The following is a 57,671-nucleotide window of genomic DNA, read 5'->3' on the forward strand; positions in this document are numbered from 1 at the left end:
TCATACCAAACCGTGTAGTCGTCTTCCAGCAGCCCCTTCAGCCGCTGCGCCACACGCCGCTCACCCGAGATCATCCTGCTCAGTACCCGCCCCGCCAGCGGTGGGATTATTTCCGCCATATCCGTTCCATGATTGCGATCGTATTTGCGAAGTATCCGCCAAAAGTTATCCATTCCGTTGCGGTGTATGCCCTCGACATCCGCTCATCTTTGGAGAAGAGGCCATACACGCCGGACTCGGGCAATAGAGTCTCTCTTAATTGAGGAAATTTGATTTAGTCATCAAACCGCTCACGACCTCGAAATCGGCTTTCGCTTATGGTGAAAACAGGAGATCACCACGATTTCCGACTCGCAGGGAAGATAAATGACGGAATACGGGAAGCGCCGCAGAATGACGTGGCGATATTCCCCTTCTAGTCGCGGATGGGCCAACGGCATTTCGGCGGCAGAACTAACCGCGTCATCGGCAGACCGGGCAAATTCGCCGCCCAATCCCGGAGAACGGGCGTCGTACCACCCCCGAGCCTCAAGGATCTCTTCCTCCGCCTCCGGGCGGAAGACGATGCGGATCATGCCTTTTCCTTGAAAAGTTTCTTTCTTACCTCTTCCCACGGTATCGCGGTCTCCGGGTCTGCGCGATGATCGGCGCTACGGCGATTCAGCTCCATAAGCTCTGCTTTGGACAAGCTCAACGCCCCCTCTTCGGGCGATTCGTCCGCTATGCTGTCCCAAATCGCCTCTACCAGCTCTATGCGCTGGGAAACCGGCAACCTCTTGGCCTCTTCGAAGAGCGTGCTCATTTTCAATGACCTCGTAGTACCCGTAAATTCATCCCCGATCTCATTGCAAAAGGCGAACGTCTTCTCCAGGATCGTTGTCCGTCATGCGACGCGCCCCCGGCGATACTCCCGCAGATAGGGGAGAAGGTCGAAATAGGCGTTGCGGGAATCCACCTCGAAGCGGATTCGATGGCTCCGGTCGTTCTCCACCAGGAGTTCACCATCGCGCAGCACGCGGTGGGTCAGGTCGGGACCGGAGCGGTTGAGGACCACCAGGTCCACCTCGCGGCGGAGCGCCTCCTCCAGCTCGCCCTGAAGGGTCGCGACCGGGCCGAGGAGGGTAGGGGGTGGGGTCTCGGAGAAAAGAACGGCGACATCGACGTCACTTGCGGTGGTTGCCTCACCGCGGGCGACGCTGCCGAAGAGATAGGAACAACTTACCGCTACGTCGGTGTGCTCGAAGGCCGTGCGGACGGTTTGAATGGTGGTGTCGCGATCCATTGGCAGCTTCTTTTTCATCATTCGTAAGGGGAATTCCGCTCCGCTATCGGCGTTTTCTCAATGCCGCGTTTCGCGAACCCCCAACCCCTCGGCCAGAATGGTTGCCACCAGGGTATTCATGCTCACGCCTTCGCTCTTCGCCCGAGCCGCCAACCTTGCGTGAAGGCTCCGCGGTACCCTCTGCACAAACTTCCCGCTGGCACCGCCGGAACCGGGCTCCGGAACCGGGCGCCCCAGCTCCTTCAACGTGGCGATAACGGCCGCGAGCGCATCCCGGCCATTGGCGATCGCCTCATCGACGCTTTCACCATCGGAAATACAATCGCTGAAATCGGGGTATGAGATCAGATATCCGCCGCCCTCGTCCTTGGTGAGAAGGCGAACTTCGAATGGGTAGTCAGTTACGGTTACCATGGGCAATGCGGATTTCTTCACTGTCTCGGAGTCATAAGCCCCTGTTTCAACGCAATTCGCACCGATGATCGGGACTCTCTTTGATCTTTCGGTACATCGTATCCGGCGCCAAATCCAGACCATCGGGCCAGACGACGACACCGTGCTCGACTTTCGCGTCGGCGATCCGCTCATCGTTCCGCAGGGATTCAAACACCCCCGTGCAAAACGATTCATCGATACGCACGGCTCCGCTCAATCCGTCGGCAAAACGGACGGAAAGCTCGCGGGATCCACTGTAGTTCACCTCGATCACGTCCCAATACATCCTGAAGACCCGCCCCTGCCGAATCGCGTCATGCCATATGATGTTCGACCGCGTATTCCCGCAATGCCCGATTGACCGCCTCCGAATCGGGAAACAAGCGGTGTAGATCGGGGTCGATCAGCGCGATGTTGGTGCCTTCCCGGTATTGCTTTGCGTACTTTCCGCGTTCACCAGACTGGATCAGTTCCGCGGGGTACTCGTCTCTCAGGGTATCGTCTTCACTGTTCATAGGCTTTTCGCTCCTGGCGGGTCATCCGCCTTGCGGAGATGATTCGGATTGCGTCCACTCGCTCGGTAAACGAGACCACAAGGTATCCACCGTTCGAGGACAATCCGAACAAGAGATAGCGGGATTCCCCGTGGGAGTGGTCGGGATCGGGAACACAAATCGAGTGCTCGTCGCCGAATACCTCCACAGCCTCGACGAATGCTATGCCGTGTTTTCGGCGGTTTCCCTGCTCCTTCTGCGGATCCCATTGAAACTCCAATCTTGGTTACCTGCCGGGGCCGTTTTGTTCCTTGCGGTAAAAAGGGTAGTGAACACGTAGGGCAGCGTGACGCGAAGTACACTGCCACTCGAAACCGGTGCGCCTCCTGTCGTCGGCACACTCTACCCAGCTTTCGTTTCCCGACGGTCACCCACGACGGAAACCGTGTGGTCGTAGCACGGGGCGTCACTTCGCCGGAAAGGGCGTCATCGCGGCCTAAGGGCCGCTCCTACAGTCAATGTTATACGCTCGGGAAAAACAATAAAAAAGCCCTCCGAAGAGGGCTCTTTCATGTCCGACCCTGACACGGGCCGGGACGGCACCCATCCTTGGGCACCACCCAATAGAGGGCTTTTTTATCCGGCCTTGTCTTCCAGCTTCTTGGCCCGGATCACCTGGCCGTCGAGGGCCGCATCCTTGCCGTTGCGGCCGTAGGCCACCGAGATCAGCTGGCTGTAGTAGACCACCGGCATCTCGAACTTGGTGCCGTAGGTCTTGTTGATGTCGGGCTGGTAGACCTCGACGTTCATCTGGCACACCGGGCAGGGGGTGACGATCATGTCGGCGCCGTGGTCGTAGGCGGACTCGATGATGTCCTTGATCAGCGCCTGGGACTTCTGCGGCTCGGAGAAGATCAGCGCGCCGCCGCAGCAGCTGGCCTTCTTCTCGTAGCCGCTCAGCGCCTCGCCGCCCATCGCCTCGACCATCTTGTCGAGGTACATCGGGTTCTCGTGGCTCTCGCCGTCGATGCCGAAGGGGCGGTTGGTCTGGCAGCCGACGTAGCCGGCGATCTTGATGCCGTCGAGGGGCTTCTTGACGCCGGACTTCAGGGTCTCGTAGCCGATGTCCTCGATCAGCACCTCGACCATGTGGCGGACCTTGGGCATCTCGCCCTCGACCTTGACGCCGATCTCGCCGAGGGCGGCATCGATGCCGCTGCGCACCTTGCTGCTCTCCTCGATACGCTCCTTGGTCTCGCGGGTGGCGAGCCAGCAGGCGGCGCAGGTGGCGACGATGTCCTGCTGGCCGTTGGCCTGCTGGGACAGCGCGATGTTGCGCGCGCTCAGGGAGAGACGCGGCAGCTCGCCGCCGCCGGCGTAGCCGATGGAGGCCGCGCAGCAGTTCCAGTCGGGGATCTCGTTGAGCTGGATGTCCAGCTCCTCACACATGCTGTCGACCGACTTCTGGTAGTTCGCACCAGAGGCCTTGGACTGGGAGGAGCAGCCGGGGTAGAAGGAATATTCTCGCTTCGCCATGGGTTCGATCTCCTCTTAGCTGCCAAACTTGGCCGCTTCGGCCTCTTCGATCTCTTTCGCCTTGGCGAGCATCTTCTTGATGTCGCCGGCGCCCTTGCAGCTGTGGCCGCCCAGGATCTCCATCGGATTCATGCGCCCGGCCTTGACCATGCTGAGGCCGAGGTCCTTGGCCGCCAGGGCGTTCTGCACGCCCTGGCCGAAGCCGTCGATGAAGTAGAGGGCGAGACCCAGCTTCAGTTCGTTGACCCGGCCCTTGGCGGTCAGGTTGTCCCAGAACTTCTGGGCGAACTTGGCGGTGGGCTGCTCCTTCGGGGCGAGGCCGATGCGCTTACCGTAGTGGGCCAACCCATGCATGATGTGCGTGATCGGCAGGCCACGGGGGCAGCGCGCGATGCAGTTGTAGCAGGAGGTACACATCCACATGGAGGTGGAGGAGAGCACTTCCTCGCGCTTGCCCGCGCGGATCATCATGAAGATCTCCTGCGGCGGGTGCTCCCAGTAGGGGCCCATGGGGCAGCTGCCGGCGCAGACGCCGCACTGCATGCACATCTTGACCCAGTGCCCCTCCTCGACGTTGGCTTCCACCTCTTTGAGGAAGCTCGTGCGGTACTTTTCGATCTGGCTCATGTCCACATCTCCTTAGAACTTGAAGGGGCTCATGCCGATTTCGAAGATCTTCTCGACGTAGTCGTTGATCAGCTTCGGCACGCGCTCGACATCGGTGATGGCCACCTCGTAGACCTGTACGCGCTCCTCTTCGAGCGACAGGCTCTGCAGGGTGTCGGCCACCTTGGAGAGGCGGATGTGCGCCTGGGTGGAGCCGCGGACGAAGTGGCACTGGTAGTCCACGCCCTTCTTGCAGCCCATCAGCATGACGCCGTCATAGCCGCTGTTCAGCGCGTCGGTGACCCAGATCAGGTTGACCGAGCCGAGGCAGCGGACCGGGATGACGCGCACGAACTGGTTGTAGTGGATGCCGTTCTGCGCCGCCTGGTCCATCGCCGGGTAGGCGTCGTTCTCGCAGGCGAGCACCAGCACGCGCGGCTTCTCCTCGAACTCGTCGGGCACCTCGACCGCCTTCAGCTGCTGGCCGACGGTGTCGATGGAGTAGTTCTCGAAGGAGATGACGCGCACCGGGCAGGCGCCCATGCAGGTGCCGCAGCGGCGGCAGCGGGCCTGGTTGTACTGCGGGTAGCCCTTGGCGTCCTCGTCGATGGCGCCAAAGGGGCACTCCACGGTGCAGCGCTTGCACTGGGTGCAGCCGCCCTGGTTGAAGGTGGGGAAGGAGAGGTCGCCGGAGCGGGGGTGCGCGGCACGGCCCAGCTCGGCATTCTCGATCGCCTGGATCGCCTTCATCGCGGCGCCGGTGGCATCCTCCTGGGCCTGGTAGCCGTCCATCGGGCGGCGTACGGGGCCGGCGGCGTAGATGCCGGTGCGGCGGGTCTCGTAGGGGAAGCAGATGAAGTGCGAGTCGTTGAAGCCGTTGGAGAGGATCGGCATGTCCGGCCCCTGACGGTAGGTCAGGTTGAGGATCTCCTTGCCCTTGGTCTGCTCCAGGAACTCAGCGCGGGCGGCGGCGATGGCGGTGTCGTCGGTGGACTCGGCGCCCAGCTTCTCGGTGATCATCCGCTCGATGTCGACACCGGAGTTGGGGATCATGCCGGTGGCCAGCACCACCATGTCGGCGTCGTCGATGGAGGTCTCTTCCGAGAGGATCATGTCGCGGAACTTGACCGAGAGATTGCCGCCGCTGGCGGTGACCTCGGAGGCGACGCCCTTGGTGAAGGTGACACCCTTCTCCTGGCCGGAGCGGTAGAAGTCCTCGCCGCCGGCACCGGGCATGCGCAGGTCGGTGAACATCACGGTGGCGTCGCCGCCGTTCTGCTCACGCACGTACATCGCCTGCTTGACCGAAGTCATGCAGCAGTGGCCGGAGCAGTAGGGGAGGCAGCCCTCCTCCTCGGAGCGCTGGCCGGCGCACTGCAGGAAGACCACGTTCTGCACCTCCTTGCCGTCGGAGGGGCGCTTGATCGGGCCGCCGTCAGCGGCCTTGGCCAGCGCCTCGAAGCCGGCCTGATCGACCACGTCGGGGCTCTTGCCGCCACCGAGCTGGGGCAGCTTGGTGATGTCGTAGGGCTTGAAGCCGGTGGCCTGGACGATGGCGCCGAAGTTCTCGGTGACGGTGGAGCCGCTCTCGGTGGTGATGTCCACGGAAAAGCGTCCCGGCGCACCGGAGGTCTTGGTGGTGGTGGCATTCAGATGGACGGTGATCTTGGCGCTGCCTTCGATCTCCGCGATCATCTCCGCCACACCGGTGTCGGCGGGCTCCTTGTAGGGGGCCTTGAAGGCGACGCGCCTGTAGAGCTTGCCCATCTGGCCGCCCAGCTCGCCGGACTTCTCGACGATGTGCACCTCGTAACCGGCGCGGGCCGCCTCGATGGCGGAGGTCATGCCGGAGACGCCACCGCCGACCACCAGCAGGCGGCGCACGGTCTGGCGCGCCTCGTCGGGCTTCGCCTCCTTCATGTACTTGGCCTCGGCGCAGGACATGCGGATGTAGTCCTGGGCCATCTCGTCGGTGGTCTCCTGGGCGTCGTCGTCGGCGGGACGGATCCAGATGACGCCCTCGCGCAGGTTGGCGCGGGAGACCGGCAGGGTGCCGAAGTCGAACGCCTCGGTCTTGGCGCGACGGGAGCAGGCACCGATGACGATGCGGTTGACGCCCTCGTTCTCGATGTCGGCCTTGATCATGGCCACGCCTTCCTCGGAGCAGAGGTAGTCGTGATCCTTGCACACGGCCGCCTTGCCCTCACGGGTGGCGACGCTCATCAGGGTGGCGGTGTCCAGGCGTTCGCCCAGCTCGCAGCCCTTGCAGATATAGGCTCCAATCTTCATGTCAGCCACGGTTTAACCCTCCGCTCCGGCAACTCGGTTTACTACCTGGACGGCGCGCAGGGCGGCGGCGGTCGCACTCTGCACCGCGCGGTTGACGTCCAGGGCGTCGGCGGAAACACCACATCCGAAGATGCCGCCGTTGGCCTCGTCCTGCTGGATGAAGCCGTGGTTGTCGGTGACCACCTCGACCGGGAAGTCGCCGATGCTCGGCTCCATGCCGGTGGCGAGGACGACCAGGTCGTGCTCGTTGGCGTAGCGCATGTCGCTGCCGAAGCCCGGCACTTCCAGGTTGTTGCCGTTGAGGATCACGTTGCCGTCCTTGCCGGCGGTGATGTTGGCCACCTTGGACTTGATGAAGGAGACGTTCTCGTTCTTCTGCACCTTGGCGTAGAAGTCCTCGAAGCGGTCGATGGCGCGGATGTCGATGTAGTAGACGGTCGACTTCGCCTCGTCACCGAGCTGGTCCTGCACGTAGGTGGTCTGCTTCAGCGAGGCCATGCAGCAGATGCGCGAGCAGTGCTCCAGGTGGTTGACGTCGCGCGAGCCGGCGCACTGGATGAAGGCGATGTTCTTCGGCGTGGAGCCGTCGGCACGCTGGATCTTGCCGCCGGTGGGACCGAACGGGTCGAGCATGCGCTCGAACTCGACGTTGGTGATCACGTTGTCGAAGCGGTCGTAGCCGTAGGGCTGGATCTTGTTGGCGTCGTAGGGCTTCCAGCCGGTGGCATAGACCACCGCGCCGGCCTTCAGCTCGACGGTCTCTTCCTGCATCTCCAGGTCGATCGCGCCGTACTTGCAGGCCGCCTTCGCCTTGGCGCCCTCGTCGGTGCCGACGATCGCCGGGTCGAGGACGTACTGGTAGGGGTAGGCGAGGTTGTAGGGGAGGTAGGCGCCCTTGCGGCTCTTCATCCCGTAGTTGTACTCGTCGGGGAACTCGCTCTCGACCACCTTGGCGCACTCGCCGCAGCCGGTGCAGTTGGCGTTGACGAAGCGCGGGCTGAGCTTGACGGAGACGGTGTAGTCACCGGAGGCCCCGTCGATCCCGGTCACCTCGGCCTGGGTGAGAACGCGCAGGTTCTTGTTGGCCTTGATGCGGCGGAGGTTGATCTCCAGGCCGCAGGTGGGGAAGCAGAGCTTCGGGAAGTACTTGTACAGCTGGCTGACACGGCCACCGAGAGAAGGGTTCTTCTCCAGCAGGATCACCTGCTTGCCGGCCTCGGCGGCCTCGAGGGCCGCGGTCATGCCGCTGATACCGCCACCGACCACGATAATGGTCTGGTTGGTTGCGACTACATCCGTCATAGATGTTCCTCCGGTACGGATTTTCGGCGTCGAGGAGACGCTGGGTGCGCACCTCCCCATTGTAGGAAGCGCTGATTGGAAAATTCGCCGTCGCGCCGCGCCCCTTTCGCTCCTGGACGACGCGCGCGCTGGCGGCCCTACTCGCCGTAGGGCGTCCAGCGTGCAACGAAGGATAGGGGCGAAAGGGGCCCGGCCCTGCGGGCTGCGCCCAGAAGGCCCGGCCTCGGCGTTGCACCCCTTGCCAAGGGTCCTGCCATTGGCTGCGGGCTGCGCCTTGATGCCGGGCCTTCCGGGCACAACGCGACGGTGAATTTTCCAATCAGCGCTTCCTTCTGGACGGCATACGATAGCGCGGGACTTGCGCTTTCGCTACACCGGGGGGCGAAAACAGGTATCAAAATTAAGAATCGAAAGATAGAACCGGCCTATGTCTGCGGATTTCAATGAAAAAAAGGATGAATAGGGCGGTGCTCCTCCCGGCCTCGGAGAGGCCACGGGAGAACATCTTAATAAATTGATATTCAAGTGTTTTATCTTTCGATCAGGAAATCTCCGTCGCCCTCTGCGGGCGTTCACGGAGAATAAAACCGGAGTTTTCTCCCCAATTTCCATGGGGACGCCCAATATTCCCGACAAATTCACTCAATATTAAAAATATATAGGCAAATGAGAATCATTCTTGTGTAAAACGGGAACAGGGGCGGTGACTCCACCAATTACCCCCTCGCCGCGACGTGACGCTCGATCGCCTCCAGCAATACCCGCTTCTTGATCGGCTTGGTCAGGTGGTCGGTGCAGCCCGCTTCCCTGCTGCGCTGGTCGTCGCCGCTCAAGGCGTGGGCGGTGAGAGCCAGGATGGGGACCGGTGTCCGCCCCTCGGCGGCTTCCCATTGGCGAATCCGGCGGGTGGCGGTGTAGCCGTCCATCACCGGCATCTGCATGTCCATCAGCACCAGGTCGGCAGGATGGCGTTTGAAGCGTTCGACGGCCAGCGCGCCGTTCTCCGCCAGCTCCAGTTCAAAAGGGGTGTGGCGCAGGTAGGCGCGGATCAGTTCGGCGTTGTCCTCCGAATCCTCCACCAGCAGGATCCCCAGGGGCCGCGACCGTATCGCGGGCAACGATTCGGCAGTCGACGCATCCTCGCCGACCATCTGCCCGGAAACGGCGGCGATCAGCTCCCGTCGGCGCACCGGCTTCAGGTGGTAGTCGATCCCCCCGGCGCGCGCGCGTTCAATCGGTGCGGTCCGCTGATCGATCCCCAGCAACAACACCGGGCACTCCGCCAGGGCGGGGACCGCGCGCAGGCGGGCAACCCGCTCGATACCCTCATCGGCGGTCTGATGACAATCCAGCAGGATCACGTCGGGCGGCTCCGGCAGCGCCATCGCCTCCTCGATGCCCTCCGCCACCGTCACCCGCGCCCCGGACGCCGCCAATTGCGCGGCGAGGATGCCGCGGCCGGCGTCATCCGGTCCGACCAGCAGGACGGTGCGTCCGGACAGCGGCGCTCCTTCGACCTCCCCGAGTGTCGCCGGATCGACGTCGAAACGGGCGGTGAAGTGGAAGGTGCTGCCGCGCCCCGGCGCACTCTGCACCCACAGGGTGCCGCCCATCCTCTCCGCCAGATGGCGGGAGATGGTCAGCCCCAGGCCGGTGCCGCCGTAGCGGCGGGTCACCGAGGAGTCGGCCTGGGTGAAGGCGTTGAAGATCTCCTGCTGCTTCTCCACGGGGATGCCGATGCCGCTGTCGCTCACCGAGAAGTGGAGCGTGCCCGATCCCCCTTCCGCCGCCGGTTCCAGCCGCAGGGTGACCTCGCCATGTTCGGTGAACTTGACCGCGTTGCCGAGCAGGTTGAGCAGCACCTGACGCAGCCGCCGCGGGTCGCCGACCAGCCGGCGTGCCGCCGCGGGGTGGACCCAGGTGGAGAGGACCAGCCCCTTCTCCCGCGCCGCCGGGGCCATCACCAGGGCCATCGACTCCACCACTTCCTCCGGATCGAAGGGCTCGCGGTCGAGCTGGAGTTCTCCCGCCTCGATCTTCGACAGGTCGAGGATGTCGTTGATCAGGTCGAGCAGGGTGTTGCCGGCATGGCGGCTCACCTCGAGGAAGCGTGCCTGCTCTTTGCTCAGCGCCGTCTCGGCGAGCAGATCGCCCATGCCGATGATGGCGTTCATCGGCGTGCGGATCTCGTGGCTCATGGTGGCGAGGAATTCGCTCTTCGCCCGGCTGGCCGCCTCCGCCGCCTCCTTGGCGGCGAGCAGTTCCCGCTCGGCGCGGTTGCGCTCGGTGACGTCCACCCCGATGGTGCAAATGAGCAGCGCGCCGCCGTCGGCGCCGCGGGCGATCGGGAACTTGGTCAGCAGAAAATCGCGGGGTTCGCCACCGGGGCGCAGGGTGATTTCGCCACGCACCATCCGATTGGTCTCGAAGGCCTGGCGGTCCCATTGACGCAGCCGCTCGGCGGTGGGCTCCGGCAGGCGGTCGAGGAAGGCCGCCTTGGCGCCACTCTCGGCGGCGGCGGGAAAGGTCTCCCGATAGAGCCGACTGAGGCGCAACAGGGTCCCTTCCCGATCCTGGATGACGATCATCAGCGGCGCGTGTTCGAGAATCCCGGCCAGCTGGTCGGCGAGTTCCTGCACCGGTCGGCCGAAGTGGCGACCGAGTCGGCCCACCAACACCACGCCGACGAACAGCAGCACCAGCGTGAGCAGCGCGAGGTAGAGCAGGCCGCGAATCAGCGCCTCGCGGGTGGGGCCGGTGGAGACGCCGACGCGGATGGTGCCGATCACCTGGTCGCCGTAGCCGCCGCGGTAGGGCATCGCCACCTCGCGCACCGGCAGACCCCGCCACTGGGCGTTCTGAAAATAGAAGGAGGCGGCGGCGATGCCGGCGGCGGCGGCCCGCTGGGCGGGGTCGGTGAGGCGGGTGCCGTTGAGCTTCGGGTCGCTGTGGGCGATCACCCACCCCCCTTCGTCGACGATCAGCAGGTAGGCGATCTCCGGACTCTTACCCGCCAACTCCTCCACCAGCAGGCGCGCGTGGTATTTGCCGGAGAAGCTGACGCGGTTGATCGCGTCGGAGAGAGTCACGGCCAGTGCCGAGGCGAGCCGCTGCTCCTGGTCGGCCAGCACTTTCAGGTAAAAATAGGAGCCGGCAGCAAGCACCGCGGCGATCAGCAGGGCGAACACCGCACCGAAGGTGAATGCGAGTCGGCGGTCCATCCGCTCGACACCGACGCGAGGCCCCTGTGCGACGAAGGGCACGGGTTAGTCCATTGCCTTGATGACACCGCTCCAACGCGGCTGGTCGCTGGCCCACGGCTTGTCGAAGGGGGTGGGGATCGGCCCTTGCCAGCCGGGGTAGCGGTCGAGGGTCTCGCGGGTGATCGGGAAGACCGGCATCAGCGCCTGGCGGGGCACCGCCTCGCCGTTGAGCTGCCGGTAGCCGATGCGCAGCGCCTCGGCGCCCAGCGGACCGCAGAACTGCGCGGCGTCGAAGCGGGTCAGCCGTCCCTCGCGGATGTTGGCCACCGACTGGGGATCGCCGTCGATGGTGACCACGAAGAGTTCGTCGCGCCCTGCCGCCGCCAGTTCATCGACCACCGCCAGGCCACCCCCGTCGTTGACGGTGAAGAGCACGTCGACCGAACCGGCGGGAAACTCCTCGACGATGGCGCGGCCCGCCTCGCGACCCGCCACCGGTTCCACCGCCGCATAGGTGCCGACCACCCGGAAGGCGCGACCGGCGGCGGTGAGGGCGTCGAGGAAGCCATTGACCCGCTCGACGGTGGAGGAGACGTGGGGATACTCCACCAGCACCACCCGCAGCGGCTCACCGTCGTCGGGCAGGGTGGCGGCGGTGTACTCGCCGCCCAGCCGGCCCGCCTGCTCGTTGTCGGAGGTGACGTAGGAGACCAGTTCGCCACCGCTGATGTACTGATCGTAGGCGACCACCGGGATACCGGCGCGGTTGGCCGCCCGCAGGGGGTGGGCGAGGGCGGCGTTGTCGGCGGGCTGGACCACGATCAGGTCCACCCCGCGGGCCACCAGCTCCTCCATCTGCCGGACCTGACGCTCGATCCCCGCCTCGCCGTCACCGGCGACCCGCGGGATCAGCTCCACCGGCCGCCGGCCGCTCTCCCCGGCGTCGGCCCCGGCGTCGGCCCCGGCCGCGGCATTGATCCGCTCGGCCTCCGCCTCCAACCCCCGGCGCATCGCCACCTGGCCGGGGATATTCATCGACCAGTAGAGCACACCCACACGGTAGGGCTCGACCGCATCGGCGACGCAGGTGAACAACAAACCGACGAGGGCGGCGATCCAGGGGGTAATGTGAATCATTATGGGTGTAAGAATTTTCGTACTGGGCTTTGCATGCTACCGCCGACCCCTACGATGCGCCATCCCACAATGAACCGTAAAGAGGCGGGCGGTGACCGCTCGACGCCTCCCGACGCATCCCCGCTCACTCCATGCCCAGCTCCTTGATCTTGCGGGTCAGGGTGTTGCGGCCCCAGCCGAGCAGCTTGGCGGCATCCTGGCGGCGTCCGGCGGTGTGTTTCAGCGCGGTCTCGATCAACACCCGCTCGAAGCGCGGCACCGCCTGCTCGAGCAGGCCACTCTCGCCGCGGGCGAGGCCGCGATCGGCCCAGGCGCGCAGCGCCCCCTCCCAATCGTCGCCGGCACCGCCGTCGGCGCTCTCCGCCTGGAGTTCCGGCGGCAGGTCGCCGGGGAGGATCTCCTGGCCGGAGGCCATCACCGTCAGCCAGCGGCAGCTGTTCTCCAGCTGACGCACGTTGCCCGGCCAGTCGAAACGGCTGAGGTAGGCGTCGGTGTCGGAGTGGAGCCGCTTCGGCTCGACGTTGAGTTCGGCGGCGGCGGCGGCGAGAAAGTGGCGGGCGAGCCGCGGGATGTCCTCGCGCCGCTCGCGTAGCGAGGGGAGCTGAATGCGGATGACGTTGAGACGGTGAAACAGGTCCTCGCGGAAATTGCCGTCGCGCACTCGCTGCTCCAGGTCCTGGTGGGTGGCGGCGATGATCCGCACATCCACCTTCACCGCGCTGTGGCCGCCCACCCGGTAGAAGACCCCGTCGGCCAGCACCCGCAGCAGGCGGGTCTGCAGCTCGGCGGGCATGTCGCCGATCTCGTCGAGGAACAGGGTGCCCCCGTCCGCCTGCTCGAAGCGCCCCTGGCGGGCGGTCTGGGCGCCGGTGAAGGCGCCGCGCTCGTGGCCGAACAGCTCGGACTCCATCAGGTCACGGGGGATCGCCGCCATGTTCAGGGCGATGAACGGCTTGCTCGCCCGCGGGCTGTGGCGGTGCAGGGCGCGGGCCACCAGCTCCTTGCCGGTACCCGACTCGCCGTTGATCAGCACCGTGATGTTGGAACGCGACAGGCGGCCGATGGCGCGGAACACCTCCTGCATCGCCGGCGCCTCGCCGATGATCTCGGTGTCGTGCTCCAGCGACTCGCCTTCCAGGCCGCGCTCGCGGGACTGCTGCACGGCGCGCACGGTGAGCTCCACCGCCTCGTCGACGTCGAAGGGCTTGGGCAGGTACTCGAAGGCGCCCCCCTGATAGGCGGCCACCGCCGCATCCAGATCGGAGTGGGCGGTCATGATGATCACCGGCAACTCCGGCTCCCGCTCGCGCACCCGGCGCATCAGCTCCAGGCCATCCATGCCGGGCATGCGGATGTCGCTGATGATCGCATCGGGGGCGCCGCGCTCGAGGGCGCGCATCACCCCCTCGGCGCTGTCGAAGGTGGAGACCTCCATCTCGGCCTGTTTCAGGGCCTTCTCCAGGACCCAGCGGATGGAGCGGTCGTCATCGATAATCCAGATTTTAGCCATCGGTTCTCTCCGATTCCGGCTCGTCGAAGGGGAGCAGGAAGGTGAAACAGGTCCGTCCTGGACGGCTTTCGCATTCGATCAGCCCGTCGTGCTGGTTGACCAGCGACTGGGCGATGGTGAGCCCCAGGCCGGTACCGTCCGGACGGCCGGTGACCATGGGGTAAAAAAGGTTCTCCCGCAGCTCGGCGGGGACGCCGGGACCGTTGTCGATCACGTCCACCCGCGCCACCAGCCGGTAGAGGCGGTGGCCGATGGTGAAGCGGCGCTGGACCCGGGAGCGCAGTGTGATCTTGCCCTTTTCCCCCACCGCCTGGAGGGCGTTGCGCACGATGTTGAGCAGCGCCTGGATCAGTTGGTCCGGATCGGCGTTGAGGTCGGGAATCGAAGGGTCGTAGTCGCGAATCACCGTCACCCCGGTGGACTTCTCCGCCTCCACCACCTTGCGCACCCGCTCCATCAGGTGGTGGAGGTTGACCGGCTCGCGGCGCGGCAGGGTGTTGGGGCCGAGCATCCGGTTGAGCAGATTCCGCAGGCGGTCGGCCTCGGCGATGATCACCTCGGTGTATTCGCGCAGCGTCTCGTTGGGCAGCTCCCGCTCCAGCAACTGGGCGGCCCCGCGCAGACCTCCCAACGGGTTCTTGATCTCGTGGGCGAGGCCGCGGATCAGCGCGCGGGTCGCCTGGTGCTGGGCGATCAGCTGCTCCTCGCGGGCGATGCGCAGGTGGCGGTCGACGTGGATCATCTCCACCAGCAGCGCCGGTGGCAGCCCCGGCTCGATCACCGGGTTGACGGTGCAGTCGACGGTTACCTGACGCCCACCGGGCAGCTTCAGCGCGCGCTCGCGGACGGTGTGGGGGTGGCCGCTGTCGACCGCATCACGCAACCCCTGGACGAACTCCGCGTCCTTGGAGAGCAGCTCGGCGATACGCAGTCCGGTGGCCTGCCGGGCGCTCAGGGCGAACAGCATCTCCGCCGCCGGATTGACGTAGGTGAGGCGCAAATCCCGGTCCAGCAGCAGTACCGCGGAGGTCAGGTTGTCGAGAATTCGTTGGCTGAAGTTTTCCACGGCGCCACCGTATGCAATTTGTCTTCCAGAGCGGGGAAATCGCGCAAGGCCGCGATTTCCCCGTGTTTGATAGGGGCATGTGGGGGTGTTGGGTGACTGCTGCGCACTATTATAGGGCGGTGGCACTGGGAAGGGGCGTGGGGAGGGGTGCCAGACGTCAGGCGTCAGGCGTCAGGCGTCAGGCGTCAGGCGTCAGGCGTCAGGAGAGGCTATCCCCGTAAACGGGAATTCTCCAACCACCATGGCGCGCACGGCGCGCCCTATAGGGCGGGCTGCGCCCGCCGACGCCGGTGAGAGATTCTCCCGATTTGCGAGGCATGCCCAACGCACCACCCTACGAAGCGCAGCCCCGGTCTCCACCAGGGGGTATATCCTTCAACACACTTTTCCACAAAAAAAGGCCCCGCAATGCGGGGCCCTTTTTCACTCAGCGAATGCTGATTTTTTCGTTAGAAAAAATCAGAGGCTGTAGTACATGTCGTACTCCACCGGATGGGTGGTCATGCGCATGCGGGTGACCTCTTCCATCTTCAGGGCGATGTAGGCGTCGATCATGTCGTCGGTGAACACGCCACCCTTGGTCAGGAACTCGCGGTCGGCGTCCAGGGCGTCCAGGGCCATGTCCAGGCTGTGGCAGACGGTGGGGATCTGGGCGGCCTCCTCGGCGGGCAGGTCGTACAGGTCCTTGTCCATCGCGTCGCCGGGGTGGATCTTGTTCTGGATGCCGTCGATGCCGGCCATCAGGTAGGCGGCGAAGCAGAGGTAGGGGTTGGCGGTGGGATCACCGAAACGCACCTCGATACGACGCGCCTTGGGGGTCATCACGTAGGGGATACGGATGGAGGCGGAACGGTTGCGGGCGGAGTAGGCCAGCATCACCGGGGCCTCGAAGCCGGGCACCAGACGCTTGTAGGAGTTGGTGGAGGCGTTGGCGAAGGCGTTCAGCGCACGGGCGTGCTTGATGATGCCGCCGATGTAGTACAGCGCGGTCTCGGACAGGCCGCCGTAGAGGTCGCCGGCAAACAGGTTGGTGCCATCCTTCGACAGCGACATGTGGACGTGCATGCCGGAGCCGTTGTCGCCGACGATCGGCTTGGGCATGAAGGTGGCGGTCTTGCCATAGGCGTGGGCGACGTTCTGCACGCAGTACTTGAGGATCAGCACCTCATCGGCCTTCTTCACCAGGGGGTTGGCGCCGGTGCCGATCTCGCACTGGCCGGCGGTGGCCACCTCGTGGTGATGCACCTCGACGGTGAGGCCCATCTCGCTCATCGCGTCGCACATGGAGGCGCGGATGTCGTGCAGGGAGTCGACCGGGGGAACCGGGAAGTAGCCGCCCTTGACGCCGGGGCGGTGCCCCATGTTGCCACCCTCGTAGGTGCGCTCGGAGTTCCACTCGGCCTCTTCGGAATCGATCTTGACGAAGGAGCCGGAGAGATCAGCGCCCCAGCGGACGTCGTCGAGGATGAAGAACTCGGGCTCGGGACCGAACAGCGCGGTGTCGCCGATACCGGTGGACTTCAGGTAGGCCTCGGCGCGGTGGCCGACGGAGCGCGGGTCGCGCTCGTAGCCCTGCATGGTGGCGGGCTCGACGATGTCGCAACGGATGATGACGGTGGGATCCTCGAAGAAGGGATCGAGCACGGCGGTGTCGGCGTCGGGCATGAGGATCATGTCGGACTCGTTGATCCCCTTCCAGCCGGAGATGGAGGAGCCGTCGAACATCTTGCCGTCGGCGAAGAACCCGTCATCGACGTCGCTGGCGGGAATGGTGACGTGCTGCTCCTTGCCGCGGGTGTCGCAGAAGCGCAGGTCAACCCACTTCACGTCCTTCTCTTTGATCATGTTGATAACGTCGGTACCGGACATTGGTGCTCCTCCTGAAAGGGTGATGCAGTTTGTTTAAGGTTCCCGCGGCCGGCGGGAGGGGCAAAAAACGCCCCATGGGATAGCAGGTTCCATGCCACGAATCACACGCGGTAAGTACGCGTATTTACTCACGGATCACGGAGTTCGGCCCCGGCCGGCCGCACTATCTCGGCGCAACAACAGGCGCCAATGCACCTTTATTGTGCAGACTTCTTACGTTTCAGTGAAAACGGACCACCACCGGGCCCAGCTCCTTCACCGTAACGGCGAGGGCGTTGAACGCCGCGGCGATCTCCTCGGCCCGCGCCGGGTCGACGCCTTCGCCCATCGGGATCAGCAACTCCGGCTCGATCCGCCCGAACAGGTAGTGCAGCCGCACCGCCTCCACCCGGTGCTCCTCGCACAGGGCCCGCCACGGCTCCCCGAGGCGTTTCAGCAACGAGTCGCGTAGCGGCAGATGTTGGCACGAAGACCCCGCCTCGTCATCCTCCGGATCGATGTGGACGGTGACGTCACTCACCTCGTCGATCTTGCGAATCAGGGTAGCGCGCACCGTCTCACTGATCTGATGGCCTTCGGAGACGCTGATGCGGGGATCGGTGAGGATGATGTGGACGTCCACCAGGGCGTCGGCCCCCATCCGGCGGGTGCGCAGCAGATGGAGCTCCTCCACCCCCGGCACCGCCAGGATGGTGCGCTCGATCTCCACCACCTTCTCCCGCTCCAGGGCGGTATCGATCAACTCGTGGATGGCGGTCCAGCCGAGGTCGAAGCCGATCTTCGTCACCATCAGGGCGACGATCGCCGCGGCAATCGCATCCAGGTAGCCGAGACCGGCCATGGAGCCGGCGATGCCCACCACCACCACCACCGAGGAGACGGCATCCGAACGGTGATGCCAGGCGTTGGCCTTGAGCAGGTTGGAGCGCAACCGGCGCGCCACCACCATGGTGTAGTGGTAGAGCCCCTCCTTGGCGAAGATGGAGGCGGCGGCACCGGCCATGGCGAGCCAGCCCGGATGGAGCTGGAGATCGGTGTCGAACAGCCGCAACACCGCATCCCACAGGATGCCGAGACCCACCGCGATCAGGATCACTCCCAGGATCACCGTCGCCAGGGTCTCGATGCGGCCATGACCGTAGGGATGCTCCTCGTCGGCCTCCTTGGAGCCGTGCTTGGAGGCGATCAGCACCAACACGTCGGTGGCCAGGTCGGAGAGGGAGTGGACGCCGTCGGCCACCAGCGCCTGGGAGTTGCCGAGGATGCCGAGGGCCACCTTGACCGCCGACAGCACCAGATTGATCAGCGCGCCGACGATGGTGACCCGCCGAGCCGCGAGATAGCGCTGATCCTCCGGGGAGAATTCCGACTCCGGGGAGTGACCGTGGTCGTGTTGGTGGTGGTGGGCCATGGGACGGGGAGTGTACCCCCACCCCCAAAAACCCACCAGGGCCGCGAGGCGGAAGCGGGCGCTTCCGCCTCGCGGCCCTGGTGGGTTTTTGGGGGCATTATGAATCGAAGACGATAAAGAAAACTTCCTGTATTGGGGCGTCAAACCGCCCGCCGGGCAAGCACCACCAGGCAGCGCTCGGCATCGAGCCCGGGGACGGTGAGGGAGTGGATTCGCTCCACCCGCCAACCACGGGGCAGGGCGACCAGTTCGTCGTCGGGGGCCTGGCCCTTCATGGCGTAGAGCCGCCCCCCCGGGGCACAGAGGTGACCGGCGACGGTCACCATGTCGGCGAGGGAGGCGAAGGCGCGGGAGAGCACTCCGTCGAAGGGCGCCTCCACCCGCCACGCCTCCACCCGACTGTGGTGTACCTCGACATTGGTAAGCCCCAACTCACGCACCGCCTGGGCCATGAAACGGGTCTTCTTGCCGTTGGAGTCGATCTCGGTGAAGTGCATGGCGGGCTTCGCGATCGCCAAGGGAATCCCCGGCAGGCCCGCCCCGGCCCCCACGTCGACGAACCGCTCGCCCTCCAACCAAGGCGCCACCGCCAGCGAGTCGAGCAGATGCTTCACCACCATCTCGGCGGGATCGCGTACCGCGGTGAGATTGAACGCGCGGTTCCACTTCCCGAGCAGGGCCAGGTAATCGAGAAGCAGGCCGCGCGCCGCCTCATCGAGTTCCAGGCCGAGGCGCTCGATGCCGCGGGCGAGCAGGTCGTTCAGTGGATCGGTCACGGTCACTCGAATCCCCCACTCGAAGCGGGTCAAAGTTTAATCAAGCAGAGATCAAAAAGCTGAACTATAGTTAAGCTGCTGAACGCATTAGAAGATTCAATAATACCAATACTTCGGCCGTTCACGCGCCTCCCTCGCGGCAGGCCCGTCGGTACGGCCTCAACGCGAGAGGACACACCCATGATCAAGATAGCCGCAGGGTTCGTCGCCGCCCTCGTATTGATGGCGGTGGTCGCGCTCACCTCCGCCCAGAGCCTGATGTTCAACGAGTACGAGAGCCCCTTCGGCGTCGAGGAGACCGCCGCGCGGATCCAGGCCAACATCCAGGGCCTCTCCGGCAACGGCTGGTCCCTCTCCGGGTTGCGCAACCCGGCCGCCGCGGTGGCCGCCAGCGGCAGCAACGTGCTGCCGGTGCTGCTGGTGGAGGCCTGCTCCACCAAATACTCCGGTCCGCTGCTGAAGAACGACGCCTCGCGCATCTTCTCCATCCTGATGCCCTGCACCATCACCGTCTACAAGAAGGACGACGGCAAGACCTACGTCGGCACCATGAACGCCGGCCTGATGGGCAAGCTGTTCGGCATCGGCGAGATTATGGATCAGGTCGCCGCCGACCAGAAGAAGTTCCTCACCTTCGATCCCGACAAGCCCGCCCCGCCGCTGATTCGAATCCGCCCCGGCGGCGCGGGCGGCCCCGGCGGCGACGCCTCGGGCTGCTGATTCGCCGATCCCCGCAGGGGCGGCCGCCCGGCGGTCGCCCCCGTCAGCGAAATCGAACGGGAGAAGAACTCATGAACACCATCCGACTCACCGGGGGCTTCGCGCTGGCCTTGGTCGCCGCGGCCTTCTCGCCGTGCGCAGGCGCCAACACCGCGCCGGCCGTCACCGACGTCATGCCGGTGACCAGCAGCCAATCGGTACCGTTGGTCGATTACAGCGAACCCCGGCAATCCACCGCCGACCACTCCAAATTCGAGCAGTTGCAGGTGGAGTTCGCCAGCGGCCCGGAGGTAACCAAGGCGTGCCTGAGCTGCCACACCGAGGCGGCCAAGCAGGTCCAGCACACCAAGCACTGGACCTGGGAGTACCGCAACCCGGTGACCCGCCAGACCCTCGGCAAGAAGCACATCATCAACAACTTCTGCACCGCCACCTCCTCCAACGAGACCTTCTGCATGGCCTGCCACGTCGGCTACGGCTGGAAGGACGGCAACTTCGACTTCTCGGAGGCCAACCAGGAGGCGGTGGACTGTCTGGTCTGCCACGACACCACCGGCAAGTACAAAAAACTCCCCGGCCTCGCCGGCCACCCCAGCTACGAGAAGATCGAGTGGCCACCCCATTCGGGCAAGTTCCGCGAGGCCACCGACCTGCGCACGATCGCCCAGAGCGTCGGCAAGACCAGTCGCCGGAGCTGCGGCGCCTGCCACTTCTTCGGCGGCGGCGGCAACGCGGTCAAGCACGGCGACCTGGATAGTTCGCTGACCAATCCGAAGCACTACCTCGACGTCCACATGGAGGCCGACGGACTCGACTTCAGCTGCGGCAACTGCCACCTCACCGACTCCCACAAGGTGGCCGGCAGCCGCTACGCGCCCACCGCCTCCGACCAGCTCGGCATCCTCATCCGCGGCAAGAAAGACGGGCGCAACCCCACCACCTGCCAGGCCTGCCACGGCGACCACCCTCACCCGGTGAGCGCCTCGCCCAAGCTCAACCAGCACACCGACAAGGTGGCCTGCCAGACCTGCCACATCCCCGAGTACGCCCGCGGCCCGCTGGCCACCAAGATGACCTGGGACTGGTCCACCGCCGGCAGACTCGACGAGAACGGCCACCGCATCCAGACCAAGGGCTCCGACGGCCGGGTGATCTACGACAGCAAGAAAGGGGATTTCACCTACGAGCGCTACGTCATCCCCGAGTACGTCTGGTTCAACGGCGACATCAAGTACACCCTGTTCGGCGACCGCATCGACCCCACCAAGCCGGTGCAGATCAACCAGTTCCAGGGCAGCCCCGACGACGGCCAATCGCGCATCTGGCCGGTCAAGACCTTCCGCGGCAAACAGCCCTACGACGCCGGGCTGATGACGCTGGCGGTGTTCCACACCGCCGGCGACGACGACGCCGCCTACTGGGGCAACTACGACTGGGAGAAGGCGATGAAGGCCGGCATGGCCTCCCGCGGGGTCGAGTACAGCGGCAAGATGGGCTTCGTCGAGACCGAGATGCGCTGGCCGATCACCCATATGGTGGCGCCCAAGGAAGACGCCCTGCGCTGCGAACAGTGCCACAAGAAGAACGGACGCCTGGAGGGAGTCGAGGGGGTCTACCTCCCCGGCCGCGACAACGTCCCCTGGATCGACCTGCTGGCCTGGCTGGCCGCACTGGGCACCCTGATCGGCGTGCTGATCCACGGCGGGATCCGCATCCTCATGAGCAAGAGGGGATAAGGCAATGGCTGAGCGAATCTACATCTTCAAGCGCTTCGAGCGTTTCTGGCACTGGACCCAGGCCCTGCTCATCATGTTCATGATGCTCACCGGCTTCGAGATCCACGGCGCCTACAAGGTGTTCGGCTTCGAGCACGCGGTGGGCTACCACACCACCGCCGCCTGGGCGCTGATCACCCTATGGATCTTCGCCATCTTCTGGCACTTCACCACCGGCGAGTGGAAACAGTACATCCCAACGCTGGACAAGGCCGAGGCGATGATGCGCTACTACCTCACCGGCATCTTCACCAACGCCCCCCACCCGTTCCGGCAGACCACCCTGCGCAAGCACAACCCGCTGCAGCGGCTGGCCTACCTGTTCGTCAAGCTGATGATCAACCCGCTGATCTGGGTCACCGGCCTGCTCTACATGTTCTACAGCTCGTGGGGCGAGTGGGGGCTGGGCTGGCTGCCGCTCAGCTGGGTGGCGATCCTGCACACCATCGGCGCGTTCATGATGCTGATCTTCTTCATCGCCCACATCTACCTCGCCACCGCCGGCCACACGCCGACCTCGCACATCAAGGCGATGATCACCGGCTGGGAGGAGGTGGAGTGATCGGGATCGGCGAATGAGCGAAGACGACCAGCAAAGGAGCAACGAGCGGCCCGCCAACCCCGGGCCGCTAGCAATGATGGCACCGACGTTTCCCGTAGGAGCGGCCCCCAGGCCGCGATGGTTCGGAGTGAAGGGGTTCAATCCAACTCGCGGAGGTAAACGGAACCGGCGCCATCGCGGCCTAGGGGCCGCTCCTACATCGATCTTCACCGCGTTTCTCGCCCTCCTTCTGCTCCCGATCTTTTCGACACCCGCCGCCGAAATCCCCCACGTCACCACCACCGCCAAGACCAGCTACACCGACGAATACCGCTACGCCATCCCCCACAAGGCCTACGCCATCGCCCCCGGCGGCAGCTGGTCATGGCGCTCCGGTCGGGTCGACGCCGAGACCGCAAGCGGCGAGGCAATCAAGGCCTGCGAAGAACACACCGCCCAACCCTGCGTGGTCTACGACCTGGACGGCCAAGTGGTTTTCGACGAAAAGCGCTGGCCCACCCTCTGGCGCCCCTACCCCACCCGTGAAGAGGCCGCCGCCCGCCCAATCGGCACCGGTCACGGCAACCGCTTCCCCGACCTCGCCTTCCACGACCGCGAAGGCCACCCCAAGAGCCTCACCGACTTCCGCGGCAAGGTGGTGATCCTCCACTTCTGGGGCTCCTGGTGCCCGCCGTGCATGCGCGAGTTCCCCGAACTGCTTCAATTCCAAAGCGAATTGAGGCAGCAATTGGGAGAACAGGTGGTGTTGGTGCTGCTACAGGCCCGCGAGCCCTTTGCCGCGTCCCTACGCTGGGCCAAGCGCAACGAGTTCGGGCAACTGCCTCTTTACGACTCCGGCATCGGCGACGAGGAACACACCACCTTCACCACCACCGACGGGCAATCAATCACTGATCGCCAGCTCGCCCCGGTCTTTCCCACCAGCTACATCCTCGATCGCAACGGGATAACCCTTTTCCGCCACAAAGGCCCGATTGATCGCTGGAACGAATATCTCCCCTTTCTACGTGATGCGGTCAATCACGCCGCCCGTCGATAAGCCACGCTGCGGAAACAGAACCTGGAAGGTCGCCACCGGCATCGCCCCGCAGCGATTCACCGTGCGCTCCGCGCACCACTTGTTGGGCTACGGCTTCAGCGGCTTCACGAGAAGTGACGACGATGCGGGACAAAGTCCCGAAAACTGAGCGGTCGCCTTGATCGCTTCCGGCGCGCCATCCCGCGCGGCGCGAGCGTAGCCCCGCCGCAGGAAATAGCCCTCGGCGGTGGTCGTGAGCAGATACAACCGCTCGACGCCACACCCGCTTGCGAAGCCTTCCGCATGGTCCACCAACGCGCCACCGAGGCCGCCGCCGCGGTGCGCCGGCACGACCGCCAACGACCTCAGCAGACCGACCTCACCAAACAGCTCCGTCCCGATCACCGCGACGAGCGCCCCGTTTTCGAAGACGCCGAAGAACGCCCCATGAGGCATGTCGCCGAGATCGTCCACCGGAAGCCCGCACGCGCCGACGACGCCCGTCGCGAGTTCGATGGAGTCCAGCGGCTCGATCTTCATCACCGGCTCAGCCATCTCGCGACCGCGCCAACGAGATCGCCGCCTGAATGGCGGCGCGGGCCTGCGGGCTGTTCTTCCAACATGTGGAGCCGACGATGACGGAGGCTTGGGAAACGACATCCAGCGCGTCGGCCCGGCCCAGCTGAGCCAGCGACTCAAACCCCATCTGCTCAAGCCGCGCCACCACCGTGGGGCCGACCCCCTTCACCCCCAGCAGGGCCTTACGTTGTTCCGGTGGGAATGGCATGCAGCTCTCCACGTACAGATAAACCGGAGGTCGATTATAGGCTGGCTGCCGCTCAGGTGGGTGGCGAATAATCGGGACATCCATCGGAAGAATCGCGTCTAAACCTCCAGAGAATGTACTGGCACCACAAAACCACTACAGCGCCAGTCAAAAACTCCGTGAAACAGGTCTATCCGGCACTCATCTACGTGCTCCGACTCCGATGACGTGCGATGTACTCCCGCGCCGCGCTGGCGAGGTAACCGGAACGGCTGGTGCCCAGACGCTTGGCCTCCGCATCCACCTCACCCAGCAGTATCTCGGGAAGGCTGACATTGACACGAACGGCGCGGGAGCGTGGATCGGGTACGGTCACCAAGAAGGCCACCGCGTCGTGGTTGGCAGGGTCGGCCATCACCGCTTCCAGCTTGCTGGGCTCCGGCAGTGCCTCACCCTCCTCCTGCAATAGCAGCGCGTGGCCGAGCAGCGCCTGCTTCGCCATCACGCGCGCCTCCTCCATGTCCTCTCCGGCGGCGATGCAACCGGGGAAGTCGGGAAAATCGACACCGTAATCGGTACCGGATTCTTTACGTAGAAGGGCGATGTAGCTGGTCATGATGTGTATTGAGCACACACCACAAAGCCCGTCAATCGTCGATCTTTCCCGAACGAAAAAGCCGCCCAACCGGGCGGCCTTTTCACAGACACCATACTGAAATTCGCGCCAGCGAATTTCAGAGCTTGAGGGCGCTCTGCAGGTAGTCGCCGAGCGAGCAGTCGTTGCCGGCGCTGCGCGGTTGGCTGACGTCGCAGTGCTCGCCCTTCTTCTTGACGTTATCGACGATCACCGGGATCGCGGTCTGGTAGCAGGCGAACTGGTCGGCGTCGCCGGGCACCACCGCGGCATCGGCGCCGAGGAAGGCGAAGACGTGCAGGGTGCCGGCGACGCCGTCGCTCGACGAGCTGATCCCGTACATCTTGCTGCCGGGGGCGTTAGCGTCGACGGTCACCGCATAGCGGCTGTAGAGCAGCGGCTGTTCGACCGGCTGGCCCTTGACCTGGCAGACGATCTTCTCGTCGTCCGTGGGGCTCCAGAAGACCCGGTTCAGCGGGTCGCCACCGGCAGCGCTCGGGAAGTACTGGTCGGCGGGGAACACCCGGGCGGAGGGGCCCTGGTAGGTCAGGCCGAGCAGGCCCATGTTGTGCAGGCCGCCGCTCTGCATCGAGCAGCTCTTCTTGCTGCAGCCGTCGAAGCCGAACAGGGCGGCGATGTCGCCGCCGGTGGGAAAGGCGCCGGTATCGTTCTTCGGATCCCAGTAGGGGAGGGGTGCCGGCAGGTTGTCGAAGGCGACCATGTTGAAGCCGCTGGGGATGGTGCCACCGTTGCCGTTCTGCAGGTAACGCAGCAGTTGGGCCACGGCGGTGTTGTCGACGAAGCCGCCATCGGCGAAGCGCAGCACCTTGTTGGCGGCCAGGGCGTCGGTGGTCTTCGCGGTGTTCTTGGAGGTGGCGAACTGGTCGTGGACGTTGTTGCGGAAGGTCATCACGGGCTTCTGCGCGGCGCTGTCGTACATCTGGTAGGCGGGGGCGAAACCGTTCAGCGCGGTGGCGACGTCCTTGCCGTCCTTGAAGTCCGCCTTGGCCACCGGGATGTCGATGAAACCGCCGCCGGCGGCCGAGGAGATGGCCGCGGCGTTGATCACCGGCAGGGTGGCCGCCCCGACATTGGCCTCGGCGTTGGCCAGCGTGGTGCGGTTGCCCGCGTCCTCGCCGGGATGGAAGCCCCACTTGAGGCCGGAGAGGGACCAGGTGCCGTAGGTCAGGCCGACACTGCCGCCGGGGAGGAGATCGACGCCGGCCCCTTCGCTCCCCACCATCAGCGGGACGCCGCCGACGATCGGGTCGAGCGGGGAGAACGCCTGGGTGGCCTCCACCGTCTGGACCCCTTCGAACAGCAGGGCGAAGCGGGTGTAGGTGAGCGACGGTGCCTGGGTCAGCAGGGTGCTCGCGAGCACCAGGTCCTTGGAGGCCGCCCAGCCGTTGCGCTCGCTCGACAGCGTCAGGTTCTCGACCTCGCCGTAGTAGGGCCAGCCGGGCGCCTTGCCGAACACCGAGTTCTCCACCACCGTCTGCCACTGGCCGCCGCCGGAGATCAGGAAGTTGGCGAAACCCTTCTGCTTGCCGAAAGCGGTCGCCACGTAAAAGATGTTGCAGAGGCCCTGCTCGAAGGCGGTCGGCATCGACTTGCAACCGCCGGTGGCGTGGCTGATGTAGTCCCACGACCGACCCATGTAGCCATCGCTCCCGGTGAACTGCCGATAGGCGCCCGGCTGCTGGATCTCGTTGGCGAAGGAGGGGGAGTAGGCGCTCAGGGTGGTGAACCAACTGCCGCCGGAGTTGGCACCGATCACCTGCGCGTTGGCGGTAACCTTGCCCAGATCGTAGACGCCCTCGCGCTCCATCATCCCCATCATCCACGCCGCGGCACCGCTCAGGGCGTGGTAACCGCCGCCGGAGAAGGCGATGGCGGTGGGGGCGTCGGCCAGCGCGGTGGACGCACCGCCGGCCAGGGCGGCCGCCATCAGGGAGGGGAGGAGGGCGCGCGGGAAGAAGCGGGTGGTCTCGCTCATGGGTGCAATTCCTTTTGTTGGTGGTTGTCGGTGAAATTTAACCGATCGGGAGACTAGTGGGCTCCGACACCGAAGGTCAAGCGCGGCGATCTCGCCTGCCGCAACAAGCTCCCGGCTTGGCGGGACGGCGCCGACTCCGGAGATTTCCGATGTCACCGAGTCCTGCCGGCGTGGAAAGGACACACCGCGAGACACCCCTGTGCCGACACAACGTCGTACATACTGAACCATCTTTGGCGCGGCGCATCCTATACTTGGCCTGCCCTTCCCTCGGGCCTCCATTCCCAGCGCTGAAACGCCCGCATGAACCAACACACCTCCCCTCCCGATTCCGACGACGCCATCGACCTCGCGCTGCAACTGGAGCGGCCCCGTAGCCGCCGCCGCTGGCTCAAATGGCTGCTCCTGCTGCTGCTTGTCGGCGGCGCGCTGTTTCTCTTTTTGCCGCGCGGCGGCAACGACCACCCGGACAGCGTCCGCTACCAGACCGCCGAGGCCGACCGCGGCCCGATCACCGTGCTGGTCACCGCCACCGGTACCCTGGAGCCGGTCAATCAGGTGGAGGTGGGCTCGGAGATCTCCGGCACCATCCGCCGGGTGCCGGTGGACTTCAACGACCGGGTGAAGGCGGGCGACGTGCTCGCCGAGCTGGATACCGATCAGCTCCAGGCCAAGGTGAAGCAGGCGGAGGCCTCCCTCGCGCTGGCTCGCGCCGGGGTCAATCTGGCCGAGGCGACGGTGGTGGAGAGTCGCAACAAGCTGCGTCGCGGCGAGGAGCTTAAGAAGAAGCACCTCTGCTCCGACGAGGAGTGCGACGCGCTGCGCGCCGCCTACGACCGCGCGCTGGCCGAGCTGGCCCGCGCCCGTGCCCAGGTGCTCCAGGCGGAGGCCTCGCTCAGCGCGGAGCACACCACGCTGGCGAAGGCGACCATCCACGCGCCGATCGACGGCATCGTGCTCAACCGCGACGTCGATCCCGGCCAGACGGTGGCCGCCTCGTTCCAGACCCCGGTGCTCTTCACCCTCGCCGAGAACCTCACCCAGATGGAGCTGCACGTGGACGTCGACGAGGCGGACGTGGGACAGGTGCGGGTCGGGCAGTCGGCCACCTTCACCGTCGACGCCTACCCCGACCGCCGCTTCCCGGCCACCATCACCGAGGTGCGCTTCGCCTCGCAGACCGTGGAGGGGGTGGTCACCTACCGCGCGGTGCTCGGCGTCGACAACGCCGAGCTGCTGCTGCGCCCCGGCATGACCGCCACCGCCGACATCCGGGTGGAACACGTGGAGGACGCCCTGCGGGTGCCCAACGCCGCGCTGCGCTTCACCCCGCCGAAGCCCGAAAACGGCGCGCAGCAACAGAAGCGGGGGCTGCTCTTCCAGCTCTTCCCCCGGCCGCGCCACACCGAGAAGAAACGCGAGGCGAGCGCCAACGACGGGGGTCCGCGGCAGGTGTGGGTGCTCCAGGACGGCGCACCCAAGGCGATCCCGGTAACCACCGGGATCACCGACGGGGTGCTCACCCAAGTGGTCGACGGCAAGCTGAAACCGGGCGTGGCGCTGATCACCGGCGTGCTCACCACCCCCTCGCGGTAGGCGCGTCGTGACCAACCCGCTGATCACCCTCGCCGGCGTCACCAAGGTCTACGGCCAAGGCCAGGCGGAGATGCGTGCCCTGCGCGGCGTCGATCTGGCCATCGAGCCGGGCGAGTTCGTCGCGGTGATGGGCCCCAGCGGCTCCGGCAAGTCCACCTGCATGAACATCCTCGGCTGCCTCGACACCCCCTCGGCGGGGAGCTACCGCTTCGGCGGCATCGAGGTGGGCACGCTCTCCCGCGATCAGCGGGCGCTGCTGCGGCGCAACTTCATCGGCTTCGTCTTCCAGGGCTTCAACCTGCTGGGGCGCACCTCCGCCCTGGAGAACGTCGAGCTGCCGCTGATCTACCGCGGCACCCCGCGGGCGGAACGCCACGCCCGCGCCCGCCACGCGCTGGCGGTGGTCGGCCTCACCGGCTGGGAGCGCCACATGCCCAACGAACTCTCCGGCGGCCAGCAGCAGCGGGTGGCGATCGCCCGCGCCCTGGCCACCGAGCCGCGGCTGCTGCTCGCCGACGAGCCCACCGGCAACCTCGACACCCCGCGCAGCCACGAGATCATGGAGCTGCTGGGCGCGCTCAACCGCGAGCAGGGGATCACCATCCTGATGGTCACCCACGAGCCGGACATGGCGCGCTACGCCAAGCGGCGCATCCACTTCCTCGATGGCTTGGTGGAGCAGGATCTGGCCGCTGACGGGGGGCTCGCCGATGTGGGGTAACGCACTGCTCCTCGCCCTGCGCGAGATCCGCCGCAACGTGATGCGCTCGGCGCTGACCATCCTCGGCATCGTCATCGGCGTGGCGGCGGTGATCGTCATGGTCACCGTCGGCGAGGGGGCGACCCTCCAGGTGACCCGCCAGATCGCCTCGCTCGGCAGCAACCTGCTGATGGTCGTCCCCGGCCAGCGCATGGGCATGGGCCAGCGCTCCACCGCGCCGGCCTTCCGCCTCGCCGACGCCGAGGCGATCGCCCGCCAGGTGAATGCGATCGCCGCGGTCGCGCCGTCCGCCTCGCAGAGCACCACCGCGGTGTTCGGCAACACCAACTGGAGCACCAAGGTCACCGGCACCACCAACGACTTCCTCACCGCCGGCAACTGGTCGCTGCGCCTCGGCCGCCCCTTCAGCGCCGCCGAGCTGCGCGCCGGCAAGGCGGTGTGCATCATCGGCGAGACGGTGCGCAAGGAGCTGTTCGGCGAGCAGCAGGACCCGCTGGGGCAGAAGATCCGCCTGGAGAAGCTCTCCTGTCAGGTGATCGGGCTGCTCGCCAGCAAGGGGCAGAGCACCATGGGCAGCGATCAGGACGACTTCGTGGTGATCCCGCTGCGCACCTTCCACCGGCGCATCGCCGGCGACCGCGACGTGCGCCTGATCCAGGTCTCGGTGCGCGACGGCGCCTCCACCGAGGAGACCCTGGAGTCGATCAAGCGGCTGCTGCGCGAGCGGCGCCATATCGGCGCCAACGAGGACGACGACTTCTCCGCCATGGACATGAAGGAGATCGCCCGCACGCTGAGCGGCACCACCCGGGTGCTCACCCTGCTGCTCGGCGCGGTGGCGGCGGTGAGTCTGCTGGTGGGGGGCATCGGCATCATGAACATCATGCTGGTGTCGGTCACCGAGCGGACCCGCGAGATCGGCATCCGGCTGGCCATCGGCGCGCTGGAGCGCGAGGTGCTGATGCAGTTCCTGGTGGAGGCGGTGATGCTCTCCTCGTTGGGCGGGATGATCGGCATCGCGCTCGCCATCGGCGCCTCGCTGGCGCTCTCCAGCCTGATGCAATTCCCCTTCGTGCTCAACGGCGGCATCGTCGTCGTCGCCTTCCTCTTCTCCGCCGCGGTCGGCGTGCTGTTCGGCTACTTCCCGGCGCGCAAGGCGGCGCGCCTCGATCCGATCGACGCGCTGCGGCACGAGTGACGACCCTGGGGCCCTATAAGGCCGCTGGACAGATCGCCAAAGGAGGAAAATAATCAACGTTATCCGGTCGTTTAACCACGAAATCGCAAGTAATCGTTGTAATAGCGATGATTAAATACGAATCTTCCTCCTCCCTCCAGCGCCTCGGACAACTCCTCCGCCAATGGCGCCTGGAGGGCCGCGACGGCGAGATCCAGGAGGTGACCGCCGCCCGCCTCGGCGTCGGCCTGACCACCTACCGCAAGATGGAGCAGGGTGACGGCGGCGTCGCCATCCGTCACTGGATCGTAGCCCTGGAGGCGATGGGCCGGCTGGAGGCGCTGTTCGCCGCGGCGGAGCGGGAACAGGAACTGGTCCGGCTCCTCGACACCCCCTCATCCACCCAGGAAGCCCGCCGCCACCGCGGCCGCAGGCGCAAACCGTGAGCGACTACCGCTACCGCGTCTGGCTCACGCTCACCAATGGCCGGCGCCTCCCCGTCGGCATCTTGGCCGCCACCGATCAACTGCGACCCGGAGCGGCAACCGCCGTGTTCCGCTACGACACGGCCTTCCTTAACTGCACCGACGCGTTTTCCCTCCACCCAGTGGAGCTCCCACTCACCGACGCGGCCCAAATCACCCAACGCCCGACCAGCCTCTTTCACGCCCTGGAGGACGCGCTTCCGGAAGGCTGGGGCTTCGCCATGCTGCTGCGCCGCAGCGGTCTCGATCCCGCCCGCGCCACCAAGTTGGCGATGCTCCGCCACCTCGGCGGCGACGGCCTCGGCGCGCTGGCCTTCAGCGAGGAGGAGCAGCCCCCGCCCCCCTTCACCAGCGAGACGACGATCCACCTGGAGGCGATCGCCGACGCCGCCCACCGCCTGCTCAACCACGAGGCAGTCCCCGACCGCGAGCTGGCCCTGCTGCTCAAGGCCGGCAGCTCCTCCGGCGGCGCCCGGCCCAAGGCGGTGGTCCACGACGACGGCGCCGAATACATCGCCAAGTTTCCCAGCCCCCGCGACGCCATGGATGCCGTCCCCATCGAGGCCGCCACCCTGGAGCTGGCCGCCCGCGCCGGGCTGGAAGTGCCGGAGCGCCAGCTCCGTCAGGTCGGGCCCTGGCCGGTATTGCTGATCCGCCGCTTCGACGTCACCGCGGCCGGCGGCCGCCACCATCTGCTGAGCGCCCGCGCCCTGCTCCGTACCGACAGCGATACCGGTTACGGCTATAGCCACCTCGCGGAGGCGATCCGCCGCCACGGCTACCGCCCCGAGCGGGACATCCCCCAACTGCTCCGCCAACTCCTCTTCAACGTCGCGCTGTGCAACACCGACGACCACCTGCGCAACTTCACCTTTCTCCACGATCCCGCCGGCTGGCGTCTCTCCCCCGCCTACGACCTCACCCCCGCCCGCGCCACCGCCCCGGCCGGTATGGAGAGCGTCGGCTACCGCTATCACCACATCCGGCTCCTTGACGACGACGGCCCGATCGTCGCCACACAGTTGCCGCAGTTGGCCCATACCTTCGGCATCTCCCAGCAGCGGTTGCGCCGCATCCGTGACGAGGTGGTGGAGACGGCGCGGCAATGGAAAGGGTGCATGGAGGGGTTCGGCGTGGCCGGCGAGCAGATCGACCGCCTGCGTGACGATATCGAGCCACGGATCGAGGCGCTAGTCGGTTGAGGAGTGGCGTGTGCCGAGGCGCACTGCCCTCTCCGATCGGTGCGCCTCCTATCGTCGGCACACCCTACCCGAGTTTCATTGTCCGAAGTGGCTCAACGGCTGCCTATGATCGTTGACACAAAGAGCACGAAGAGCCGGGGGACACTTTCCTGTAGGAGCGGCCCTTAGGCCGCGATGGAAGCGAAGTGCGGCGCAAAGAAGTGGCATCTGGCTGGAGCGGACACGGCGTCATCGCGGCCTAAGGGCCGCTCCTACAGGTGGCTTTTCGCGATCCGGACCGGGACGCGAACACTACGGAGCGCCGGAGACGTCCCGCTCCATCGCCTTCAGCATGGCCGTCCCCTTCAGGTGGTGACGCAGGGCCGCGATCACCGTCTCCAGCATCAGCGACCCCCCCTTCATCCCCCGCCGCGCGTCGGTGGGGTCGTACTCCGCCAGCGCTAAGGCGTCCAGCACCGTGCAGCAGAAGAGCACGGTCTCTTCGAGTGTTGGCTGGATCAGGGGGTTGTCCACCGATCCTTCTATTTCCACTCCCATCTCACCCCCTCAAATAGTCTTTTGCACTTACATCGAACGAAAATTCAGATGGTAGCGACACATGGCGTATAGAAATGATAACAAAATATTGGGCGATAAGAACATAAAAAGGCCATATTCGTATTAATGGCCTTCTGGCGTTTTCCCGGAACCGAATAAATGAGCGACCCTTTCACGACCGTTTACGAATTTTCGGTCACAAAGAGATCGCTTATGGACAAGGAAACCATCCACCCGCTACAGCTGCACATCGCCGAGAGGGTCAAGGCCGTCCGGATGGAATGCGGGATCAAACCCGGTCCTGCTGCCGACTTGATCGGCGTTTCCGAAACCCATCTCCGCCGCCAGGAACGGGGAGAGAGTCGCTTCAGCGTTACCCAGCTCTACCTCCTCGCCCGCGCCTGCAACGTCCCGGTGAGCTACTTCTTCACCACCTACGAGTCGCCGCCGGACGAGGCCCGGCGTATCCACGACGTCCTCCTCCGCCAGCCGATGGAGTGGGACCCGGCCCCCCGCGAGGAGAAGGAGGCGGCGCTGATGGCGCTGTGGCGGGCGCTGCCCAGCGAGTCGCACCGCAACCGGTTGCTCAATCTGTTGGAGGTGTTGGTCTACGCCAAGACCGGATGAAGCGGATACGTCGACATCAACCGACACCCCACACTCCCCCGCATCGCCCCATGCTTCCGGCAGATGAAGCGGAAAATATTTCACGGGCGATAACCCTTGATACTGGATTTTTTCCAATTTAAATAGAAAGATATTAGATATCGTGACTGGAAAGCGAACCGGAAAATGAATCTCTCCGAAGCCGCCGCCCTCTCCCCCGTTCTTCCCATCGGTGCCCGGGGACTCGTCGACGGATCGCTGCGCGACCTGGCGTTGACGCTCGGCCAGGAGGCGGCGCGGCTCTCCGGCCGGTTGGCGCCGGCGACCCGGTGGGCCCTGATGCGTACCTTGCGTGCAGTCAACGGCTACTACTCCAACCTGATCGAGGGACACCGCACCCGGCTGGCCGACATCGAGCGGGCGATGCGGGCCGACTATTCGTCGGACAAGGAGAAGAGGGATCTCCAGCAGGAGGCGCGCGCCCACCTGCTGGTGCAGGAGTGGCTGGAGGAGCAGGCGCTCGCGGAGGGTTTCGAGGTCACCTCGCCGCAGTTGTTGAAGAGGATCCACGCCCGCTTCTACGAACCGCTGCCCGAGCCATTCCGATGGATCGAAGACGTCGATGGCAACCGGCGACGGGAGGTGATCCCGGGCCACTTCCGAACGGAGGAGGTGGAAGTGGGCCGCCATCTCGCGCCGGAGCCGACGCGGGTCGCCCCGCTGATGGAGCTCTTCCACCAGCGCTATCGCCCCGCGACCCACCATGGCGACGACAAGTATCTGGCGGCGGCGGCGGCCCACCACCGCCTGCTCTGGATCCACCCCTTCCTCGACGGTAACGGGCGGGTCGCCCGCCTCTTCTCCCACGCCTACCTGACGCACATCTCCGGCGGCCCGCTGCTCTGGTCCGCGTCCCGCGGGCTGGCGCGGGGACTGGAACCGTATCGGGCGGCATTGGTGGAGGCGGATAGCCCCCGCCGCGGGGATCTGGACGGACGCGGGGCACTTTCGGCGCAGGGGCTGGAGGGATTCGTGCGTTTCTTCCTGGAGAGTTGCCTCGATCAGGTCCGTTTCATGGACTCGCTGCTGAACCTCGGCAGACTGCGGGAACGGGTGCTCGGCTACGCCGCCATGCGCGCCGCCGGGGTGGTACCCGGCGCACCGCGGCTACGGGCGGAAGCGGGGGCTCTGCTTGCCGAGACGCTGCTGCGGGGCGAGTTGCCACGGGGGGAGGCGGCCCGCGTCAGCGGCCTGGGCGAACGCACCGCCCGCACCCTGGTCTCCGAGCTGTTGCGCGAGGGGTTGCTGGAGTCCGCTTCCCATCGGGCGCCGCTCACCTTCACCTTTTCGGCGGCGACCATCGAGTACTACTTTCCCCGCCTCTACACCGGTGATCCGCTTTCCGCCGAGGAGACCAGTGCCGCCTATGCGGCGGGGCGCTGACGGGGAGCGGAATGGAAGGTGGCCGCCGGCAACGAAGCGGGTGCGCGAGGAGAAGGAGGCGGCGCTGATGGCGCTGTGGCGGGCGCTGCCCAGCGAGTCGCACCGCAACCGGTTGCTCAGTCTGTTGGAGGTGTTGGTCTACTCCAAGGCGGGGTGACGAGCGCGCTCCACACTCCTTTCCGTTGCTCCGCACTAGGCGGAAATGCCTTCCCGGCAGCACCAGCTGCGGGTTTGAAGACGGAGAACGGCTGCGCCAATGCGATCGCCGACGGTTCCCCCAGTTGTAATTGGCGTGGGGAGTACTCGGGATGGGAAGTGGAAACCTTCCGGCTGCTGCCTCCGTTCGACACGGCGGCCACGGGCCGCCCTATAGGGCGCGCCGTGCGCGCCATGGTGAACGCAGGCACCGCATGTTCGGGTATCCGCCGCGCCTTCCGAACGGGACGTTCCATTCGGGAGGACCATCACGACCTCGGCTCCGCTGCTTTCGTTCCTGTCGGCGCGGTAGCGCCGACCTACCGCTGCGGGGTGTCGGTGACGCATAGGGAGGCCACGGCCCGCCCCACATCGGATCAATCGGCGGGGATCAGCAGCCCGGTAATATCCTCGACGCTCTGCGGTCTGCCCATCAGGTAGCCCTGGCCGATCTCGCAGCCCAGCTCGCGCAGCACCTCGCGCTGCTCCTCGGTCTCCACCCCTTCGGCGACCACCGACAGGCCGAGCGTTTCGGCCATGGCGAGGATGGTCTGGGCGATGGCACGGTCGTCGGGGTTGCTGCCCAGTTCATCGACGAAGGTGCGGTCGATCTTCAGTTCGTCGATGGGGTACTGGCGCAGGTAGGAGAGCGAGGAGAAACCGGTGCCGAAGTCGTCGATGCTGACGGTGACCCCCATCGCCTTGAGGTCGCGCAGCAGGCTGCGGCACTGGTCGGGCTCGAGCATCAGGGCGCTCTCGGTCAGTTCGATGGTGAGCTTCGACGCATCCAGGTGGTAGCGGGCGAGCAGCCGCTGGACCGAGGCGGGGAGGTGGGCGCGGCGGAACTGTTCGCCGGAGATGTTGATGGAGACCCGCGGCGCCTGGAACCCCTGCGCGATCCAGCTGGCCAGTTGGCGGCAGGCGGCGTCGGCGACCCATTCGCCGACGTGGTGGATCAGCCCCGCCTTCTCGGCGATGGGGATGAAGCGGCCGGGCATCACCAGCCCCATCTCGGGATGCTGCCAGCGCACCAGCGCCTCCAATCCGACCAGTTCACCACTCTCCAGGTTCACCTGGGGCTGGTAGACCAGGAAGAGTTCGTCGTTGTCGATGGCGTGGCGCAGGCGGTTGCCGAGCGCCAGGCGCTCGTCGGCGGCCTCCTTGAGGTCGGCGGTGTAGAACTGGTGGGTGCGCTTGCCGCTGTCCTTGGCCTTGTACATGGCGCTGTCGGCGTTCTTCAGCAGGGTCTCCACATCCTCGCCGTCGTTGGGGTACATGGCGATGCCGATGCTGGCGCTGACGTAGACCGGCTGGTCGTGGACCTTGATCGCATTGCCCAGGGCGTCGGCGATGCGCCGGGCGGTGATGTCGGCATCGCCGACGTCGGTCTCCTCGATCAACAGGGCGAACTCGTCGCCGCCGAAGCGGGCGACGGTGTCGGCGGCGCGCACCCCTTCGCGCAGCAGGTGGGCCACCTTCACCAGCAGTTCGTCGCCGGCGGCATGGCCGAGGGAGTCGTTGATCACCTTGAAGTTGTCGAGATCGACGAAGAGCACGGCGAAGACGTTGCCGCGGCGCCCGGCGTGGGCGATCGCCTGGCGCACCCGATCGACGAACAGCGTGCGGTTGGGCAGGGTGGTCAGTTCGTCGTGGGTGGCGAGGAACTCCACCCGGCGCTGCGACTCCTTGACCACGGTGATGTCGCTGAAGATGCCGACGAAGTTGGTGATCTCGCCGTGGGAGTCGTGGACGGTGTTGATGGTCAGCCACTCGGGGTAGACGTCGCCGGACTTGCGCCGGTTCCAGATCTCGCCCTGCCACCATCCCTGCTCCTGAAGCTGGGTCCACATCTCCTGATAGAAATTCTCGTTGTGACGGCCGGAGGCGAGAATCGTCGGCAACTCACCGATCACCTCCTCGGCGGTGTAGCCGGTGACGTTGGTGAAGGCGTCGTTGACGGTGAGGATGTGCTGGGTGGCATCGGTGACCAGGATCCCCTCGCCGGCACGATCGAAGACCCGCGCGGCGAGCCGGAGCTGCTCCTCGGCGTGTTTGCGTTCGGTGATGTCGGTGGACTGGACGCAGATCCCCTGGATGACGTTGTCGGCGCTGAACAGCGGGAAGCGGATCGAGAGCAGGTGGCGCTCCCCCTCGGCCCGTTGCAGGGTCTCCTCCGATTCGATCGCGTGCTGACGGTGGATCACCTCCAGATCCTTGGTGCGGAACCCCTCGGCGATCTTGTTGCCGAAGATCTGGGTATCGGTGCGACCGACCACGGCGTCCGACTTCAGGCCGAAGCTCTTCTCGAACTGGCGATTGACGAATTCGTAGCGCCCGGCGAGATCCTTGAGGGTGATGATCGAGGTGGAGTTGTCCATGATCGCCATCAGCCGCTCGCCGCTCTCGCGGATCAGCCGCTCCTGGGCGAGCCGCTCGGTGTGGTCCATCAGCGAGATGATCGCGCCGAGACTGCCCGGTTTGATCGTCTCGTAGGGGGCGACGTGGAGCAGGTAGTGGCGCTCGTTGGAGAAGATCGACTCCTCGACGATCTGGTTGCCGCGCACCGCCTCGGCCACCTGGCTGGAGAAGTCCTGCATCCCCGGCGGCAGCCGTATCGACGGCAAGGGCTGGCCGATGGAGTGTTCGGAGAGCTGGAACACCGCGGCGGCGGGGCTGTTGAAGCGGGAGATGTTCATCTCCTCGTTGCACACCAGCACCGGGAAGCCGACGCTGTTCTGGATCTTCTCCAGGTCATTGAGCGCCTCGGCCAGTTCGCCGGAGCGCACCTGCAGCTCCTCGTTGACCGTGGTCATCTCCTCGTTGGTCGATTGCAGCTCCTCGTTGGCCGCCTCCAGCTCCTCGTTGGAGGATTGCAGCTCCTCGTTGGCCGCCTGCACCTCCTCGTTGAGCGCCTGCATCTCCTCGTTGGAGGTCTCCAGCTCCTCGATCACCGTCTGCAACCGCTCACGGGTGGAGATCAGCTCCTCCTCCACCGCCTTGACATCGACGTTCTCCTCCGTCGACTCGGCGGACGGGGTGCTGCCGAGCGCGCTCTGCGGTTCGGCCGCCGGTTCGAAGGTGACCAGCAGGTAGGAGCTGGAGACCCCCTGCTCCAGGGGGTGGACCGACATCGCCACCCGCCGTTTGCCCTCCACGGTGTCGATGACGTGGGGACGACCGATGGCGGCGGCGAGCTGCTGCTCGACCCGGTGGGCCAACAGGCTGAGGTCGGCGCGGAACTCGCGGCGCAGCAACTGCTGGAGGTTGGTGGTGGGCCGGCCGGCGGAGACCGTGAGGTACGGGGCGACCTCACCGTGCATGTGCTGGATCTCGAAGGCGGCGTTGATCAGGATGGATGGGGGTACGTAGATGCCGACGGCAGCATCGAGCAGCCGCTGCTGGAGGTTGGTCGGGGCCTTGCCCACGCGCTCCCCGGTTTCCGGCAGGCGCATCGGGGCGGGCGGGATCATCCGCGAGATGCCGGAGCGACGGCGGTAGATGCGGGTGCCCTTATCGACCACCTCGAACAGCCCCTCCTGCTGGAAGATCCCCTCCGACTTGCCGAGGAACAGGTAGCCGCCGGCACGCAGACCGTAGTGGAAGGTGGTCAGCACCTTGGACTGCAATTCGTTCTGCAGGTAGATCATCACATTACGACAGGTGACCAGATCGAGACGGAGGAACGGCGGGTCCTGCACCAGATCCTGGCGGGCGACCACCACCAGATCACGCAGGGTGCGCGAGACCTCGAAACGGTCGCCGGCGCGGGTGAAGTAGCGCGACACCAGATCGGCGCGCATCTCGGCCACCGCGGTGTCGGGGTAGGCGCCGCGGCGGGCCACGGCCAACGCGCTCATATCGACGTCGGTGGCGAAGATCTGGATGCGGTACTGGCTCAGGTTGGGACCGAGCAGCTCGGCCAGCACGATGGCGATGCTGTAGGCCTCCTCACCGGTGGCGCAGCCGGCGACCCAGGCACGGATCTCCTCGCCCGGCTGCTTGTTCTCCACCAGCGGCTGGAGGGCCTTGCGCAGGTTTTCGAAGGCCTCGGGGTCACGAAAGAAGGCGGTGACCGAGATCAGGATGTCCTTGCTCAGGTGCTCCAGCTCCTCCGGATCGGCCTCGGAGAGCGCCAGGTAGGCGTCGAGGTCGGCGACGTGACGCGCCGCCATGCGCCGCTCGATGCGCCGCCACAGGGTCCCCTCCTTGTAACCGCCGAAGTCGATGCGGGTCTGGTGCTTGACCCGCATCAGCAGCTTCTTCAGGGTGGTGGCCGCCACCGGCGGTTTGACCGCCACCGCCACGGTGCCGTGGGAGCGGGCGATCTGGGCGATCTCGCGGGCGATCTCCTCGGGGGTCAACACCCAGTCGACGCAGCCGGTGTCGATGGTCGCCTGGGGCATGCCGCTGTATTTGGCGTTGCCCGGCTCCTGGGCGAAGGTGAAACCGCCCACCGACTTGATCTCGCGCATCCCCGCCGCGCCGTCGGTACCGGTGCCGGAGAGCACCACGCCGATGGCGTCCTCCCCCTTCTCCGCCGCCAGCGAGGAGAAGAAGGCGTTCACCGAGGGACGGGGCATCGCCTCCTTGGGCTCCTCCTGGAGGACGAAACGCCCGTCGCGCAGCACCACGTTGGTGCCGGGTGGGGCGACGTAGAAGGTATCGTGTTCGGGGGCGGCACCGTTCTGGATCTCCTGCACCGCGATCGCCGTCTCCCGACCGAGTAGCTGGACCATCATGCTGCGGTGGGTGGGGGAGAGGTGTTGGATCAGCACGTAGGAGAGGCCGAGATCGGTGGGCAGTGCGGCGATCAGGTTGGAGACCGCCTCCAGGCCGCCGGCGGAGGAGCCGATGCCGACCATGAAGGGGCGGACGGTTGCTTTCTTCGGCTCGCCCTTCGGCTTACTACGGGAGACGGCCTTGCTCTTGGCGGCGCGCTTTTTCGTCGCGCTGGATCTCTTCACCGCCTTCACTGTGCGGCCGGGAGTCGCCCGCTTCTTTTTTGCCGGTTGGGGATCGGGAGGATTGGATGCCACGGGGCGTTACCTGTTGGTATGTATCTCGGAGCGGGCGCACCGACGCGGTTGATTTGGAATGAGATCAATTTCCATGCTTTTCACGGATTCGTCAATTCAATGCGGGTCAATCCCTTAGTTGACCTAACGATTTTTACGTATCTTCCGTTACTCGGACGATGGCGACAAGACCGAGCCCGGAACCGGGGCTTGGGCGTATAGTCCCAGTTCAACATTCCACATCGCCTTACGGGGGGGCCTCGGGATATGAGTCATGCACTGTTTTCTTCGTACGACCTGGCCGGACTGTCGCTGAACAACCGGGTGGTGATGGCGCCGATGACCCGCTGCCGCGCCGCGGAGGGGGACGTACCGACGCCGCTGATGGCCGAGTACTACGCCCAGCGGGCGGGCGCCGGTCTGATCGTCAGTGAGGGGGTGCCGGTCTCCCCCACCGGCCGGGGCTATCTGTGGACGCCGGGGATCTACACCGCGGAGCAGGTGGCCGGCTGGCGCACGGTGGCCGACGCGGTCCACGCCAAGGGGGGTCGGCTGTTCGTCCAGCTCTGGCACGTGGGGCGGATCTCCCACCGCTCGCTGCAACCCGGCGATCAATCGCCGGTGGGACCGAGCGACGCGGTGGCGGAAGGGGCGGTCTGTTTCGCCATCGACGACGCCGGCCATCCCGGCAACGTCGCCACCTCTCCGCCGAAGGCGCTCGATCAGGCGGGGATCGCGGCGGTGCGCGAGGCCTTCGTGGCGGCGGCGCGCAACGCCCTGGAGGCGGGGATCGACGGGGTGGAGATCCATGGCGCCAACGGCTATCTCTTCGACCAGTTCCTCAATTCGGCGGTCAACGATCGCGGCGATGCCTACGGAGGCTCGGTGGAAAACCGTTGCCGGCTGCTGCTGGAGACGGTGGATGCGGTGAGCAAGGCGATCGGCGCGGCGCGGGTGGGGGTGCGCATCTCCCCCAACGGGCGGTTCAACGCCATGCCGGAGGATCCGGAGATGGAGGCGACCTTCCTCCATCTGGCGGCGGAACTGGGGCGACGCGGCGTCGCCTACCTGCACATCAACGACCAGCTCACCTTCGGCCTGCCGCCGATCCCGGAGGGGTTGATCGCCAAGCTGCGCGCCGCCTTCGGTGGGGCGGTCATCGTCTGCGGCGGCTATGACGGGGAGCGCGCCCGCGCCGCTATCGACGGGGGTCTGGCCGATCTGGTGGCCTTCGGCGTGCCCTTCATCGCCAATCCGGACCTGCCGGCGCGGCTGGAGAACGGCTGGCCGCTGAATGAGGCCAATCGGGACACTTTTTACGGGGGCGGGGCGGCGGGGTATACCGATTACCCGGTCTATACGGAGTAGGGCGCCGAATACTCGGGTAGGGTGTGCCGACGACAGGAGACGCACCGGTCGGAAAGTGGTGCGCCTCGTACCTCGGCACACCCTAGGAGCCTGTCGGACTATGGATGAATCGGCCATAGGCTCGATCCGCTTCCCGGCTTTTCTTCAGGTGGACCAGCAGCAGGGAGATCGCCGCCGGGGTAATCCCGGGGATTCTGGAGGCCTGACCGATGGTGGCGGGCTGCTGGCGGGAGAGCTTCTCCCGCACCTCGTTGGAGAGGCCGCGCACCTCGGCATAGTCGAGCGACTCGGGAATCGCGGTCTCCTCGTGGCGGCGGGACCGTTCGATCTCCGCCTGCTGGCGTTCGATGTAACCGGCGTATCGGGTCTGGATCTCCAGCTGTTCGGCCACCGTCTCGTCGTCCACGCCGGGACCGGCGCCCGGCAGGCTCATCAGCGCCCGATAGCCGACGTTGGGCCGGCGCAGCAGGTCAAGGAGGTTGTGCTCCCGGCTGATCGGCTGGCCGAGGACGCGCACCGCCTCCGCCTCGGGGAGGGTCGCGGGCCGTAGCCAGCTCTCCCGCAGCCGCTGGCGCTCCCGCTCGATCCCCTCCCGCTTCTCCTCGAAGGCGCGCCAGCGCAGCTCGTCCACCAGCCCCAGCTCTCGGCCCTTCGGGGTGAGGCGCAGGTCGGCGTTGTCCTCGCGCAGCAGCAGGCGGTGCTCGGCGCGGGAGGTGAACATCCGGTAGGGCTCGGCGGTGCCGCGGGTGATCAGGTCGTCGACCAGCACGCCGAGGTAGGCCTCGTCGCGACGCGGGCACCAACCCGCTTCGCCGCGCAGGCCGCGCACCGCGTTCAAGGCCGCGAGCAACCCCTGGGCGGCGGCCTCTTCGTAACCGGTGGTGCCGTTGATCTGGCCGGCGAGGAACAGTCCCTCGACGGCGCGACTCTCCAGGGAGGAACGCAGGTCGCGGGGGTCGAAGTAGTCGTATTCGATGGCGTAGCCCGGACGGGTGATCACCGCCTGCTCCAGCCCTTTCATGGAGCGGACCAGGGCGAGCTGGACGTCGAAGGGGAGCGAGGTGGAGATGCCGTTGGGGTAGACCTCGTGGGTCTCCAGTCCCTCCGGCTCCAGGTAGACCTGGTGGCTGTCGCGGTCGGCGAAGCGCTGGATCTTGTCCTCCACCGACGGGCAGTAGCGGGGTCCGACCCCTTCGATCACCCCGGTGTACATGGGGGATCGGTCGAGGCCGCCGCGGATGATCTCGTGGGTTTGCGGGTTGGTGTGGGTGATGTGGCAATCCACCTGCCGCGGATGGTCTTCGCGGCAGCCGAGGAAGGACATCACCGGCAGGGGATCGTCGCCGGGTTGTGCTTCCAATTGGCGGTAGTCGATGGAGCGGCCGTCGATCCGCGGCGGGGTGCCGGTCTTCAGCCGCTCGACCCGTGGGGACAGCTCCCGCAGGCGACCGGCGAGGCGGTTGGCCGGCGGGTCGCCGGCACGGCCCCCCTCGTAGTTTTCCAGGCCGATGTGGATGCGCCCGGCGAGGAAGGTACCGACGGTGAGCACCACCGCGGGGGCGCGGAAGGCGAGCCCCATGGCGGTGACCACCCCGGCGACCCGCCCGCCCTCGACGATCAGGTCCTCCACCGCCTGCTGGAACAGGGTGAGGCCGGGCTGGTTCTCCAGGGTGCGGCGCACCACCACTTTGTAGAGGGCGCGGTCGGCCTGGCAGCGGGTGGCGCGCACCGCCGCCCCTTTGGAGGCGTTGAGCATCCGCCACTGGATGCCGGCGTGGTCGGCGGCGAAGGCCATCAGGCCGCCGAGGGCGTCCACCTCCTTCACCAGGTGCCCTTTTCCAATGCCGCCGATGGCCGGATTACACGACATCTGGCCGAGGGTCTCGATGTTGTGGGTCAGCAGCAGGGTGCGGGCACCCATGCGCGCGGCGGCGAGCGCCGCTTCGGTACCGGCGTGACCGCCGCCGACGACGATCACCTCGAAGGTTTCGGGGTAGTTCATGGTCAAGTTGTCTATTTCCCGATACAGAACGAGGAGAAGATCCGGCCGAGAAGGTCGTCGGAGGAGAATTCACCAGTGATCTCACTGAGCGCCTCCTGGGCGGCACGCAGCTCCTCGGCAAGCAGTTCCCCGGCACCGGTGGCGTGGAACACCTCATTGCCGGCGGCCAGGGCGCGGTCGGCCCGGTCGATGGCGTCGAGGTGGCGGCGGCGGGCGATGAAGGCCCCTTCCTCCCCACGTTGGTAACCCATGGTCTCCTCGAGGTGACGGCGCAGCCGATCGATGCCGAGATCCTGTTTCGCCGACAGGCCGATCTCCCTCCCCAATTCGCCGTCCCGCTCGAACGGCTGAACACCGGTGAGGTCGATCTTGTTGCGGGCGACGGTGACCGGCAAACGTTCGGGGAGCCTGGCAACGATTGCCCATTCCTCCTCGGCAATGCCGATCCGGTCATCCACCACCACCAGCAGTCGATCGGCCTTTTCGATCGCGCCCCACGCCCGCCGCACCCCCTCCCGTTCCACCGGGTCGTCGGTCTCGCGCAGACCGGCGGTATCGATGACGTGGAGCGGCATGCCGTCGAGCTGGATCTCCTCGCGCAGCAGGTCGCGGGTGGTGCCGGGAATCTCGGTGACGATGGCCGATTCCCGGCCCGCCAACCGGTTGAGCAGGCTCGACTTGCCGGCGTTGGGGCGGCCGGCGATGACCAGGGTCATCCCCTCGCGGAGCAGGCAACCTTGACGGGTGGAAGCACGGAGGTCCCTTATCTCGCTCTGGATGGAGGATAAGTCAGTACTCACTTTTCCGTCGGAGAGGAAATCGATCTCCTCCTCCGGAAAGTCGAGGGCGGCCTCCACGTACATGCGTAGGCCAATCAGCGACTCGGTCAGCTGATGGACCCGCTCGGAAAACGCCCCCTCCAGCGAGCGCAAGGCGGCACGGGCGGCCGTCTCGCTGCCGCTGTCGATCAGATCGGCCACCGCTTCCGCCTGGGCGAGGTCCATGCGTCCGTTGAGGAAGGCTCGCTCGGAGAATTCGCCGGGGCGGGCGAGGCGGGCGCCGAGGACGAGGCAGCGCTGGAGCAGCAGGTCCATCACCACCGGTCCGCCATGACCCTGCAACTCCAACACCTCCTCACCGGTGAAGGAGTTGGGGGCCGGAAAATAGAGGGCGATACCGTGGTCGATGGGATCGCCGTCAGCGTCGCGAAAGGGACGATAGCCGGCGTGGCGGGAAGGGGGAAGATGGCCGAGGAGGGCCGGGGCGATGTCGGGGACCGCCGGGCCGGAGAGACGGATGATCCCCACGCCGCCACGCCCCGGGGGCGTGGCAATCGCCGCGATGGTGTCGTTATCGACCATGCAGAAAAAAAGGTCCGCAAATGAACGCAAATGAACGTAAATCGAGGAGGCTGAATCCCCTATTTGCGTTCATTTTCCTCTCATTTGCGGACATCTTTTTCTTAGGTATTGGCCGCCTCGATGCGCTTGGTGATCACCCACTGCTGGGCGATGGAGAGCCCCGAGTTGACGACCCAGTAGAGCACCAGACCTGAGGGGAAGAAGGCGAAGAAGACAGTGAAGACCAGGGGCAGGGTCATCATGATCTTGGCCTGCAACGGGTCGATCGGCGCCGGGTTGAGCTTCTGCTGAATCACCATGGTGATGCCCATGATGACCGGCAGCACGTAGTAGGGATCCTTGGTGGAGAGATCGTTGATCCACAGGATCCACGGCGCCTGACGCATCTCCACGGTCTCCAGCAGCACCCAGTAGAGGGCGATGAACACCGGGATCTGCACCACGATCGGGAGACAACCACCCAGCGGGTTGATCTTCTCGGTCTTGTAGATCTCCATCATCTTCTCGTTCATCTTCTGCTTGTCGTCGCCGTACAGCTCCTTGAGCTTCTGCAGCCGCGGCTGCAGCTTGCGCATGTTGGCCATCGACTTGTAGCTGGTCTCGCTCAACTTGTAGAAGAGCAGCTTGAGCATCAGGGTGACGGTGATGATCGCCCAACCCCAGTTGCCGAAGACGCCGTGCAGCCAGTTCATCAACCCGAAGAGTGGTTTGGCAATGACCGTGAGGATGCCGTAGTCGACGGTCAGGTCCAGACCGGGAGCCAAGTCGGCCATCATCTTCTGGATCTTCGGACCGGTGAAGAGCTTGCTGGTATAGGTGTGCTCGCCACCCGCGGGAACACTCGCCTCGGGGGAGACCATGCCGATGGCGTAGCGGCCACCGGAGAGTGACTTGGCGTAGTAGTGATCGCTCTCTTCCGACTGCGGGATCCAGGCGACGACGAAGTAGTGCTGGATCATCGCCGCCCAGCCACCCTGGATCTCACGGGAGAGATCGTGCTCCTTCATCTTGGGGAACTTGATCTTCTCGTATTTGTCCTTCGGGCTATAGATGGCCCCGCCGGTGTAGGTATACAGGAACATCGATGCGCTGCCGGGATCGGTGCGCTGCAGCTGGCGATACTGGCGGGCACTCCACGGCGCACCACCGGCGTTGTTCACGACGTGCTCCACCTCGACGTCGTAGGCGCCGCGATGGAAGACGAACCGCTTGGTGACGGTCACCCCGTTCTCTCCATGCCAGACCAGCGGCACCACCAGGGTGTCGCTACCGTCGGCGAGGCGGTACTCCTCCTGCTCGGCGGTGTAGTGGGCGTGGTGGTCCGGGGCGTTGCTGCCGAGCAGACCCGATTGGGCGACGTGGAAGATCTTCTCGTCGTCCAGCAGACGGAACGGGGTGGGGTCGTCGATGGAGACGGGGTAGTGGCGCAGGTCCGCCCGACGAACGGTGCCGCCGACGGTGTCGATCTCCAGGTCCAGCATGTCGGTGACCACCAGGATCCGCTTGCCGGTGGAAGCGGCGGGCTTTGCCGCGGCCGGCAGATCGGCGGTAGCCGGAGTGCCGGGCAGATCGGTGTCGGCGTCGGATATCGGGGAGGTGGCCGACTCGGCCTTGACGGGGGAGGGGGCCTGGGTGGTCGCCGCGGCGGGCGGGCGCGGGCCGTAATCGATCTTCCACTGTTGCCAGATAAACAGCAAGATGAACGAAAAGGCGACGAAGAGGATCAGCCGTTGGTTATCCATGGGTGCACTTGGGATGGTGGGGTTTCTTGTCGGGCACCGGGTCGAAACCACCCGGATGCCAGGGATGGCAGCGGAGGAGGCGGCGAAGACCAAGCCAGCCGCCACGGAGCGCGCCGTGGGTCTGGATGGCCTCCAGGGTATAGTTGGAGCAGGAGGGATGGAAGCGGCAGTGCTGGCCGATGAAGGGGCTCAACAGGTACTGGTAGGCGCGGATCAGTATGGTCAGGAGCCTTTGCATTGGCCGATCAGCCTTTCCCAGTGTCGCTCCAGGGAGCGGAAGAGGTCCGCGTTGCTCGTGGTCCGCGCAGTCGGCTTGGCAAGCACGACAATATCGAGATCGGCCAGCCGACCGCGGGTCCGGCGAAACGACTCACGGACAATCCGCTTCAACCGATTCCGGCCTACCCCGTTGCCGGCAGCCTTCTTGGAGACGGCGAGACCGAGGCGCGCGAAAGGATTGCCGGTGGAACGCCCGAGCACGGTAAAGCAGGCGTCGCCTGAGCGCAACGCCTGTTTGAATACTGCCTGGAATTCGCCCGGACGCAGCAGCCGGGCCGCCCGTGGAAACCGGGTATCGTCCGCCAAACGAATCAGACGGAGAGGCTGGCGCGACCCTTGGAACGACGCGCCTTCAACACCTTCCGGCCGTTCTTGGTGGCCATGCGGGCACGAAAACCGTGGGTGCGCTTGCGCTTCAGGACGCTGGGCTGAAAAGTACGTTTCATGGTGATGAATCCAGAAATTGGGCCGGAAAATTCGGAGCCGCGTAGTGTATTGGGGAGACTTCAGGGTGTCAATCAAAATGATCGTCGCAACCAGGAAAAACGGAGCGAACGCTCAGGCGGGTGCTCCCGCCCGGGTCCACCAGGCACGGATCGAACCGAGTATCGACGGGCTACTAGTTCGCCACAGCGTTGCGGGATAGACTGGACGACCCGGGAATTGGTTCCGTCGAATTTCCGGGATTCACTTCGTCGAGACCAACCCAATCATCCGCCGGTTTAAGGAGAGGAGCGCTTTGAACAGTCCGCTCTGGCAGCGCTGTCTCGGGGATCTTCAACAGGAGTTGCCCGAACTCGATTTCAACACCTGGCTTCGACCGCTGCAGGCAGTCGAGGGAAACGGAGTGCTTCGACTCCTCGCCCCCAACGATTTCGTCCTCGACCGGATCAAGAAGCAGTTCTACCCGCGCATCATCCAACTGGTTGAACAGACCGCCGGGATTCAGGCGCCGCTGGTTCGTATCGAGGTCGGCAGTTTTCAGCCCGCCATATCCAATGCACCCCGGAAAGAAGACGAGCGGGGAGTCACCGACACGATCGGCCGTCGCGAACCCGAAATGGCGGTCAGTAGCAATCTCAATCCAAATTTCAATTTCGATGCATTTGTCGTCGGTAAATCCAATCAGCTGGCGAAGGCCGCCTCCGAGCAGGTCGCGGAAAACCCGGGGGGCGCCTACAACCCGTTGGTGATCTATGGTGGCGTCGGTCTCGGCAAGACCCATCTGATGCACGCGGTCGGCAACGGCATCCTCTCGCTACGCCCCCGTGCCAAAGTGGTCTACCTCCATTCCGAGCGATTCGTCGTGGACATGGTAAAGGCCCTTCAACACAACACCATCGACCAGTTCAAGCGACTCTATCGCTCGGTCGATGCGCTGTTGATCGACGACATCCAGTTCTTCGCCGGCAAGGAGCGCTCCCAGGAGGAGTTCTTCCATACCTTCAATGCGCTGCTCGAAGGTCAGCAGCAGATCATCCTCACCTGCGACCGCTATCCGAAGGAAGTGGACGGAGTGGAAGAGCGGCTGAAGTCCCGTTTCGGCTGGGGGCTATCGGTCGCCATCGAACCCCCGGACACGGAAACCCGCATCGCCATTGTCATGAGCAAGGCCGAAATCATGGGGGTGCATATGCCCTATGACGTCGCGCAGTTCGTTGGACAACGGATCCGCTCCAACATCCGGGAACTGGAGGGGGCCCTCCGGCGCATCATCGCCCACACTACCTTTACCGGGAAGCCGATCTCACTTGCCCTGGTCAAGGAAGCACTACGCGACCTGTTGGCCCTCCACGAACGCTTGGTAACCATGGACAACATCCAGAAGACGGTAGCGCAGTACTACAAGGTTCGCGTCGCCGACCTGCTTTCGAAGAGTCGCAGCCGCTCCGTTACCCGCCCCCGTCAAATCGCCATGGCGCTGTCCAAGGAGCTGACCAATCACAGTCTACCGGAGATCGGAGACGCCTTCGGCGGCCGCGACCACACCACGGTGATCCACGCCTGCAAAAAGGTTCAGGAGCTGCGCGACTCCGATCCCCAGGTTGAAGAGGACTACTCCAACATGTTGAGGATCCTGTCGACATGATGTGGATATGTTGTAGAAAACCTGCTACAAGTGGCCGACAGGGAAGTTATCCACAAGATGCGCACAGCTCATCCACCGGATCCCAACGGATTCATCAGACGGAAACTTCACTCTAATCCTATGTTTTTAAAAGGATATGTTGAGTTTTCCACAGTTGGGCCACGGCCTAACAGTAACAACAAGTCTTTATTTCTCATTCTTTTTTAATGAAGTGCCATGAAATTCACCATCAACCGAGAAGCGTTGCTAAAGCCTCTTCAATCCGTAATCGGAGTCGTTGAACGTCGGCAGACACTGCCCATTCTCTCCAACGTGTTGATCGACGCGAAGGATGGATCGATCGGTATGGTTACCACGGACCTTGAAGTCGAGCTGTCGGCCGGTATCGACGTGGATATCGAGGAGGAGGGGAAAACAACGGTTCCTGCTCGTAAGCTCTTCGATATCTGCAAGGCGTTACCCGAAGGCGCGGCGATTACGGTCGACAAGGAAGACGAGCGAGTGGTCGTCAAAGCGGGACGTAGCCGATTCACCTTGTCGATTCTCCCCCCCGATGATTTTCCTGTCGTCGACTCCCTCAGCAACCCCTCCACCTTCACGGTCGAAGAGGGGGCCTTCAAGCGATTGATCGACAAGACCTCCTTTGCCATGGCCCAGCAGGACGTCCGCTACTACCTCAATGGTCTGATGTTGGAAATGACGGGAGACGAGCTTCGAGCGGTGGCCTCCGACGGTCACCGGCTGGCGCTATGCGAAATACGTGGAGGTTTCGGTTTTTCACCCAGTCGACAGGTCATCGTTCCCCGCAAGGGCATCATGGAACTGAGTCGTCTGTTGGACGGGGGAGACTCGACGATCGAAGTGGCGGTAGATGAAAACCACATACGAATCCAACAGTCCAACTTCCGTTTCACCTCCAAGCTGATCGATGGAAAATTTCCCGATTACCGACGGGTCATGCCGACGAACGCTAGCCGGACACTGCAGTCGGAAAGGGAGGTACTTCGCAGCGCGCTTCAGCGCACGGCCATTCTCTCCAACGAGAAATACCGTGGCGTTCGTCTCGATCTGGACGGCAACCGGCTCCGTATTCAAGCCCAGAATCCGGAACTGGAGGAGGCCGAGGAGGAGCTGGAAGTCTCTTACGACGGGAGCGCTATGGAGATCGGCTTCAACGTCAATTATCTGGTGGACGCGCTTAGCGTCATCGACGACGGAGACGTGAGTATCCGGCTCAGTGACCAGAACAGCAGTTGTTTGATCGGCGGCACGCAAAGCGAGGACTGCAGATATGTGGTGATGCCAATGCATCTGTAAATCGCTCGGGAACGACGATTCGCTTCTTCAAGGCCCCCTTTAACGGGGGCTTTTTCACGCCGCAATTCCTGTTAACTCGCACTCGAGACACCATGAAGGTCAACGAGCTCTATCTGGAGAATTTTCGCAATATCGAGAACGCAACGCTCGAGCTCGATCCGTCGGTCAACCTGCTTCTTGGTCCCAACGGTAGTGGCAAGACCAGCGTGCTGGAGGCGATCTACCTCCTCGGACGTGGCAGATCCTTCCGCACGGCCCAACTCTCCCACGCGATTCAACTGGATCGCTCTGGCTTCCTGGTCCGCGGGCGGTTCTCCAGCGATGCCGATTCGACTCATCTGATCGGGTATCGCAAGGTTCGCGGAGTCAAAGGCTTGGACGGACGGATGGATGGGCAAGCAATATCCCGGCGGGAGGAGGTCCTGGCACTGTTCCCTCTCGCACTGATCAATGGAGAGAGCTACCGACTGGTGGAGGGTGGACCGAAGTACCGCCGGCAATTTGTCGATTGGGGAATGTTTCACGTGAAACGAAATGGAAGGGAGGCGTGGGCTGAGTACCGAAAGGTGCTTCGCCAGCGAAACGCATCGCTCCGAGGTAGTGCCAGCCAGCTTTCCCTGTGGACGCGGGAACTGGCTGAGCGCGGTGAACGGCTGGATACTGAGCGACGTAGCTTCATCGATCGCTTCAACGTCTCATTGCGGAAAATGAGCAGTGTTCTGCTCGGGTTTACCGCGTCGCTTCACTATCGGGCTGGATGGAACGACGCTGGGGAGTTGTATCGAATACTCGAAGAGTCCATCCACCGGGACCGGCAGCTAGGGTTTACCAGGACGGGTCCTCATGGCGTGAACATTACCGTTGAGACTCCCCAGCTGAGTTCCCGCCAGCAGTTGTCTCGGGGCCAGACTAAGCTTCTGGTATTTTCCATGATCCTTGGAATTGTCGATCTACTGAAGAGGGAGAACGGCGCCAGCAGTGTTCTGTTATTCGACGACCTGGCGGCGGAACTGGATGCCGACAACCAAGCGCGGGTGCTTGAGGTTCTCACCCGTCTACACACACAGCTGTTTGTTACCGGGACGGACATCCCTTCGGGGACAGCCACCCTCGCAGCAAAACCAAAAGTGTTTCACGTGAAACACGGAGAGGTCACCGCCGGCGTATCCCATTGAATCCGGTGGAGGTCTGAACCGGACAGGTTGGTAACCTGATATAATGAGCCCGCTTTCCCCCTGGTACAGAAAACATCATGACCGACACCTACGACTCATCGAATATCAAAGTTCTAAAGGGATTGGATGCCGTTCGGAAGCGTCCAGGCATGTATATCGGCGATACGGATGACGGAACGGGTCTGCACCACATGGTGTTCGAGGTGGTGGACAACTCGATCGATGAGGCGCTGGCTGGTTACTGCTCCAATATTACCGTTACGATCCACCGCGATGAGTCAGTCACTGTTACGGATAATGGTCGCGGTATTCCGGTGGACATCCATCCGGAGGAGGGACGTTCCGCTGCCGAGGTGATCCTCACGGTCCTTCATGCGGGCGGCAAATTCGACGACAACTCCTATAAGGTGTCCGGAGGGCTCCATGGTGTGGGGGTGTCGGTGGTCAACGCGCTGTCTGACGAACTGGTGTTGACGATTCGCCGGGGTGGAAAACTTTATCGACAGATCTATCGCCTGGGCGAACCGCAGGCTCCTCTTGAAGAGGTCGGTGAGGCAGACAGCACGGGTACCGAGGTTCGCTTCAAGCCCAGTGACAAGATATTCACCAACATCGAATTCCATTATGAGATCCTCGCCAAACGCTTGCGGGAGCTCTCTTTTCTCAACTCCGGCGTCGCCATCACGCTGACCGATGAGCGGGAAGAGGAGCCGAAGTGCGATCATTTCGAATATGAAGGTGGAATTCGCTCTTTTGTCGAACACCTCAATCGAACCAAGACCCCGTTGAATGGCAATGTCTTTCACTATCGGATGACCGGGAAGGAGGGGATCGAGGTAGAGGTCGCGATGCAATGGAACGACTCCTACCAAGAGAACGTCTACGCGTTTACCAATAATATTCCGCAGCGGGATGGCGGTACTCACATTGCCGGATTTCGCGCGGCCTTGACCCGCACCCTCAACCAGTACATCGAGCAGGAGGGAATTGCGAAAAAGGCCAAGGTGAACATGAGTGGGGAGGACGCCCGCGAGGGATTGACCGCAATCCTTTCGGTAAAGGTTCCGGACCCGAAGTTCTCATCGCAAACCAAGGACAAGTTGGTCTCTTCCGAAGTGAAGCCGGTGGTGGAGTCCACCTTGGCGGAGAAACTGAGCGAGTATTTGTTGGAAAATCCTGCCGATGCCAAGTCCATTGTCGGAAAGATCGTGGAGGCGGCGCGGGCGCGGGAGGCCGCGCGCAAGGCTCGGGACATGACCCGTCGCAAGGGCGCGTTGGATACCGCCGGGCTTCCCGGAAAATTGGCCGATTGCCAGGAGAAGGATCCCGCCCTATCCGAACTCTTCCTGGTGGAGGGTGACTCCGCCGGCGGCTCCGCCAAGCAGGGGCGTGATCGCCGGCATCAGGCGATTCTTCCGTTGAAGGGAAAGATCCTCAACGTAGAGAAGGCCCGTTTCGACAAAATGCTCTCCTCCCAAGAGGTTGCGACGCTGATCACTGCGCTGGGGACCGGTATCGGTAGCGAGGAGTTCGATCCCGATAAATTGCGCTATCACCGCATTATCATCATGACCGATGCCGACGTGGACGGTTCTCATATCCGAACCCTGCTGCTCACGTTCTTCTATCGGCAGATGCCGCAGCTGATCGAACGTGGCCACGTCTATATTGCCCAACCGCCACTCTATAAGGTAAGCAAGGGGAAACGGGAGCGCTATGTGAAGGACGACGCGGAACTCTCTGCTCACCTGCTCCAGTTGGCGCTCAACAACGCCTCTATTGAGGTGGCGACAGGAGGCGCGGTATTGAGCGAGTCGGCGCTGGAGGAGTTGGCGCGAGAGTATTTGGCGGTCATGGCGATGATTGCCCGACTCTCTAGGCGATACCACCAAGAGGTACTGGAGCAGTTGATATCCTTGCCTGCAATTCGATCGAGTCAGTTGGATGATCCGCAGACCATGGAGGAGTGGTATGGCGAGCTGCGCGGGAGGCTCAACGAGATGAGTAGTCCGAAAGCCTATTTCTCCGGTTCGATGGTGCGAGAAGAGGAGGGGGAGTCGATCTTCGAAGTGACCAAACGAAGCCACGGGGTCGTTGTTGCCCACCGTCTGGATCGCGCCTTCTTCTCGTCATCGGAGTACACGCGCATCGCTGCGCTGGCGGAAAAATTGGATGGATTGATCGGCGACGGGGCAATGGTGCGTCGAGGAGAGAAGGAACAACCGGTCAGGAGCTTCCGTGGCGCCATGGAGTGGTTGATGGACGAGGGAAAGCGGGGTCTGGGGATTCAGCGCTACAAGGGGCTTGGCGAAATGAACCCTGAACAGCTTTCCGAGACAACCATGAACCCCGATACCCGCCGCCTGCTTCAGGTTCGGATCGAGGATGGAATAGGTACTGATGAGATCTTCACCACGTTGATGGGAGAGCAGGTGGAGCCCCGGCGCGATTTCATCGAAAAGAACGCTTTGTCGGTGTCCAATCTCGATATTTGATATCTGTTATCTGGGTAACGGGTGAAAAATCCCCGTAAGAATTCCGTAGAAAAGGGGCTTTCAAGCCCCTTTTCTACGGATCAGCTGGAAATTTCTTCCATCTTGCTCTCGATCCACTCCTCCACTTCCCGAGTGATCTCCGACGAGCTCTTCCCGGCTGGATCGATCGCTGGTCCGACGACGATCCGGACGGTGCCCGGATATTTTAGAAAGCTTCCCTTGGGCCAGAATTGTCCGGCGTTGTGAGCGATCGGTACGACCGGGACAGCGGCCTTGCTGGCGAGTACGGCTCCGCCCTGATGGTAGGTTCCCCGAGTACCGGGTGGGACGCGCGTGCCTTCAGGAAATATCATTACCCATTGACCTTGCTGTAGGCGCTTCTTTCCTTTTTCAATCAGTAACTTGAGCGCTTTTCGACCAGCGCTTCGGTCGATGGCGATGGCTCTCATCATCCACAGCCCCCAGCCGAGAAACGGGATCCAGATCAATTCTCTCTTCAGCAGCCAACTGTGGGGCGGAAAGAATTTCTGGAAAGCGAGGGTCTCCCATGCCGACTGATGCTTGGAGAGCAGCACGCCCGGTCCCGCCGGCAGATTTTCCAGCCCGTCGATTCGGTAGCCCACGCCGCACAACCACTTTAGAGAGGCAACATTGAAGAGGGCGAATCCCTTGATAATGTTGAAACGGATGGAGTACGGGAAAGGCAACAGAAGGGGTGTGAGCAGGGAGAAAAAGATCGCCGAGCCCAGCAAACCGCAATTGAAGAGTGCCGAACGAATCAGAATCATCTATTCAACTCTTTGAACTAAAAGCCGTTTATCTAGTCCAAATGGGGCATCAGGAGGGCATCGGCGAAGGAGGCGAGATCGTCGAAGATCGGGATGCCGGTCAGTTCGTCGGCACTCTCCTCGAAGGTCCTTTTCCCCTTTCCGGTGAGTACCAGAATCGGCTGGGCCCCAACGCTGCGGGCGGCCTGAAGGTCGCGTAGGGAGTCTCCGATGGCGGGGACGTCGGTGAGATCCATGTGTAGCCGGGAGGCCAACTCGCGGAAGAGCCCCGGACGGGGCTTGCGGCAGTTGCAGTTCTCCTTGGGACCATGGGGGCAGAAGAGGACGGCCTCGATGACTCCGCCCTGTTCGCCGACCATCTTGTGCATCTTCTCGTGGATCGCGAGCAGTGTTTCGATGTCGAAAAGGCCCCTCGCGACCCCGGACTGATTGCTGACCACCACCACCCGGTATCCAGCGTGGGTGAGGCGGGCGATCGCTTCCAGACTTCCCGGGAGAGGCTGCCACTCGTCCGGCGTCTTGATGAAATCGTCGGAGTCGTAGTTGATCACCCCATCCCGGTCGAGAATCACCAACCGAGCCGTGGTGCTACTCCCTTCGAAAGGGGGCTCTCCTCCCGTCGTTCCAGTGCCTCGACCCGCCATCGTGTTGCTCCGAAGACTAGTTGCCCTGAATCTGGGAGAGATCGGCGACCCGTAGGAAGAGATCGTTCATCCGTCTCAGCAGTGCGATTCGATTGCCGCGCTCGCGGGGATCGTCCGCCATAACCATCACCTCGTCGAAGAAACGGTCAACGGGATCACGAAGCTCCGCAAGCCGGGAGAGCGCCGCCTGGTACTCCCGTCGGTCGAATAGCGGATCGACCTCTTCGGCAAGGGTGAGCAGGCGCGTGGAGAGCGCTCGCTCCGCCGCCTCCGTGAACAGCTCCGGAGCCAGCTCGCTGCGTTCCTCCTCCGCCTGCTTGAGAATGTTGCGGATTCGCTTGTTTGCCGCGGCGAGGCTCTCCGCTTGCGGGAGTAGCATGAAATCCCGGGTCGCATGGATCCGCTTGTCGAAATCCGCCAAAGTGGAAGGGCGCCGCGCCAGCACAGCGTCGAACAGATCCCCGCCAAACCCACCGTCATGGTAGTAGCCCCGCAGGCGCTCCATCATGTAACCGTAGACCTCGTCGGCGACATCCACGGCGATAGGCAGTTGGCTCTGGGCTTCGCGAAGCAGCGCCTCCAGATCCAGTTCGAGGTTTCGCTCCACCAGGATCCGCAGTACCCCAAGCGACGCACGGCGCAGGGCGTAGGGGTCCTTGTCGCCGCTCGGCTTGAGGCCGGCGCCGAAGATGCCTGTGAGGGAGTCCAGCCGGTCGGCCAACGCGAGGGCCATGCCGGTGGGGCTCTGTGGCAACTGATCGCCGGAGAAGCGCGGCCAGTACTGCTCTTCCAGGGCGGCGCACACCTCCTCCGGCTCTCCGGCGTGCTGCGCGTAGTAGCGTCCCATGATCCCCTGCAGTTCGGGGAACTCGAACACCATCTGGGTGAGCAGATCGCACTTTGCCAGTTCGGCGGCGCGGGCCGCGGCGGGGCCTTCGCCCCCGATCAAGCCGGCGATGTGAGCGGCGAGCCCGGCCACCCGTTGGGATTTGTCGAACAGGGTCCCCAGCTTGTCCTGATAGACCATCTTCTTGAGACCCGCCTGGTGGCACTCCAGGCCGTGCTTGCGGTCCTGTTCCCAGAAGAAGGCGGCATCCGACAGCCGCGGGCGGATGACCCGCTCATTACCGGCGCGGACCTGCTCGATGTCCTTGCTTTCGATGTTGGCGATGGTGATGAAGTGGGGTAGCAGGCACCCCCCGTCGTCCACCACCGGGAAATACTTCTGATGCCCTTCCATGGAGGAGATGAGGGCCTCGGCGGGGACCTCCAGGAACTTCTCCTCGTATCCTCCGGCGACCGCCACCGGCCACTCCACCAGTGCGGTCACCTCGTCGAGAAGTGCCTCGTCGATCACTGCGACGCCGCCCAGCCGTCTGCCGGCCTCCATCGCCTGGGCACGAATCGCCTCGCGGCGGGCGGAGAAATCGGCGATCACCCGTCCTTCGCTCTCGAGCAGCGGCGCGTAGGCCGCCGCCTCCCCGAGGTAGAGGGGTTCCGGGTGGTGGAAGCGGTGGCCGCGGGTGTGGCGGCCGGAGGTGACACCAATCACCGAGCCTTCGATCAACTCCTCGCCGAGGAGCATCACCACCCAATGGACCGGGCGAACGAACTCTTCCTTTCGATCGCCCCAACGCATCCGCTTGGGGATGGGCAGGGCGGCGAGCGCCGACTCCACCATCGCCGGCACCAGCTCGCGGGTGGGTTGGCCGGTGACCGTCTGGCGAAAGACCAGCCACGTGCCCTTGGCGGTCTCCATCCTCTCGAGGGCGGAGACCTCCACGCCACAGGAGCGGGCGAAGCCTTGAACCGCCTTGGTGGGGTTGCCGTCGTCGTCGAAGGCCGCCTGTACGGCAGGCCCTCGTCGTTCCTGGACACGATCGGGTTGGTGAGTACCGACTTCCTTGATCAGAACGGCTAGACGCCTTGGCGCGGCGTAGAGAACGACCTCGCCGTGGGTGACTCCGGCCTGGGTGAGGGCGTTGCGCAGCTCCGCGCCGAAGGCGCGGGAGAGGGTGGGCAGCGCCTTCGGCGGCAGCTCCTCGGTGCCGATCTCGACCAGCAGATCGCGACGTTCGCTCATTGCGCGTCCTCCCCTTTCCCATCGCCCAGCATCGGGAACCCGAGGGACTCCCGTCGTTCGTAGTAGGCCTGTGCCACCGCGCGGGCCATGCCGCGGACCCGCAGGATGAAACGCTGCCGCTCGGTGACCGAGATGGCCGAGCGCGCATCCAACAGGTTGAAGGTGTGGGATGCCTTCAGCGCCATTTCATAGGCCGGCAGCGGAAGCCCGGCCTCGATCAGCTTGTGGGACTCCGCCTCGCAAGTGTCGAACCAGCCGAACAGCGCCTCCACCGGCGCATGGTCGAAGTTGAATGAAGACATCTCCACCTCGTTCTGGTGGTAGACGTCACCGTAGCTGATCCGGCCCATGGGACCATCCGTCCAGGTGAGATCATAGACGCTCTCCACCCCTTGCAGGTACATGGCGATGCGCTCCAGGCCGTAGGTAATCTCGCCGGTCACGGGGGAGCAGTCGAGGCCTCCGACCTGCTGGAAGTAGGTGAACTGGGTCACCTCCATGCCGTTGAGCCACACCTCCCAACCGAGGCCCCAGGCGCCGAGGGTGGGGGATTCCCAATTGTCCTCGACGAAGCGGATGTCGTGAATCAGCGGGTCGATCCCCAGGGCGCGCAGCGAATCGAGGTAGAGCTCCTGAATCTCCAGCGGCGAGGGCTTGATCACCACCTGGTACTGGTAGTAGTGCTGCAGGCGGTTGGGGTTTTCGCCGTAGCGCCCGTCGGTGGGACGGCGGGAGGGCTGAACGTAGGCCGCGGCCCACGGCTCCGGACCGATGGCGCGCAGGAAGGTGGCGGGGTGAAAGGTACCCGCGCCGACCTCCATGTCGAGGGGCTGGACCAGCACGCAGCCCCGCTCCGACCAGTAGTCGTTGAGGGCACCGATCATTCCCTGGAAAGTGGAGACGTCGCGTTTCATGGTTCGAAGGATTCGCTATTGGGGGTGTACGGATCGAACGTCAGTGGGCC

Annotated in this window: 51 protein-coding genes; 17 read left to right on the plus strand and 34 right to left on the minus strand. The window is 64.6% G+C overall.

The annotated features are described in order from the left end of the window. Positions 1-290 precede the first annotated feature (290 nt). The 18 genes from ACYQ2W_RS02850 to rsmG form a co-directional block, all read right to left on the minus strand. A complete protein-coding gene (locus ACYQ2W_RS02850) occupies positions 291-575 on the minus strand; it encodes a type II toxin-antitoxin system RelE/ParE family toxin (protein ID WP_459863083.1) in 285 nt (94 codons plus the stop codon). Further along, complete coding sequence (locus ACYQ2W_RS02855; protein ID WP_459863084.1) at positions 572-802, minus strand: addiction module protein; 231 nt, start codon at positions 800-802, stop codon at positions 572-574. Before ACYQ2W_RS02855 ends, ACYQ2W_RS02850 begins: the two co-directional genes overlap by 4 nt. 81 nt (positions 803-883) lie before the next feature. Next, positions 884-1,282, minus strand: a complete 399-nt coding sequence (gene mntA / locus ACYQ2W_RS02860; RefSeq protein ID WP_459863085.1) for a type VII toxin-antitoxin system MntA family adenylyltransferase antitoxin — start codon at positions 1,280-1,282, stop codon at positions 884-886. 57 nt (positions 1,283-1,339) lie between these two features. Beyond that, on the minus strand, positions 1,340-1,696 hold the full coding sequence (locus ACYQ2W_RS02865) for a toxin-antitoxin system HicB family antitoxin (RefSeq protein WP_459863086.1): 357 nt from the start codon (positions 1,694-1,696) through the stop codon (positions 1,340-1,342). 46 nt (positions 1,697-1,742) lie between these two features. After that, a complete protein-coding gene (locus ACYQ2W_RS02870) occupies positions 1,743-1,991 on the minus strand; it encodes a DUF2442 domain-containing protein (protein WP_459863087.1) in 249 nt (82 codons plus the stop codon). 40 nt (positions 1,992-2,031) lie between these two features. Continuing rightward, a complete protein-coding gene (locus tag ACYQ2W_RS02875) occupies positions 2,032-2,232 on the minus strand; it encodes a hypothetical protein (protein WP_459863088.1) in 201 nt (66 codons plus the stop codon). Continuing rightward, the gene (locus ACYQ2W_RS02880; RefSeq protein ID WP_459863089.1) at positions 2,222-2,491 is read right to left on the minus strand and encodes a BrnT family toxin; all 270 of its coding nucleotides are present in this window, start codon (positions 2,489-2,491) and stop codon (positions 2,222-2,224) included. Before ACYQ2W_RS02880 ends, ACYQ2W_RS02875 begins: the two co-directional genes overlap by 11 nt. A gap of 356 nt (positions 2,492-2,847) precedes the next feature. Then, positions 2,848-3,747, minus strand: a complete 900-nt coding sequence (locus ACYQ2W_RS02885; protein ID WP_459863090.1) for a CoB--CoM heterodisulfide reductase iron-sulfur subunit B family protein — start codon at positions 3,745-3,747, stop codon at positions 2,848-2,850. Between the two features lie 15 nt (positions 3,748-3,762). Next, positions 3,763-4,374 (minus strand): 4Fe-4S dicluster domain-containing protein, encoded by a 612-nt coding sequence (locus tag ACYQ2W_RS02890; protein WP_459863091.1) that lies wholly within the window; start codon positions 4,372-4,374, stop codon positions 3,763-3,765. 12 nt (positions 4,375-4,386) lie between these two features. Next, positions 4,387-6,642, minus strand: coding sequence for a hydrogenase iron-sulfur subunit (locus ACYQ2W_RS02895; protein WP_459863092.1), 2,256 nt, complete (start codon positions 6,640-6,642; stop codon positions 4,387-4,389). A 12-nt stretch (positions 6,643-6,654) separates the two neighbouring features. Next, positions 6,655-7,944: an FAD-dependent oxidoreductase gene (locus ACYQ2W_RS02900; RefSeq protein ID WP_459863093.1), complete on the minus strand. Its 1,290-nt coding sequence runs from the start codon at positions 7,942-7,944 to the stop codon at positions 6,655-6,657. A gap of 716 nt (positions 7,945-8,660) precedes the next feature. Next, positions 8,661-11,207, minus strand: a complete 2,547-nt coding sequence (locus tag ACYQ2W_RS02905) for a hybrid sensor histidine kinase/response regulator (protein WP_459863094.1) — start codon at positions 11,205-11,207, stop codon at positions 8,661-8,663. A gap of 3 nt (positions 11,208-11,210) precedes the next feature. After that, entirely contained in the window at positions 11,211-12,284 is a 1,074-nt protein-coding gene (locus tag ACYQ2W_RS02910) for a sugar ABC transporter substrate-binding protein (protein ID WP_459863095.1), read from the minus strand. Positions 12,285-12,408: 124 nt separating this feature from the next. Further along, entirely contained in the window at positions 12,409-13,794 is a 1,386-nt protein-coding gene (gene ntrC, locus ACYQ2W_RS02915) for a nitrogen regulation protein NR(I) (RefSeq protein ID WP_459863096.1), read from the minus strand. Beyond that, positions 13,787-14,860 (minus strand): nitrogen regulation protein NR(II), encoded by a 1,074-nt coding sequence (gene glnL, locus ACYQ2W_RS02920; protein ID WP_459863097.1) that lies wholly within the window; start codon positions 14,858-14,860, stop codon positions 13,787-13,789. The genes ntrC and glnL overlap by 8 nt, the downstream gene beginning before the upstream one ends. 459 nt (positions 14,861-15,319) lie before the next feature. After that, entirely contained in the window at positions 15,320-16,729 is a 1,410-nt protein-coding gene (gene glnA, locus ACYQ2W_RS02925; RefSeq protein ID WP_459863098.1) for a glutamate--ammonia ligase, read from the minus strand. A gap of 220 nt (positions 16,730-16,949) precedes the next feature. Beyond that, a complete protein-coding gene (locus tag ACYQ2W_RS02930; RefSeq protein WP_459863099.1) occupies positions 16,950-18,140 on the minus strand; it encodes a cation diffusion facilitator family transporter in 1,191 nt (396 codons plus the stop codon). A gap of 140 nt (positions 18,141-18,280) precedes the next feature. After that, positions 18,281-18,916: a 16S rRNA (guanine(527)-N(7))-methyltransferase RsmG gene (rsmG, locus tag ACYQ2W_RS02935; RefSeq protein WP_459863100.1), complete on the minus strand. Its 636-nt coding sequence runs from the start codon at positions 18,914-18,916 to the stop codon at positions 18,281-18,283. Between the two features lie 180 nt (positions 18,917-19,096). Here rsmG and ACYQ2W_RS02940 point away from each other — a divergent pair, with 180 nt between their 5' ends. The 4 genes from ACYQ2W_RS02940 to ACYQ2W_RS02955 all read left to right on the plus strand — a co-directional run bounded on the left by ACYQ2W_RS02940 (position 19,097) and on the right by ACYQ2W_RS02955 (position 23,012). After that, positions 19,097-19,636 carry a DUF302 domain-containing protein gene (locus tag ACYQ2W_RS02940; RefSeq protein ID WP_459863101.1) on the plus strand — a complete coding sequence of 180 codons (540 nt, stop codon included), beginning with the start codon at positions 19,097-19,099 and terminating at the stop codon, positions 19,634-19,636. Positions 19,637-19,707: 71 nt separating this feature from the next. After that, positions 19,708-21,372, plus strand: coding sequence for a tetrathionate reductase family octaheme c-type cytochrome (locus ACYQ2W_RS02945; RefSeq protein ID WP_459863102.1), 1,665 nt, complete (start codon positions 19,708-19,710; stop codon positions 21,370-21,372). Between the two features lie 4 nt (positions 21,373-21,376). Next, positions 21,377-21,973: a cytochrome b/b6 domain-containing protein gene (locus ACYQ2W_RS02950; protein ID WP_459863103.1), complete on the plus strand. Its 597-nt coding sequence runs from the start codon at positions 21,377-21,379 to the stop codon at positions 21,971-21,973. A 127-nt stretch (positions 21,974-22,100) separates the two neighbouring features. Next, entirely contained in the window at positions 22,101-23,012 is a 912-nt protein-coding gene (locus ACYQ2W_RS02955; RefSeq protein ID WP_459863104.1) for a TlpA family protein disulfide reductase, read from the plus strand. An 87-nt stretch (positions 23,013-23,099) separates the two neighbouring features. On the opposite strand, the gene arsN2 is transcribed toward ACYQ2W_RS02955, so the two are convergent. The 4 genes from arsN2 to ACYQ2W_RS02975 all read right to left on the minus strand — a co-directional run bounded on the left by arsN2 (position 23,100) and on the right by ACYQ2W_RS02975 (position 26,387). After that, the gene (gene arsN2 / locus ACYQ2W_RS02960) at positions 23,100-23,531 is read right to left on the minus strand and encodes an arsenic resistance N-acetyltransferase ArsN2 (protein ID WP_459863105.1); all 432 of its coding nucleotides are present in this window, start codon (positions 23,529-23,531) and stop codon (positions 23,100-23,102) included. Between the two features lie 7 nt (positions 23,532-23,538). Next, positions 23,539-23,862 (minus strand): helix-hairpin-helix domain-containing protein, encoded by a 324-nt coding sequence (locus tag ACYQ2W_RS02965; protein ID WP_459863106.1) that lies wholly within the window; start codon positions 23,860-23,862, stop codon positions 23,539-23,541. 100 nt (positions 23,863-23,962) lie between these two features. After that, the gene (locus tag ACYQ2W_RS02970; protein ID WP_459863107.1) at positions 23,963-24,373 is read right to left on the minus strand and encodes a type II toxin-antitoxin system HicB family antitoxin; all 411 of its coding nucleotides are present in this window, start codon (positions 24,371-24,373) and stop codon (positions 23,963-23,965) included. Between the two features lie 118 nt (positions 24,374-24,491). Beyond that, positions 24,492-26,387, minus strand: a complete 1,896-nt coding sequence (locus tag ACYQ2W_RS02975; protein WP_459863108.1) for a hypothetical protein — start codon at positions 26,385-26,387, stop codon at positions 24,492-24,494. Between the two features lie 303 nt (positions 26,388-26,690). Between ACYQ2W_RS02975 and ACYQ2W_RS02980 the strand changes: the two genes are divergently transcribed. From ACYQ2W_RS02980 to ACYQ2W_RS03000, 5 genes are all read left to right on the plus strand, one after another. Beyond that, complete coding sequence (locus ACYQ2W_RS02980; protein ID WP_459863109.1) at positions 26,691-27,983, plus strand: efflux RND transporter periplasmic adaptor subunit; 1,293 nt, start codon at positions 26,691-26,693, stop codon at positions 27,981-27,983. A gap of 7 nt (positions 27,984-27,990) precedes the next feature. Then, entirely contained in the window at positions 27,991-28,704 is a 714-nt protein-coding gene (locus ACYQ2W_RS02985; protein ID WP_459863110.1) for an ABC transporter ATP-binding protein, read from the plus strand. After that, positions 28,694-29,902: an ABC transporter permease gene (locus ACYQ2W_RS02990; protein WP_459863111.1), complete on the plus strand. Its 1,209-nt coding sequence runs from the start codon at positions 28,694-28,696 to the stop codon at positions 29,900-29,902. The genes ACYQ2W_RS02985 and ACYQ2W_RS02990 overlap by 11 nt, the downstream gene beginning before the upstream one ends. A gap of 107 nt (positions 29,903-30,009) precedes the next feature. Then, entirely contained in the window at positions 30,010-30,327 is a 318-nt protein-coding gene (locus tag ACYQ2W_RS02995) for a hypothetical protein (RefSeq protein WP_459863112.1), read from the plus strand. Continuing rightward, on the plus strand, positions 30,324-31,568 hold the full coding sequence (locus ACYQ2W_RS03000) for a type II toxin-antitoxin system HipA family toxin (RefSeq protein ID WP_459863113.1): 1,245 nt from the start codon (positions 30,324-30,326) through the stop codon (positions 31,566-31,568). The genes ACYQ2W_RS02995 and ACYQ2W_RS03000 overlap by 4 nt, the downstream gene beginning before the upstream one ends. A gap of 291 nt (positions 31,569-31,859) precedes the next feature. On the opposite strand, the gene ACYQ2W_RS03005 is transcribed toward ACYQ2W_RS03000, so the two are convergent. Next, positions 31,860-32,081, minus strand: coding sequence for a hypothetical protein (locus tag ACYQ2W_RS03005; RefSeq protein WP_459863114.1), 222 nt, complete (start codon positions 32,079-32,081; stop codon positions 31,860-31,862). A gap of 237 nt (positions 32,082-32,318) precedes the next feature. Between ACYQ2W_RS03005 and ACYQ2W_RS03010 the strand changes: the two genes are divergently transcribed. From ACYQ2W_RS03010 to ACYQ2W_RS03020, 3 genes are all read left to right on the plus strand, one after another. Further along, positions 32,319-32,732, plus strand: coding sequence for a helix-turn-helix domain-containing protein (locus tag ACYQ2W_RS03010; protein ID WP_459863115.1), 414 nt, complete (start codon positions 32,319-32,321; stop codon positions 32,730-32,732). A 165-nt stretch (positions 32,733-32,897) separates the two neighbouring features. After that, on the plus strand, positions 32,898-34,154 hold the full coding sequence (locus ACYQ2W_RS03015) for a Fic family protein (RefSeq protein WP_459863116.1): 1,257 nt from the start codon (positions 32,898-32,900) through the stop codon (positions 34,152-34,154). Continuing rightward, positions 34,138-34,311: a hypothetical protein gene (locus ACYQ2W_RS03020; RefSeq protein WP_459863117.1), complete on the plus strand. Its 174-nt coding sequence runs from the start codon at positions 34,138-34,140 to the stop codon at positions 34,309-34,311. The genes ACYQ2W_RS03015 and ACYQ2W_RS03020 overlap by 17 nt, the downstream gene beginning before the upstream one ends. A gap of 415 nt (positions 34,312-34,726) precedes the next feature. Here the strand turns inward: ACYQ2W_RS03020 and ACYQ2W_RS03025 are convergent, their stop codons facing one another. Continuing rightward, positions 34,727-39,313, minus strand: a complete 4,587-nt coding sequence (locus tag ACYQ2W_RS03025) for an EAL domain-containing protein (protein WP_459863118.1) — start codon at positions 39,311-39,313, stop codon at positions 34,727-34,729. Positions 39,314-39,631: 318 nt separating this feature from the next. Between ACYQ2W_RS03025 and ACYQ2W_RS03030 the strand changes: the two genes are divergently transcribed. Then, positions 39,632-40,732, plus strand: a complete 1,101-nt coding sequence (locus tag ACYQ2W_RS03030) for an alkene reductase (RefSeq protein ID WP_459863119.1) — start codon at positions 39,632-39,634, stop codon at positions 40,730-40,732. 82 nt (positions 40,733-40,814) lie between these two features. Here the strand turns inward: ACYQ2W_RS03030 and mnmG are convergent, their stop codons facing one another. From mnmG to rpmH, 6 genes are all read right to left on the minus strand, one after another. Beyond that, positions 40,815-42,734, minus strand: a complete 1,920-nt coding sequence (gene mnmG, locus ACYQ2W_RS03035; protein WP_459863120.1) for a tRNA uridine-5-carboxymethylaminomethyl(34) synthesis enzyme MnmG — start codon at positions 42,732-42,734, stop codon at positions 40,815-40,817. Between the two features lie 11 nt (positions 42,735-42,745). After that, positions 42,746-44,095 (minus strand): tRNA uridine-5-carboxymethylaminomethyl(34) synthesis GTPase MnmE, encoded by a 1,350-nt coding sequence (gene mnmE, locus ACYQ2W_RS03040; RefSeq protein WP_459863121.1) that lies wholly within the window; start codon positions 44,093-44,095, stop codon positions 42,746-42,748. A 101-nt stretch (positions 44,096-44,196) separates the two neighbouring features. After that, positions 44,197-45,837 (minus strand): membrane protein insertase YidC, encoded by a 1,641-nt coding sequence (gene yidC, locus ACYQ2W_RS03045; RefSeq protein ID WP_459863122.1) that lies wholly within the window; start codon positions 45,835-45,837, stop codon positions 44,197-44,199. Further along, positions 45,830-46,075 (minus strand): membrane protein insertion efficiency factor YidD, encoded by a 246-nt coding sequence (gene yidD, locus ACYQ2W_RS03050; protein WP_459863123.1) that lies wholly within the window; start codon positions 46,073-46,075, stop codon positions 45,830-45,832. Before yidD ends, yidC begins: the two co-directional genes overlap by 8 nt. Beyond that, the gene (gene rnpA / locus ACYQ2W_RS03055; RefSeq protein ID WP_459863124.1) at positions 46,060-46,422 is read right to left on the minus strand and encodes a ribonuclease P protein component; all 363 of its coding nucleotides are present in this window, start codon (positions 46,420-46,422) and stop codon (positions 46,060-46,062) included. Before rnpA ends, yidD begins: the two co-directional genes overlap by 16 nt. Positions 46,423-46,427: 5 nt before the next feature. Then, positions 46,428-46,562 (minus strand): 50S ribosomal protein L34, encoded by a 135-nt coding sequence (gene rpmH, locus ACYQ2W_RS03060; protein WP_459863125.1) that lies wholly within the window; start codon positions 46,560-46,562, stop codon positions 46,428-46,430. 293 nt (positions 46,563-46,855) lie between these two features. Here rpmH and dnaA point away from each other — a divergent pair, with 293 nt between their 5' ends. The 4 genes from dnaA to gyrB all read left to right on the plus strand — a co-directional run bounded on the left by dnaA (position 46,856) and on the right by gyrB (position 53,192). Further along, positions 46,856-48,205 carry a chromosomal replication initiator protein DnaA gene (dnaA, locus tag ACYQ2W_RS03065; protein ID WP_459863126.1) on the plus strand — a complete coding sequence of 450 codons (1,350 nt, stop codon included), beginning with the start codon at positions 46,856-46,858 and terminating at the stop codon, positions 48,203-48,205. Between the two features lie 216 nt (positions 48,206-48,421). Next, positions 48,422-49,522 (plus strand): DNA polymerase III subunit beta, encoded by a 1,101-nt coding sequence (dnaN, locus tag ACYQ2W_RS03070; protein WP_459863127.1) that lies wholly within the window; start codon positions 48,422-48,424, stop codon positions 49,520-49,522. Between the two features lie 92 nt (positions 49,523-49,614). After that, a complete protein-coding gene (gene recF / locus ACYQ2W_RS03075; RefSeq protein ID WP_459863128.1) occupies positions 49,615-50,697 on the plus strand; it encodes a DNA replication/repair protein RecF in 1,083 nt (360 codons plus the stop codon). A 77-nt stretch (positions 50,698-50,774) separates the two neighbouring features. Continuing rightward, positions 50,775-53,192: a DNA topoisomerase (ATP-hydrolyzing) subunit B gene (gene gyrB / locus ACYQ2W_RS03080; protein WP_459863129.1), complete on the plus strand. Its 2,418-nt coding sequence runs from the start codon at positions 50,775-50,777 to the stop codon at positions 53,190-53,192. 80 nt (positions 53,193-53,272) lie between these two features. Here the strand turns inward: gyrB and ACYQ2W_RS03085 are convergent, their stop codons facing one another. The 4 genes from ACYQ2W_RS03085 to glyQ all read right to left on the minus strand — a co-directional run bounded on the left by ACYQ2W_RS03085 (position 53,273) and on the right by glyQ (position 57,621). Beyond that, positions 53,273-53,980, minus strand: coding sequence for a lysophospholipid acyltransferase family protein (locus ACYQ2W_RS03085; RefSeq protein WP_459863130.1), 708 nt, complete (start codon positions 53,978-53,980; stop codon positions 53,273-53,275). 32 nt (positions 53,981-54,012) lie between these two features. Continuing rightward, the gene (gene gmhB, locus ACYQ2W_RS03090) at positions 54,013-54,555 is read right to left on the minus strand and encodes a D-glycero-beta-D-manno-heptose 1,7-bisphosphate 7-phosphatase (RefSeq protein WP_459863131.1); all 543 of its coding nucleotides are present in this window, start codon (positions 54,553-54,555) and stop codon (positions 54,013-54,015) included. An 85-nt stretch (positions 54,556-54,640) separates the two neighbouring features. Next, positions 54,641-56,707 carry a glycine--tRNA ligase subunit beta gene (gene glyS / locus ACYQ2W_RS03095; protein WP_459863132.1) on the minus strand — a complete coding sequence of 689 codons (2,067 nt, stop codon included), beginning with the start codon at positions 56,705-56,707 and terminating at the stop codon, positions 54,641-54,643. Then, entirely contained in the window at positions 56,704-57,621 is a 918-nt protein-coding gene (gene glyQ, locus ACYQ2W_RS03100; RefSeq protein ID WP_459863133.1) for a glycine--tRNA ligase subunit alpha, read from the minus strand. Before glyQ ends, glyS begins: the two co-directional genes overlap by 4 nt. Positions 57,622-57,671 lie beyond the last annotated feature (50 nt).

This window comes from Endothiovibrio diazotrophicus, assembly GCF_054657215.1.

Coding starts and splice junctions, on each gene's coding strand:
- ACYQ2W_RS02855 (WP_459863084.1), bottom strand. CDS start 802: ATGAGCACGCTCTTCGAAGAGGCCAAGAGGTTGCCGGTTTCCCAGCGC.
- ACYQ2W_RS02895 (WP_459863092.1), bottom strand. CDS start 6,642: ATGAAGATTGGAGCCTATATCTGCAAGGGCTGCGAGCTGGGCGAACGC.
- ACYQ2W_RS02945 (WP_459863102.1), top strand. CDS start 19,708: ATGAACACCATCCGACTCACCGGGGGCTTCGCGCTGGCCTTGGTCGCC.
- ACYQ2W_RS02950 (WP_459863103.1), top strand. CDS start 21,377: ATGGCTGAGCGAATCTACATCTTCAAGCGCTTCGAGCGTTTCTGGCAC.
- ACYQ2W_RS02995 (WP_459863112.1), top strand. CDS start 30,010: ATGATTAAATACGAATCTTCCTCCTCCCTCCAGCGCCTCGGACAACTC.
- ACYQ2W_RS03030 (WP_459863119.1), top strand. CDS start 39,632: ATGAGTCATGCACTGTTTTCTTCGTACGACCTGGCCGGACTGTCGCTG.
- gyrB (WP_459863129.1), top strand. CDS start 50,775: ATGACCGACACCTACGACTCATCGAATATCAAAGTTCTAAAGGGATTG.
- ACYQ2W_RS02965 (WP_459863106.1), bottom strand. CDS start 23,862: ATGGATGTCCCGATTATTCGCCACCCACCTGAGCGGCAGCCAGCCTAT.
- ACYQ2W_RS02865 (WP_459863086.1), bottom strand. CDS start 1,696: ATGGTAACCGTAACTGACTACCCATTCGAAGTTCGCCTTCTCACCAAG.
- mnmG (WP_459863120.1), bottom strand. CDS start 42,734: ATGAACTACCCCGAAACCTTCGAGGTGATCGTCGTCGGCGGCGGTCAC.
- yidC (WP_459863122.1), bottom strand. CDS start 45,837: ATGGATAACCAACGGCTGATCCTCTTCGTCGCCTTTTCGTTCATCTTG.
- mnmE (WP_459863121.1), bottom strand. CDS start 44,095: ATGGTCGATAACGACACCATCGCGGCGATTGCCACGCCCCCGGGGCGT.
- ntrC (WP_459863096.1), bottom strand. CDS start 13,794: ATGGCTAAAATCTGGATTATCGATGACGACCGCTCCATCCGCTGGGTC.
- glyQ (WP_459863133.1), bottom strand. CDS start 57,621: ATGAAACGCGACGTCTCCACTTTCCAGGGAATGATCGGTGCCCTCAAC.
- glnA (WP_459863098.1), bottom strand. CDS start 16,729: ATGTCCGGTACCGACGTTATCAACATGATCAAAGAGAAGGACGTGAAG.
- yidD (WP_459863123.1), bottom strand. CDS start 46,075: ATGCAAAGGCTCCTGACCATACTGATCCGCGCCTACCAGTACCTGTTG.
- ACYQ2W_RS03015 (WP_459863116.1), top strand. CDS start 32,898: ATGAATCTCTCCGAAGCCGCCGCCCTCTCCCCCGTTCTTCCCATCGGT.
- ACYQ2W_RS02930 (WP_459863099.1), bottom strand. CDS start 18,140: ATGGCCCACCACCACCAACACGACCACGGTCACTCCCCGGAGTCGGAA.
- ACYQ2W_RS02940 (WP_459863101.1), top strand. CDS start 19,097: ATGATCAAGATAGCCGCAGGGTTCGTCGCCGCCCTCGTATTGATGGCG.
- ACYQ2W_RS02885 (WP_459863090.1), bottom strand. CDS start 3,747: ATGGCGAAGCGAGAATATTCCTTCTACCCCGGCTGCTCCTCCCAGTCC.
- glyS (WP_459863132.1), bottom strand. CDS start 56,707: ATGAGCGAACGTCGCGATCTGCTGGTCGAGATCGGCACCGAGGAGCTG.
- ACYQ2W_RS02900 (WP_459863093.1), bottom strand. CDS start 7,944: ATGACGGATGTAGTCGCAACCAACCAGACCATTATCGTGGTCGGTGGC.
- arsN2 (WP_459863105.1), bottom strand. CDS start 23,531: ATGAAGATCGAGCCGCTGGACTCCATCGAACTCGCGACGGGCGTCGTC.
- ACYQ2W_RS03020 (WP_459863117.1), top strand. CDS start 34,138: ATGCGGCGGGGCGCTGACGGGGAGCGGAATGGAAGGTGGCCGCCGGCA.
- ACYQ2W_RS02975 (WP_459863108.1), bottom strand. CDS start 26,387: ATGAGCGAGACCACCCGCTTCTTCCCGCGCGCCCTCCTCCCCTCCCTG.
- rpmH (WP_459863125.1), bottom strand. CDS start 46,562: ATGAAACGTACTTTTCAGCCCAGCGTCCTGAAGCGCAAGCGCACCCAC.
- ACYQ2W_RS02980 (WP_459863109.1), top strand. CDS start 26,691: ATGAACCAACACACCTCCCCTCCCGATTCCGACGACGCCATCGACCTC.
- ACYQ2W_RS02970 (WP_459863107.1), bottom strand. CDS start 24,373: ATGACCAGCTACATCGCCCTTCTACGTAAAGAATCCGGTACCGATTAC.
- ACYQ2W_RS02910 (WP_459863095.1), bottom strand. CDS start 12,284: ATGATTCACATTACCCCCTGGATCGCCGCCCTCGTCGGTTTGTTGTTC.
- dnaN (WP_459863127.1), top strand. CDS start 48,422: ATGAAATTCACCATCAACCGAGAAGCGTTGCTAAAGCCTCTTCAATCC.
- ACYQ2W_RS03010 (WP_459863115.1), top strand. CDS start 32,319: ATGGACAAGGAAACCATCCACCCGCTACAGCTGCACATCGCCGAGAGG.
- ACYQ2W_RS02990 (WP_459863111.1), top strand. CDS start 28,694: ATGTGGGGTAACGCACTGCTCCTCGCCCTGCGCGAGATCCGCCGCAAC.
- ACYQ2W_RS02850 (WP_459863083.1), bottom strand. CDS start 575: ATGATCCGCATCGTCTTCCGCCCGGAGGCGGAGGAAGAGATCCTTGAG.
- mntA (WP_459863085.1), bottom strand. CDS start 1,282: ATGGATCGCGACACCACCATTCAAACCGTCCGCACGGCCTTCGAGCAC.
- ACYQ2W_RS03085 (WP_459863130.1), bottom strand. CDS start 53,980: ATGATTCTGATTCGTTCGGCACTCTTCAATTGCGGTTTGCTGGGCTCG.
- ACYQ2W_RS02890 (WP_459863091.1), bottom strand. CDS start 4,374: ATGAGCCAGATCGAAAAGTACCGCACGAGCTTCCTCAAAGAGGTGGAA.
- recF (WP_459863128.1), top strand. CDS start 49,615: ATGAAGGTCAACGAGCTCTATCTGGAGAATTTTCGCAATATCGAGAAC.
- ACYQ2W_RS02875 (WP_459863088.1), bottom strand. CDS start 2,232: ATGAACAGTGAAGACGATACCCTGAGAGACGAGTACCCCGCGGAACTG.